The sequence below is a fragment of the Marinomonas sp. S3726 genome, assembly GCF_000967665.1.
Taxonomy (GTDB): domain Bacteria; phylum Pseudomonadota; class Gammaproteobacteria; order Pseudomonadales; family Marinomonadaceae; genus Marinomonas.
Genome location: NZ_JXYC01000012.1, coordinates 1 through 57,671 on the forward strand (window position 1 = coordinate 1; position 57,671 = coordinate 57,671).

Annotated in this window: 57 protein-coding genes (1 of these 57 running past the window's edge); 39 read left to right on the top strand and 18 right to left on the bottom strand. The window is 39.1% G+C overall.

The window, feature by feature from the left end; all coding sequences use genetic code 11:
* The 6 genes from TW85_RS25445 to TW85_RS10685 form a co-directional block, all read left to right on the top strand.
* Positions 1-349: hypothetical protein (locus TW85_RS25445; protein WP_272947164.1), on the top strand; the 349-nt coding region annotated here is incomplete at its 5' end.
* A gap of 46 nt (positions 350-395) precedes the next feature.
* A complete protein-coding gene (locus TW85_RS10665) occupies positions 396-749 on the top strand; it encodes a hypothetical protein (protein WP_046017110.1) in 354 nt (117 codons plus the stop codon).
* A gap of 144 nt (positions 750-893) precedes the next feature.
* On the top strand, positions 894-1,700 hold the full coding sequence (locus TW85_RS10670; protein WP_046017111.1) for a GNAT family N-acetyltransferase: 807 nt from the start codon (positions 894-896) through the stop codon (positions 1,698-1,700).
* 62 nt (positions 1,701-1,762) lie between these two features.
* The gene (locus TW85_RS10675) at positions 1,763-2,260 is read left to right on the top strand and encodes a hypothetical protein (RefSeq protein WP_046017112.1); all 498 of its coding nucleotides are present in this window, start codon (positions 1,763-1,765) and stop codon (positions 2,258-2,260) included.
* A 59-nt stretch (positions 2,261-2,319) separates the two neighbouring features.
* Positions 2,320-3,411 carry a hypothetical protein gene (locus TW85_RS10680; protein WP_052702096.1) on the top strand — a complete coding sequence of 364 codons (1,092 nt, stop codon included), beginning with the start codon at positions 2,320-2,322 and terminating at the stop codon, positions 3,409-3,411.
* A 78-nt stretch (positions 3,412-3,489) separates the two neighbouring features.
* On the top strand, positions 3,490-4,029 hold the full coding sequence (locus TW85_RS10685; RefSeq protein ID WP_046017113.1) for a GNAT family N-acetyltransferase: 540 nt from the start codon (positions 3,490-3,492) through the stop codon (positions 4,027-4,029).
* 14 nt (positions 4,030-4,043) lie between these two features.
* Here the strand turns inward: TW85_RS10685 and TW85_RS10690 are convergent, their stop codons facing one another.
* Positions 4,044-4,844, bottom strand: coding sequence for a transporter substrate-binding domain-containing protein (locus tag TW85_RS10690; protein WP_046017114.1), 801 nt, complete (start codon positions 4,842-4,844; stop codon positions 4,044-4,046).
* A gap of 301 nt (positions 4,845-5,145) precedes the next feature.
* Between TW85_RS10690 and TW85_RS10695 the strand changes: the two genes are divergently transcribed.
* Positions 5,146-6,234, top strand: coding sequence for an SPASM domain-containing protein (locus tag TW85_RS10695; protein ID WP_046017115.1), 1,089 nt, complete (start codon positions 5,146-5,148; stop codon positions 6,232-6,234).
* Between the two features lie 72 nt (positions 6,235-6,306).
* Here TW85_RS10695 and TW85_RS10700 read toward each other — a convergent pair whose 3' ends face one another.
* Positions 6,307-6,981 carry a pirin family protein gene (locus tag TW85_RS10700; protein WP_046017116.1) on the bottom strand — a complete coding sequence of 225 codons (675 nt, stop codon included), beginning with the start codon at positions 6,979-6,981 and terminating at the stop codon, positions 6,307-6,309.
* Positions 6,982-7,134: 153 nt separating this feature from the next.
* On the opposite strand from TW85_RS10700, the gene TW85_RS10705 reads away from it, so the two are divergent.
* Both TW85_RS10705 and TW85_RS10710 read left to right on the top strand, forming a co-directional pair.
* Positions 7,135-7,509, top strand: a complete 375-nt coding sequence (locus TW85_RS10705; protein WP_046017117.1) for a tautomerase family protein — start codon at positions 7,135-7,137, stop codon at positions 7,507-7,509.
* 614 nt (positions 7,510-8,123) lie between these two features.
* Entirely contained in the window at positions 8,124-8,453 is a 330-nt protein-coding gene (locus TW85_RS10710) for a gamma-glutamylcyclotransferase family protein (protein WP_046017118.1), read from the top strand.
* Between the two features lie 75 nt (positions 8,454-8,528).
* On the opposite strand, the gene TW85_RS10715 is transcribed toward TW85_RS10710, so the two are convergent.
* Positions 8,529-9,164, bottom strand: a complete 636-nt coding sequence (locus tag TW85_RS10715; RefSeq protein ID WP_046017119.1) for a PAS domain-containing protein — start codon at positions 9,162-9,164, stop codon at positions 8,529-8,531.
* Between the two features lie 313 nt (positions 9,165-9,477).
* Between TW85_RS10715 and TW85_RS10720 the strand changes: the two genes are divergently transcribed.
* The 8 genes from TW85_RS10720 to TW85_RS10755 all read left to right on the top strand — a co-directional run bounded on the left by TW85_RS10720 (position 9,478) and on the right by TW85_RS10755 (position 17,323).
* Positions 9,478-10,464 carry an ornithine cyclodeaminase family protein gene (locus tag TW85_RS10720; protein WP_046017120.1) on the top strand — a complete coding sequence of 329 codons (987 nt, stop codon included), beginning with the start codon at positions 9,478-9,480 and terminating at the stop codon, positions 10,462-10,464.
* A gap of 63 nt (positions 10,465-10,527) precedes the next feature.
* Positions 10,528-11,646 (top strand): aminotransferase, encoded by a 1,119-nt coding sequence (locus tag TW85_RS10725; protein ID WP_046017121.1) that lies wholly within the window; start codon positions 10,528-10,530, stop codon positions 11,644-11,646.
* Between the two features lie 135 nt (positions 11,647-11,781).
* Positions 11,782-12,540: a transporter substrate-binding domain-containing protein gene (locus tag TW85_RS10730; protein ID WP_046017122.1), complete on the top strand. Its 759-nt coding sequence runs from the start codon at positions 11,782-11,784 to the stop codon at positions 12,538-12,540.
* A 350-nt stretch (positions 12,541-12,890) separates the two neighbouring features.
* Positions 12,891-13,460 carry a hypothetical protein gene (locus TW85_RS10735; RefSeq protein WP_046017123.1) on the top strand — a complete coding sequence of 190 codons (570 nt, stop codon included), beginning with the start codon at positions 12,891-12,893 and terminating at the stop codon, positions 13,458-13,460.
* A 98-nt stretch (positions 13,461-13,558) separates the two neighbouring features.
* Positions 13,559-14,509, top strand: a complete 951-nt coding sequence (locus TW85_RS10740; RefSeq protein ID WP_046017124.1) for a hypothetical protein — start codon at positions 13,559-13,561, stop codon at positions 14,507-14,509.
* Between the two features lie 49 nt (positions 14,510-14,558).
* Positions 14,559-14,954 carry a hypothetical protein gene (locus TW85_RS10745; RefSeq protein WP_046017125.1) on the top strand — a complete coding sequence of 132 codons (396 nt, stop codon included), beginning with the start codon at positions 14,559-14,561 and terminating at the stop codon, positions 14,952-14,954.
* Positions 14,955-15,213: 259 nt separating this feature from the next.
* Complete coding sequence (locus tag TW85_RS10750; RefSeq protein WP_046017126.1) at positions 15,214-15,831, top strand: RraA family protein; 618 nt, start codon at positions 15,214-15,216, stop codon at positions 15,829-15,831.
* A 94-nt stretch (positions 15,832-15,925) separates the two neighbouring features.
* Positions 15,926-17,323, top strand: a complete 1,398-nt coding sequence (locus tag TW85_RS10755; RefSeq protein WP_046017127.1) for a DUF945 family protein — start codon at positions 15,926-15,928, stop codon at positions 17,321-17,323.
* A 118-nt stretch (positions 17,324-17,441) separates the two neighbouring features.
* Here TW85_RS10755 and TW85_RS10760 read toward each other — a convergent pair whose 3' ends face one another.
* Together TW85_RS10760 and TW85_RS10765 are read right to left on the bottom strand one after the other, a co-directional pair.
* Entirely contained in the window at positions 17,442-17,636 is a 195-nt protein-coding gene (locus tag TW85_RS10760) for a hypothetical protein (RefSeq protein WP_046017128.1), read from the bottom strand.
* 98 nt (positions 17,637-17,734) lie between these two features.
* Positions 17,735-18,172, bottom strand: a complete 438-nt coding sequence (locus TW85_RS10765; protein WP_046017129.1) for a Spy/CpxP family protein refolding chaperone — start codon at positions 18,170-18,172, stop codon at positions 17,735-17,737.
* A 172-nt stretch (positions 18,173-18,344) separates the two neighbouring features.
* On the opposite strand from TW85_RS10765, the gene TW85_RS10770 reads away from it, so the two are divergent.
* Both TW85_RS10770 and TW85_RS10775 read left to right on the top strand, forming a co-directional pair.
* Entirely contained in the window at positions 18,345-19,070 is a 726-nt protein-coding gene (locus TW85_RS10770; protein WP_046017130.1) for a response regulator transcription factor, read from the top strand.
* Between the two features lie 2 nt (positions 19,071-19,072).
* Positions 19,073-20,398, top strand: coding sequence for a HAMP domain-containing sensor histidine kinase (locus TW85_RS10775; protein ID WP_238326203.1), 1,326 nt, complete (start codon positions 19,073-19,075; stop codon positions 20,396-20,398).
* A 60-nt stretch (positions 20,399-20,458) separates the two neighbouring features.
* Here the strand turns inward: TW85_RS10775 and TW85_RS25450 are convergent, their stop codons facing one another.
* Positions 20,459-22,159, bottom strand: a complete 1,701-nt coding sequence (locus TW85_RS25450) for a GGDEF domain-containing protein (protein ID WP_052702098.1) — start codon at positions 22,157-22,159, stop codon at positions 20,459-20,461.
* Positions 22,152-23,678: an extracellular solute-binding protein gene (locus TW85_RS10785; protein WP_084616239.1), complete on the bottom strand. Its 1,527-nt coding sequence runs from the start codon at positions 23,676-23,678 to the stop codon at positions 22,152-22,154. Before TW85_RS10785 ends, TW85_RS25450 begins: the two co-directional genes overlap by 8 nt.
* Positions 23,679-24,174: 496 nt before the next feature.
* On the opposite strand from TW85_RS10785, the gene TW85_RS10790 reads away from it, so the two are divergent.
* The gene (locus TW85_RS10790; protein ID WP_046017132.1) at positions 24,175-25,434 is read left to right on the top strand and encodes an HD-GYP domain-containing protein; all 1,260 of its coding nucleotides are present in this window, start codon (positions 24,175-24,177) and stop codon (positions 25,432-25,434) included.
* Positions 25,435-25,501: 67 nt separating this feature from the next.
* On the opposite strand, the gene TW85_RS10795 is transcribed toward TW85_RS10790, so the two are convergent.
* Positions 25,502-26,761 carry an iron-containing alcohol dehydrogenase gene (locus TW85_RS10795; RefSeq protein ID WP_046017133.1) on the bottom strand — a complete coding sequence of 420 codons (1,260 nt, stop codon included), beginning with the start codon at positions 26,759-26,761 and terminating at the stop codon, positions 25,502-25,504.
* 365 nt (positions 26,762-27,126) lie between these two features.
* Here TW85_RS10795 and TW85_RS10800 point away from each other — a divergent pair, with 365 nt between their 5' ends.
* The 5 genes from TW85_RS10800 (at position 27,127) to prpF (ending at position 34,092) form a co-directional block, all read left to right on the top strand.
* A complete protein-coding gene (locus TW85_RS10800; protein WP_046017134.1) occupies positions 27,127-27,819 on the top strand; it encodes a GntR family transcriptional regulator in 693 nt (230 codons plus the stop codon).
* Between the two features lie 24 nt (positions 27,820-27,843).
* Complete coding sequence (gene prpB, locus TW85_RS10805) at positions 27,844-28,749, top strand: methylisocitrate lyase (protein ID WP_046017135.1); 906 nt, start codon at positions 27,844-27,846, stop codon at positions 28,747-28,749.
* Between the two features lie 125 nt (positions 28,750-28,874).
* On the top strand, positions 28,875-30,002 hold the full coding sequence (prpC, locus tag TW85_RS10810; protein ID WP_343251977.1) for a 2-methylcitrate synthase: 1,128 nt from the start codon (positions 28,875-28,877) through the stop codon (positions 30,000-30,002).
* 189 nt (positions 30,003-30,191) lie between these two features.
* Complete coding sequence (gene acnD, locus TW85_RS10815) at positions 30,192-32,795, top strand: Fe/S-dependent 2-methylisocitrate dehydratase AcnD (RefSeq protein WP_046017137.1); 2,604 nt, start codon at positions 30,192-30,194, stop codon at positions 32,793-32,795.
* A gap of 118 nt (positions 32,796-32,913) precedes the next feature.
* Positions 32,914-34,092: a 2-methylaconitate cis-trans isomerase PrpF gene (prpF, locus tag TW85_RS10820; protein WP_046017138.1), complete on the top strand. Its 1,179-nt coding sequence runs from the start codon at positions 32,914-32,916 to the stop codon at positions 34,090-34,092.
* A gap of 35 nt (positions 34,093-34,127) precedes the next feature.
* On the opposite strand, the gene TW85_RS10825 is transcribed toward prpF, so the two are convergent.
* Together TW85_RS10825 and TW85_RS10830 are read right to left on the bottom strand one after the other, a co-directional pair.
* Entirely contained in the window at positions 34,128-36,410 is a 2,283-nt protein-coding gene (locus tag TW85_RS10825) for an EAL domain-containing protein (protein ID WP_046017139.1), read from the bottom strand.
* 155 nt (positions 36,411-36,565) lie between these two features.
* Positions 36,566-37,723: a BCCT family transporter gene (locus TW85_RS10830; protein ID WP_046017140.1), complete on the bottom strand. Its 1,158-nt coding sequence runs from the start codon at positions 37,721-37,723 to the stop codon at positions 36,566-36,568.
* 521 nt (positions 37,724-38,244) lie between these two features.
* On the opposite strand from TW85_RS10830, the gene TW85_RS10835 reads away from it, so the two are divergent.
* A complete protein-coding gene (locus tag TW85_RS10835) occupies positions 38,245-38,496 on the top strand; it encodes a hypothetical protein (RefSeq protein ID WP_046017141.1) in 252 nt (83 codons plus the stop codon).
* Positions 38,497-38,587: 91 nt separating this feature from the next.
* Here the strand turns inward: TW85_RS10835 and TW85_RS10840 are convergent, their stop codons facing one another.
* Together TW85_RS10840 and TW85_RS10845 are read right to left on the bottom strand one after the other, a co-directional pair.
* On the bottom strand, positions 38,588-38,839 hold the full coding sequence (locus TW85_RS10840; RefSeq protein ID WP_046017142.1) for a hypothetical protein: 252 nt from the start codon (positions 38,837-38,839) through the stop codon (positions 38,588-38,590).
* A gap of 267 nt (positions 38,840-39,106) precedes the next feature.
* Positions 39,107-39,985 (bottom strand): SAM-dependent methyltransferase, encoded by an 879-nt coding sequence (locus TW85_RS10845; RefSeq protein ID WP_046017143.1) that lies wholly within the window; start codon positions 39,983-39,985, stop codon positions 39,107-39,109.
* Between the two features lie 258 nt (positions 39,986-40,243).
* Here TW85_RS10845 and TW85_RS10850 point away from each other — a divergent pair, with 258 nt between their 5' ends.
* Positions 40,244-41,020, top strand: a complete 777-nt coding sequence (locus TW85_RS10850; RefSeq protein WP_046017144.1) for a c-type cytochrome — start codon at positions 40,244-40,246, stop codon at positions 41,018-41,020.
* A 64-nt stretch (positions 41,021-41,084) separates the two neighbouring features.
* On the opposite strand, the gene htpX is transcribed toward TW85_RS10850, so the two are convergent.
* Positions 41,085-41,960 (bottom strand): protease HtpX, encoded by an 876-nt coding sequence (htpX, locus tag TW85_RS10855; RefSeq protein WP_084616275.1) that lies wholly within the window; start codon positions 41,958-41,960, stop codon positions 41,085-41,087.
* 305 nt (positions 41,961-42,265) lie between these two features.
* Here htpX and TW85_RS10860 point away from each other — a divergent pair, with 305 nt between their 5' ends.
* From TW85_RS10860 to TW85_RS10875, 4 genes are all read left to right on the top strand, one after another.
* Complete coding sequence (locus TW85_RS10860; protein ID WP_052702100.1) at positions 42,266-43,234, top strand: hypothetical protein; 969 nt, start codon at positions 42,266-42,268, stop codon at positions 43,232-43,234.
* A 66-nt stretch (positions 43,235-43,300) separates the two neighbouring features.
* On the top strand, positions 43,301-43,990 hold the full coding sequence (locus tag TW85_RS10865; protein ID WP_046017145.1) for a response regulator transcription factor: 690 nt from the start codon (positions 43,301-43,303) through the stop codon (positions 43,988-43,990).
* Positions 43,987-45,402 (top strand): HAMP domain-containing sensor histidine kinase, encoded by a 1,416-nt coding sequence (locus tag TW85_RS25455; RefSeq protein ID WP_052702102.1) that lies wholly within the window; start codon positions 43,987-43,989, stop codon positions 45,400-45,402. The genes TW85_RS10865 and TW85_RS25455 overlap by 4 nt, the downstream gene beginning before the upstream one ends.
* Positions 45,403-45,476: 74 nt before the next feature.
* Positions 45,477-46,106, top strand: coding sequence for a LysE family translocator (locus TW85_RS10875; protein ID WP_046017146.1), 630 nt, complete (start codon positions 45,477-45,479; stop codon positions 46,104-46,106).
* Here TW85_RS10875 and TW85_RS10880 read toward each other — a convergent pair.
* Entirely contained in the window at positions 46,068-47,033 is a 966-nt protein-coding gene (locus tag TW85_RS10880; RefSeq protein WP_046017147.1) for an AraC family transcriptional regulator, read from the bottom strand. The two genes, TW85_RS10875 and TW85_RS10880, sit on opposite strands and share 39 nt — an antisense overlap.
* 382 nt (positions 47,034-47,415) lie before the next feature.
* On the opposite strand from TW85_RS10880, the gene TW85_RS10885 reads away from it, so the two are divergent.
* From TW85_RS10885 to ribE, 4 genes are all read left to right on the top strand, one after another.
* Entirely contained in the window at positions 47,416-48,627 is a 1,212-nt protein-coding gene (locus TW85_RS10885; protein ID WP_046017148.1) for a hypothetical protein, read from the top strand.
* A 152-nt stretch (positions 48,628-48,779) separates the two neighbouring features.
* Positions 48,780-48,992 (top strand): hypothetical protein, encoded by a 213-nt coding sequence (locus TW85_RS10890; protein ID WP_202904852.1) that lies wholly within the window; start codon positions 48,780-48,782, stop codon positions 48,990-48,992.
* A gap of 427 nt (positions 48,993-49,419) precedes the next feature.
* Positions 49,420-50,535, top strand: a complete 1,116-nt coding sequence (gene ribBA / locus TW85_RS10895) for a bifunctional 3,4-dihydroxy-2-butanone-4-phosphate synthase/GTP cyclohydrolase II (protein ID WP_046017149.1) — start codon at positions 49,420-49,422, stop codon at positions 50,533-50,535.
* A 75-nt stretch (positions 50,536-50,610) separates the two neighbouring features.
* Positions 50,611-51,072 (top strand): 6,7-dimethyl-8-ribityllumazine synthase, encoded by a 462-nt coding sequence (ribE, locus tag TW85_RS10900; protein ID WP_046017150.1) that lies wholly within the window; start codon positions 50,611-50,613, stop codon positions 51,070-51,072.
* Between the two features lie 122 nt (positions 51,073-51,194).
* Here ribE and TW85_RS10905 read toward each other — a convergent pair whose 3' ends face one another.
* Positions 51,195-52,127: an AraC family transcriptional regulator gene (locus TW85_RS10905; protein ID WP_046017151.1), complete on the bottom strand. Its 933-nt coding sequence runs from the start codon at positions 52,125-52,127 to the stop codon at positions 51,195-51,197.
* A 144-nt stretch (positions 52,128-52,271) separates the two neighbouring features.
* On the opposite strand from TW85_RS10905, the gene TW85_RS10910 reads away from it, so the two are divergent.
* The 3 genes from TW85_RS10910 to nrtS are packed head-to-tail and all read left to right on the top strand — an operon-like array spanning position 52,272 to position 54,200.
* Entirely contained in the window at positions 52,272-52,559 is a 288-nt protein-coding gene (locus tag TW85_RS10910; RefSeq protein ID WP_052702104.1) for a glutaredoxin domain-containing protein, read from the top strand.
* Positions 52,560-52,570: 11 nt separating this feature from the next.
* Entirely contained in the window at positions 52,571-53,968 is a 1,398-nt protein-coding gene (locus tag TW85_RS10915; RefSeq protein WP_046017152.1) for a dihydrolipoyl dehydrogenase, read from the top strand.
* Positions 53,969-54,008: 40 nt separating this feature from the next.
* Complete coding sequence (gene nrtS, locus TW85_RS10920) at positions 54,009-54,200, top strand: nitrate/nitrite transporter NrtS (RefSeq protein ID WP_046017153.1); 192 nt, start codon at positions 54,009-54,011, stop codon at positions 54,198-54,200.
* Positions 54,201-54,307: 107 nt separating this feature from the next.
* Here nrtS and TW85_RS10925 read toward each other — a convergent pair whose 3' ends face one another.
* Both TW85_RS10925 and TW85_RS10930 read right to left on the bottom strand, forming a co-directional pair.
* Positions 54,308-55,402, bottom strand: a complete 1,095-nt coding sequence (locus tag TW85_RS10925; protein WP_052702106.1) for a mannose-1-phosphate guanylyltransferase/mannose-6-phosphate isomerase — start codon at positions 55,400-55,402, stop codon at positions 54,308-54,310.
* A 148-nt stretch (positions 55,403-55,550) separates the two neighbouring features.
* Positions 55,551-56,585, bottom strand: a complete 1,035-nt coding sequence (locus TW85_RS10930; protein ID WP_046017154.1) for a histone deacetylase family protein — start codon at positions 56,583-56,585, stop codon at positions 55,551-55,553.
* Between the two features lie 174 nt (positions 56,586-56,759).
* On the opposite strand from TW85_RS10930, the gene TW85_RS10935 reads away from it, so the two are divergent.
* Positions 56,760-57,188 carry an Lrp/AsnC family transcriptional regulator gene (locus TW85_RS10935; protein ID WP_046017155.1) on the top strand — a complete coding sequence of 143 codons (429 nt, stop codon included), beginning with the start codon at positions 56,760-56,762 and terminating at the stop codon, positions 57,186-57,188.
* Between the two features lie 55 nt (positions 57,189-57,243).
* On the opposite strand, the gene TW85_RS10940 is transcribed toward TW85_RS10935, so the two are convergent.
* Positions 57,244-57,671 carry the 3' end of an AraC family transcriptional regulator gene (locus TW85_RS10940; RefSeq protein ID WP_046017156.1) on the bottom strand. 460 nt of this gene lie beyond the right edge of the window, so only the last 428 of its 888 coding nucleotides appear in the window; its start codon lies beyond the right edge, outside the window; it ends in the stop codon at positions 57,244-57,246.

The following is a 57,671-nucleotide window of genomic DNA, read 5'->3' on the forward strand; positions in this document are numbered from 1 at the left end:
CTTCGGGTCTTTCAGAAAAAAGTATCACCCTGTGTTGTCACTTCTCGAAAGGTACCTACATTACGTCAAAGTAACGCCTTGTGTGATACTTTTTCTGAAAAGACTGAGAAGAGGTGACTTAATCGCAGGTTCCCTAGCTAAAGCGATTTTTCTACATCTTCAAGCTAGTGCACAACAGCAAGGTGTTTCTAGCTTATATTTACTTACTAATAGCGCAGAAGACTACTTTAAAGTTTTAGGTTTCTCACCAGTAATAAGAAACGAAGTGCCTTTGGCTATTCAAAATACCGATCAGTTTTCTTCACTTTGTCCTGACACAGCGACTGTGATGGCGCTGAATTTAAGTTGACGTTAAAACCGCGAAATATTTATCGTAAAAACGAATTAGGCATAAAATGAATTTGATATTTGCAATGACATTGCTAATCAATACAGATGTAGGTAGCTGTAGTGTTTCTTCACCTGATGGTTCTATTGAGTATGGACGCTTCTTCGATCTCTCTTTTCGCGAGACGGGAATGAGAGCCAATGGACTCTCAACAGCAGAGTCCATTAGTTTAAGCAAAGGTGAAAAAACAGATGCGTGGGCTTGTTTGCTTGAATCTTCTAGAAAGAAGTATTGTGGCGCAGTAGCCTTACTAAGCGGATGCTATAAACATGGCTTTCAACAAGGTGCTTTACAATGTTCGAAAGATATCGAGAAGCACAAAGAGTATATGGCTTTAAGAAAGGAGGTCTGTCCAAATTAAAGTGTTTCTCTCCAATACTGATGCTTTGTTTGAGCTTCTTTCATGCTTCTTGTATAAAATGCTTTTATCTAACAAACAGTTGTAAAAAAGCACTTATAAGACGTGCTTGTTCTCAGTAATTGGATCATTTTCAAGGAAACCTCATTGAGTACTAACAAACTTCTAAAGGCGTATAACCAGTATGAAAGAATTAAGCTTACCTTAGCGGGTTGTCAAAAGCTGGAAACCCCTGATTTAGTGAAGTTTGTTTCAGCTTATGATTTAGGAAGCTGTATCTCTTACTCTGATATTCAGGTCGAAGCATTAGAGGATAGAATAAAAGCTGAAATCAAGTTTTATCAGCAACTTAATGTACCCTTTAAATGGCACACTCTCAGTACGGACGCACCTAGCTCATTGGGTGAAAACCTTATTCGACAAGGTTTTGTAGCGGAAGAGAGTACCGCTTTGATGGTGCTGGACCTTGATGATGTAGCGCTCAATGATACGAGTGAGCTTATGGAAAAGCCTGAAGATATTTGTGTTGAAGTTTATGATAAAGAAGGCATTAAAGATGCTATTTCGGTTCAAAAGAAGGTTTGGGGTGGCGACTGTATTACTCAAGAGTCCCATTTGTTGCGACTTAAAGAAGAATCGCCAGAACAAATACTTATTTATGTCATTTATAAAGATAATCAGCCCGTTTCATCTGCCTGGTTAATGTGCCATCCAGACAGTCCTTTTGGCAGTATTTGGGCTGGTAATACTTTGGTACAGTATCGAGGTAGAGGTTTCTACTCAGCTTTACTCTCTAAACGTATTCAAGATGCTAAAACCCAAGGGCTTAAGTATTTGAGTATTCATGCTTCTAAAATGAGCCAGCCAATTGTCGCTAAACATGGGTTTGAGTGTATTGCAGAATCTAGGTCTTATTTATATACACCAGCCAGTATAGGGTTAAATCGTATTTGAGTAGTAACTTTAAAATTATTTATAGTGCTTAAATTAATCAGGTTAAGCTATAGAAGGTAAGTATGCGTACATTTCGTGGCGTTTCTAAAAAGAAGCAGCTAGAGCTAATTAGTCAATACTCGGTTTTAGAAACAGATGATGGAAGGTTAGAAGGTTGGCATTGTTTGGCTATTTCAGTTTTTGATCATTGGTTAGATCGTGATGAATTTATTTGTTTATTTAACCATCGAAAAGTTGAAGAGCAGAACTCAATTGATGCTCAATGGCTTACCTTTTATCAGCATATTGCTTTAGTCCCAGATTTATATATGGCTAAACATCGTTCGCTAGGTCGTGTTTTATTTAAAGAACCTAGGAATTCTGATTTATTAGTTAATCGACTCAAAATTCAGCAAACACAACCTTTTGTGCAATTAGTCTTTCCAAAATTTAAAGCAATCTACGTACAAGGTGATGATGATACTCACATATTGTACTTTGAATGCCATGATTCAGTTAGTCCCTTACTGGATATTATTAAAATATCAGGTCTGCATATCTTGCCATTAAAGACGAAATAAAGGTTCATCCCAAAAAGAAGTGCATGGACGAAATTTAATCACAAGGAAAGTTAAACCTTATGACCACCATTAATGCTAAATTGTTTGAAGAAACTAGCGCCACACATCCCGATACAAAAATGGAAAAAAACCTGACCGAACCCAAATCAGAACAGAGCCTATTAAATATGGCTTTATATGCCTGTGCCAGTATCCATCAGCCGCATGGGGTAAAAACTTTTTTGGCAGCACAGAGTTTAGCTGATTTTTTTCAAACGTCTTCCGCTCTTTCTCCGGAAAAAAATTCCACTATTGCACAGAAAGGGCGAGAAAAAAGACTTAAACAAGAGCCTATTGAAAAACCAGATATTTGGCAGCAGACATCAGACTTAATTGCAGAAAGTGAAATACAAGTAAAAGGTCAGTTTGCTTCTCTAGTGAGTGCGCCTGAATTCTCAGAATTTCGTATTTTTAAAGTACTAGATCTAGGTATTTATCCAGCCGCTTATCAGGCGATGTCACAATGGTATCAGAGTAAAGGTTTTGCAGTTATCTTTGCTCATTACCTATCAGTGGCCGCAAGCCATAATGAATACTTGTCTCACAATGTGACCATTTTACTTGCATTTAACCGACTTTACCCACAACTTGATGCTACTCAGATCGAACCCTTTTTGGATAGGTTTACGGAATTTGTGACATCAAGTTTCGCTGGTAAACGCCAAAAAATAGGTTCAGTAAAACAAGAGATTGAGCTGGAAGCTGAAAGGCCCATTGCTTTTAAAGTCTTGATAAATGCGTGTTTAGAACAGCCTAGCTTTTTTGGCCATAACCTGATTACACTGGCTTGGATCATGCGATCTAAAGCTGAGTTTAATGAGCCTCAGCTGGTGGGATTGACCAAAAACCTTTATCAGCAAGCAACTAACCCGTTAGATGACCCAGAAGATGAATTGGATAAGAGGCTCTTTGCTATGAGCCAAAGTAGCGAAAACCAAGAAGTCTTTGAACTAAACCTTAAGCATCTGATTTTTAAGCAATGTCATAATTTGCATCAGGTGACTCTTGCTGATGCATTGGCTTTTTTGTATCTCAGTTTTCCTCAAGAAAAAGCGGCTATTAGCCTCATCTCTGACTACTATGTGCGAGTGTTCGCATCTATAGAAAACTAAGTATCAATGGTATATGAATGCCTATATAGTTAACTAATTGAATAGAATAATGAACTTTCACTGGTTAAATAGGCATTTATGACAACGAATATTCTTACCACAGAGCGTCTTATTTTAAGATCTGTCACAGAGTCAGATTTTGAACCTCTCTTTCAAATGGCTTTTTCTGACCCAGATGTAATGCAACATGCTTTTGAAGCTAAGGTACTTTCTCGTGAAGAAGCCATGGCTTTCTTCTTAAAAGATTTTGATTTAGAAGCATCGGGTAAAAAAGCAGGGGTCATAATCGAAAAAAGTACGGGCGCCACAATTGGCTTTGGTGGATTAATCGCCAGTTCTGTCTTTGGCGAAGAGGATTACGAAATAGGGTTTGTATTTGCTAAAGATTCTTGGGGTAAGGGCTATGCAACTGAGATAGGCAAGGCGCAAATTGCTTATGGACTAGACACGCTTGGTTATGAACGTATGCTCGCATTTGTCGCACCTAAAAATTTAGCCTCTGTGGCAGTGCTAAAAAAGATAGGCATGTCTCATTTCAAAACGATCGAGACACAGACACGTGGCCCTCGAGAAGTTTATGCAGCTTTTGCGACAAACTTGCTTCGGGCAGATGCCTAGGTGGGCTTATTAAATCAGTTTTGTATCAGATCAGCTGTTGAGTTTGCTTTAGTCCGGACTTTCAAAAAATAACTATCGACAATTTCTTGATAGCGGCCATTGTCTTTAAATTGTTTTAAAACTCTATCAAACTCTTTAATTAATAGTGTGTGGTCTTTCTTTTTTGAAAAGGCAATATAACTTGGTGTTACTTGAATGGGAGGAGAGAGTAGACTGAGTGACTCGTTAAAGCCTAATTTTGCGATATCATTTTTTGCACCAAATTCATTACTTACCCAGATATTAATACGTTTAGCCTCTAGCATTTTGGCGCAAGATCCTGAACTCATTGTTCTCTGAACCTGTTTAAATTCACGGTTCTCAATGGCTTCATCTATGAGGGGGCCATAACTCACCTTGTTTACAATACAAAGCCGATAAGGTGAATAATCTGGCGATGTTTGAGCCACTTTACTTAATGAATTGGCATAATCACTATGAACAACAAGTCTTATTTTTTGGTCAAATAATACTCCTTGGTTGTAGTCTAAAAAAACTTCTCTCTCCTTGGTCTTAAACGCCGTAAAAATGGCATCTGCTCTTCCTTTTTTAACGTAAGCTATTGCTCTCGCCCAAGGTAAAACCTCTATGCTAATAGGCTGGTTTATTGACTGAAATACCTCTTCTATGAGAGTTACTGCAATGCCAGTGACTTGATTATCAACTACCTCGATATAGGGAGGGTACTCTAAAGAAACAAGCTTTAATGTGGTGGAAGCAAAGTTGGGTAAGCTGATTGTACCTAAAAGAAAAATAAATAAGAGATGTTTTATCATGAGTTTTTCGTCATATGTATGTTCATGATTAAGTGTAGACTAGCGCCGTTTTTTTATTCCAAAATTACAAAGATCACTGCTTTAACTAGCTTCATTGCTAAGCTTTTATGCTTTATCAGTTAGACACTTTTATGTTTAAAAGACCTTGAACTCCAATTCAATATTCTTCTTCTATACTGAAGGCGCACTCAATTGTTATTAGGTGTAAGCGTTTTATGTTGTGCTTAGTACGCCTTTTTTAAGCTCGGCATAAATACGTCTTTCAACGGAAGATTAATTGAATTTTTTCAAGGATGTTATTATGAGCCCGCTTGTAGATACTCCCGTAAAAACTCTCAAACTTTTAAAGCCACAAACAGCATCAAGGTTTTTCAAGCCAACTGAAACCAAAATCCGACTCAACCCCATTTCTTATCAGTCTCAGATAGAGAGGGTACTTAACGATGTCGATTGTATAGAGATTGGCACAACCAATGTCTGTAACCGTAAGTGTGTTTCTTGCCCTGTAGGAACGAGTGACATTGCAGATAAGCTAACGGCAAGTAGTGTGACTGATAGCCACTTTTCTCGCATACTGTCTAACCTTTCCGCCTTTAAACATAAGGCCTTTTCTTTGAGCCTACATGAATACAATGAGCCTTTAAAAGATAGAAGCATACTGGATAAATATCGCCTTGCTGGAAGGGCTTTTCCTAAGGCGAAACTCACCTTATTTACCAATGGAGATATGATACATAGCCAGAAACAAGGCTTTTATTCTCTTGAGCAGTTCTACGGGGTAGGGATTCGGCATATTCGCATTTCTATTTATGATGCAAACCCAGATAAATCAAAGGTGTTTGATCGTTTAGGTATAGAGAGATGTGCTTTTAAGCGCTATCAGAATAGGATTAAAAATCGTCTTGAGTTCTCCCATTACACTGAGTACCAAGGGGAAGAAGTACTAGTGCGGGTACTTTTCTTATCAACTCAAAAATTGAGTAATCGAGGGGGGATTATCGCCTCAGATAAACAAGTAAGCAGACAAGGAATTTGTTCCTTACCAAGACGCACCTTATCAATAGATTATAAGGGTAATTTGAAGATGTGTTGCAATGTACATCATATGGAAGAAGGGGCAGACACCTGGATGCACGGCTCCCTTTTAGATACGCCAATCAGTGATATTTTAATGAGTGATAGTTACGCCAATATGCGAAACAAAACTGCCATTGGCGATTACGCTCAGTTAGAAAAATGTCAGGTGTGCGACTTTTACCAAAAAAGCTCAGATCGCCTAGTGGGTGCGCTTTCTAATAAGTTTGGCAAAGTGCAGATTGAAGAGGAGCCTGCAGAGACTCAGCTGATAGAAAGAGAAGCTTATCTGGCTTCTCGTTTCTTAGAGGTTTAGTGTGCCACTGGTTTATTAAGCTTAACTTCATTTTCAGGTTGTTCAGTTAAATGCCTTATTCATTTACCTAGCTTAGGCTGGGTAAATGATGATTACCTGCGAATCTGCATTAGCGACAAAGTGAATACTAGCATCACGAACAAGTGTTCTTGCTTGAATGGTTTGGCCATTGATTACGCCGCTTCCTTTACTAAGAAACACCATGGCCTCTCCCGTTTGCTTCAAGCTTTGACCCGCTTCAAGGTTTGCAACATCGATAGCCGTTCGGCTATAAAAGCGCTCTTTTTGTGATTTATCGCCACCATATATTTGCACTCTTTTACCTATCACAGGTTCAAACACTTGATAGCCTGCTGGTTCACCTGCTTCATCAGGTAGAACCCAGAGTTGAATCATATGGTTAGGAGTAGTGTCAGGGTTTATCTCATCATGACGAAAACCTTCGGCTCCCGCTCTTTGTACCTGCGACATGCCTGCACTTAAACTCTGACCATGTTCTAGTGAACCCGCGTGGCTAATGTTGCCATCGACCATAACAGAAATAACGTCTATTTCTTTATGGCCATGCATGCCTGTTGTGCCATTAGGTTGAAAGTTAGCATCAGCAAGGTAAACAAAGTTCTCCAAACCATTAAACGCAGCAGGGTGCTTACGTGGCCCAAATACTTTTTGATCGGTAACAAATTGGCGCTCTAATAAGCCTGCAAAGCCACCTTGAGGTAAATCATCGTACTTTAGAATTTGCATATTGATCTTCCCATACGGTTAAATGTTTAAATCGATAAGCAAACTATAGTTGTTGTTAATTGCTGGATATATATCGTTACTTAGAACATATTGTTGCTTTATTGATAACTAATATGCTGAAAGAAGATAGCGCCGCTAAGAGAGGGATAAACTATGCCAAGCGTGGTGATTGAGGTGAGAAAAAATCATGGTCAAGCTTTAGAAAGTGAGATTATAAAAGCGGTTTATCAGGCTATGGAATCAGCTTTTAATATCTCGCCTTCTGATAGCACCATACGTTTAATTGTGCACGAACCTCATAGATATCAGCCTGACCCTGATTTAGACCAAGGTGAGCTACATACGCATATCAGCATAGATACCTTTGTTGGCCGCAGTATTGAAATGAAGCGGGAACTTTATCAAAACATAGTGACTAATTTAGACGTGCTTGGCATTCCCAAAAATCATGTCGAAATACTGCTACGTGAAGTACAGTATGAAAATTGGGGCATAAGAGGCGGGCAAGCTGCCTGTGACCTTATTTAATCATCAAGCTCAATAATAGAGTTGTTAGGCAATACTTAATAAAACTGTTTGTTTGATGTTACTACTTCACAAAAAGCCACCCTAAATCATTTATTTAGCGTGGCTTTTTTATTCTATTAATTCAGCTTTGAAGCAAGCTAATTGATCTTTTTCGTTTCAATATATGTCATATTTTTTATTTTTTGGATGCTTTTATGATTAATCGCATTGAGTTGTCAGGTTTTTTGTTTTGAGTTTCTAAAAATCTAAAAAAGATATGAACTTTGATGCAGAATCTCATTCAGTTTTGAACGTGACAGAAAAGCTTGCTGCATACGTTGTATTGGAATCTTGCTTTAGGGAAGAGTAACAAAATAAATATATTTACCTATAAGCAACCAAATCACATAGTGACTGTCATAAAAGAAAGCGAAAATATGGCAAATTGATACTTAGCTTTGACTTTATAGGCGCTAGCCTGACAAACCTTAAAGAAAACTGAATTTTTTATTCCATTAGGATTTTATGTGAGTAAAAAAAGTGTATTTTCTGTGGATTTGGACTCGGCTGCCTAATTTGTTATGTATCTTTATGTTAAAATATTTTCATATAATCCAAAATAAATTAGGTGAGTCATGGAAAAAATATTTTCATATGGCACGTTACAAAAGGATTCAGTACAAGTTGCCACCTTTGGTAGAGCGTTAACAGGAACAAAAGATAAGCTCGTTGGCTATTTGCTAACAAACTCTACCGAAGCTAGGTTACAGCAGGCAAGTTTGACCTATACAGGTGATGAAACAGACGTTGTTGAAGGCATGTTGTTTGAAGTTTCTCCTTCAGAGTTGTGTAAGGCGGATGATTATTCGGTTGTTGATGATTGTATCCGTGTTAAAGAAGATGTGATATCTGGTCAAAGAGCTTGGGTCTATGTTTGGGCTGATACGGATGTTTTCTTAGTTTAGCCTTCTTGGCTAACGCGCTTAGTCTTATTTCACCCCTGATCAAGTGTGTCAGGGGAGTGGAGGTAAATTCTTACTTTATTTACCCTGCTTAATTTCTCTTAAGTATTTAAATACGGTAGCACGGCCCATATTGAGCACACTAGCAACATAGTTCTGTGTGCTTTTCCCCTCGAATGCGCCTTCCTCGTACAGGGCTTCTACTAAGGCTCGTTTATGTTTATGGCTTAGGCTATTCATATTCAATCTATTTTCGTTTAACCAGTGATGGATAAAGGAATTGATTCTTTCTTGCCAATCATCGTGAAAAAGCTTATCTGGTTGGGGTACTAATTGAGCGCCAGACAAAAAAGTATCCAATAAGGTTTTCGCTGCTTCAAAGCTGGCAATATTCATATTGATACAAAGCATGCCGATTTGCTGATTATCATCATCTCTTAAAACTATGCTGGTGGAACGGATATTGACGCCATCCCAATTTAGCTTTTCATAAGGCCCAATGACATTCTCGCTCTCATCAAATTCGACTTCGTCTAACGCTGCGTCATCTCCAAGATTTCGTTTGGAAATATTATTGGCGATATAAACCACGGTTTGTGTACGTAAATCATGGATAACGACTTCTACATAACCAGAAAAAAGAAGCACTATGCCATCTGCAAGGTTGCCGTATCGTTGAATTAGAATGTTGTCACTGTCTTGATTTTTAATCATAAAAACTCTTTTTTAAATTACCTCACAATCATACCGATTGTCGCTTTCTAGTGTAAAGCCTTCTCATCTTAAGCAATTGTTATTGCTTGTCTTCTTCATTGTTTAACTAGGTACTTCCTGTAGCGCTTATTAATCGATTTTTAAGATTCTCTTGTTTAAGAAAGTATGCAGATTTTGCCAAAACTCAAACCTGTTAACGCTAATCAATCTTGAGATAGTTAGAAAAACAGGATTGACGAAGAATACTTAAAAGTCTACAGTGGACTTTATTGTATATCAAATAGCTTTTTACATATGGGTTAAGAGGTCTTTTATGTCAGCAAATCTTTCTGCGTTTAATCATGATGTTGCCCCGGTTTTTTTAACGGAAACAGAGCTAAAACCTTATTTAAATAGGCTTGATGTTACGGCATGTTTGCGTGATTTATTTTTAGCGCTCGCACAAGATAAGGCAGTACAACCCGCGCAATCTTTAACACTCTTGCCGGATGATAAAGGGGATTTCATCACCTATCAGGGCGCTGTTGCAGGTGCGGATGTATTTGGAGCCAAGTTATCGCCATATCTTGTCACCTCAGATAAACCAATCATTACCGCTTGGACAACGCTTATGTCATCACGCACTGGCAAGCCTTTGTTATGTTGTGACTCAGGCTTACTGACCCTAGAGCGTACCGCTGGTACCACCGCTTTGGCTGTTGATCAGCTGGCTAAGAAAGAATCAAAACACCTGGCCATTATTGGCAGTGGCAGTGTTGCTCAAGCCCATTTAAAACATGTCTTAAACTTAAGGCAGTGGCAGAGTATTTCGGTTTACTCACCAAGCTTAAATGAAGATGCAAGCCTTCAAGACAGACTGATGACGATAGACAAAAGAGTCCAGATAAGTTCAACGAGTAGCGCGTGCATACAAGATGCTGATGTGATTATGCTTTGCACCTCATCAGGAACGCCTGTAATTGAGATGCAAGACCTGACAAAACAAGATGTGCTGATCACTTCTATTAGTACCAATGTGGCTAATGCCCATGAGATTGCGCCAAGTGCATTAAGCCAGATGGATGTCTATTGTGATTATAAAGCCACCACACCAGCAAGTGCCGGTGAAATGAAACTAGCGAGTGAGCAAGCTAATTGGACAAGTGCAGAGGTAAAGGGGGATCTTGCCGACTTGGTTAACCAAGATGTTGAAAAGCCTAGCTATCAAAAGCCTGTTTTCTTTAGGTCGATTGGCCTAGGGCTCGAAGACATCGCTATGGCGTATGGTATCTGGACCCAATTAGAAAGCAGCCGAGTTTAATTAATTTTTAACCTAAAAATCACAATAACAAACACTTATTACCTTAGGTAAAGAGGACAGTAGATGAAAATCAGAGAGTTTGGCGTCGAAATATGGATGAATGAGTACGAAAATAACTGTGACTATAACCTAGCAGAAACCTGTGTTGAGTCTCTAACATTAGACCAACTAGTGACCATGGCAGGAAAAAAAGACAGTTTTGCCGATGATATGTTAGCCATGAAACTTACTTATGGCGCTATCGAAGGTTCTGATCGCCTTAGGGATAACATTGCGTCTTTATATGCTAAGCAGTCACGTCAAAACACCATAGTGACTCACGGTGCGATTGGTGCGAATGCATTGATACACGAAACACTCGTTAGCCCAGGTGATAGAATCATCTCTGTATTACCTACTTACCAGCAGCATTATTCTATTCCTGAAAGCTATGGGGCTGATGTTCAAATTCTAAAACTGCGTGAAGACAATGCGTTTTTACCAGACTTAGAAGAACTAAAAAGCTTGGTGAATGAGAACACCAAGTTAATCGTACTGAATAACCCCAACAACCCAACTGGTTCCTTAATGGATGCTGACTTTCTAACGAAAATCGTTGAAATCGCCTGTACTTGCGGCGCTTATGTTTTGTGTGACGAGGTATATCGCGGGATAGATCAAGAAGGCGAGGGCACAACCGCGTCTATAGCCGATCTTTATGAAAAAGGTATCAGCACTAGCAGTATGTCTAAGGCTTTCTCTCTCGCTGGATTACGTTTGGGTTGGATAGTAGCACCAGAAGAAGTGATACATCAGGTGGCAATTCACCGTGATTACAACACCATAAGTGTTGGCATGATTAACGACTATCTTGCTTGCATGGCGCTTGAGAATCGCGACGCCATTCTTAACAGAAGTAAGCAAATGACTCGCGAGAACCTAGCGCTTCTAGATGCTTGGGTTCAAGAGGAAGACAAGGTGAGTTACATCAAGCCAAAGTCTGGTACGACTACCTTGCTCAAGTTTGATACCGACATGAATTCTAGGGATTTTTGTGTCTCCCTACTAAAAGCCAAAGGCGTTATGTTTACTCCTGGCAGTGCTATGGATATGGAAGGTTATGTCCGTATTGGTTTTGCTAATAATCCTGATGTGATGAAAGTGGGCTTAAAACTGGTTAGTGATTTTTTGAAAGACATCTAACGAAAGTCATTAATCACGGCTATTTATCACAATTATTTATTTCAATTAATAACTACTAATAAAAGATACTGAGCCTAACCTGCTGTGGGGCGGGTTTCGCTCGGTCAAAATCAACCAAAACGATAGGATAAAACCATGAAAATAACTAAAACACTCATGCTTGCTTTGTCAGTTTCTATCGCCTCCCTTGGCAGCGTGGCACAGGCGGCAGATAAAATTACCATAGCAACAGAAGGGGCATGGGCACCTTTTAACTTTATTGATGCGAATGGTGAACCACAAGGATTTGATGTGGATATCGCTAAAGCCCTTTGTGTCAAAATGAATAAAGAGTGTGACATAGTCACATTAGACTTTGATGGTCTGATTCCTGGCTTAAAAGTGAAAAAGTACGATGCTATCTCAGCCAGTATTTCGATCACTGAAGAGCGTATGAAGCAAGTAGACTTCACTTATCCTATCTATTCTGGCGGCCTGCGTTTTATGGCTGCAAAAAACAAAGACTTTGATACCGCAAGAAGTGCCCTTAAAGGCAAAACCATTGGCGCACAAAGGTCGACCATCGCCGCTAAATACTTAGAAGATTATTTGTCTGATGTGGTTGATATCAAGCTTTACGGCAATAACGATAATGTTTATTTAGACTTACAAGCGGGGCGTTTAGATGGCGCCTTGTCTGATGAGTTACCGACCTATGACTGGTTAAAATCAGAAAGTGGGCAAGACTTTGAGTTTAAAGGTGAAGCCTTTGCAAAAGATGACAAGATCGCCATCGTTGTTCGTAAAGGTAATGATGAACTGAGAGAAGGTTTCAATAAGGCAATCGAGCAAATCGTTGAAGATGGCACTTACGCCAAGATCAACGCTAAATATTTCCCATTTTCAATTTACTAGGTTGAAGCTTTAAGCTGAAGCCATAAATTGGTGCTGTCAGTTTAAAGAGTAAGGTTTTTTAAGTTTAATGATTTTATCCCAGCCTAGTCTGGGATTTTTTTGTTTGGAAAGTAGCTAAAATGAGTTCGCTTCGTTGTAGTGTTAAAGTTTTAAATAATTAGAATCAATTAGTTAAAAGGGTTATTTGAAAATAAACTTGCATGGTAAGTAAAGCTGGAAATGAAATATCGTGCAGGCAGGTTTAACTAGAAAGACATTAATAGGTGAAAAGTGCTTTCCTTTTCAATCTTTTTTAATTAAATGCAGCGTTTATGTACTTGTAAGTATGGCTTAAAAGGGAATTTTATAATATGAAGACAAAAATAATACTAAGTATAGTCGTTTCAATTTTGCTGGCTGTTTACAACACATCGGTACAAGCTAACGTTACAAATTATGAAGCTAAGGGTAATTTAGAGTCTCCAAATCCAGTTGGATGTATTAAGGTAAATGAACTCACTAATCAACAAAATCCAGTTGATATATTTACAGGCTTAAATACTTGCTTGATCAATCATGATTACAAGAATGCTGCGGAGTTATATTTTGCAGGTATGTCTTATGGTCTTTTTGATGCTAAGCGTGTTTTAGATAACACTGCACACCAAGCAATCTTAGTTTTACGTATGAACGTATTTTCATCTCAATCACAGGATGTTATGGAAAAGCTGCAAACAGAGCTTTCTAGAATCATATCTGATAATACTGAAATCTGCGGAAGCCTTATGAATTTGGGGGCACCAGTATATTATCCAAATTATATGGTTCAACATGGTATTAGAGCATTTACTGATCGAGGAACAAGGGATGGGCTGATTGAACAATTTGATTCAGGTCTGGCTTGGAAAGAAGTTTTATCTACTAATGTAAACTGTGTTTAGTAGATACGCAGAAACTCAATTTAGATTAACTTGCACAAAACTTTAATAGCTTTAACTGGTTGAAATCATCTTACAAAGCATAGATGAAAGTGAAAACCATGTCTTATATACGTAATGGAGTAAATCTTGAAAATTGTCCAAATAACTTTCATTTTTGTTTTTTTATCTCATCTCTTGCCAAAGCGGATAATTTTCCAGAATCCTATTTTGAGGAAGAGCTAAAAAATATCAATCAAACCGTCACGATAGATTTAAAGGATATTGAGCCTGGTGAGACATTAGAGGTAAAAGCATTAGGAAGAAATGTTCTTATATATAGACGAACAGCCAAGGATTTAAGATACCTTTCTAACCATTATGGTGACGCCGTTGTTGATCCACTCAATAAGAATTGGGTAAAAGCAATAGATTACCGCCCTTCTACCTTAGACTCTGTTTGGAAAAAAGTGCTTTCGGATACGCAAGAACAATATGAATTGAAGCATGATAGATCTCTGTTGAAAGACTACATAATAGTTTTGGGCCATTCACCTTTCTCTAGTTGTGCTATTTATGTAACGCCTAAACCAACACATAAGCATGCTGTTTTTTATGATATATGTAAGAGAACAGAGTATGACTCATCAGGGAGGGTGTTAAAGAATACAGGCTACAGTGAATTAGATATTTTTAATCTTCACATCCCACCTTACAAAGTGATCGATTCAACAAAGATAGAACTAGGGCTTAAAACCCCAAGTAAGCATGATCAAACTGGGCAGATTAATAAAATTGATTATTTTGGTTTAACCCCGCAAGAAAAATTGTGGTTGGCTGCTCAAAATAATGATTTTGACACAATCAAAAAGTCTATTCAGCAGGGAGCCAATCCAAACAAGATAGAATATAGAGGGAATGCGCTTGATTATGCCATAACAGGCAGTAGTTATGAGGTTGTTACTTATTTACTGGCTAAAGGTGCAAAGCAAACAGCTGTAACCAAAGATATGATAGAAATTGTTAGAAGAGATGAGATCTATCAACTGTTGGAAGTACCAAAAAAACAATAAAGTTAGCTTCTTTTAAATGTTGAGGTCGCGCTAAATCTATAGGATTCATATGAAACTCTTACTTTTGTTTTTTATGCTTTTTTCCCCGCTATCTAGTGCTGGTGATTTTGAAGACGTTAAGAATGCACAAGGTATCTCAGAATATCTAAAGTTTGATGAGCAGGTTGAAGTTGCGAAACTAGGAGTGCTTAAAAATAAGTATATTGTCTATAACTACACTTCAATTTGGGGACGCGCGAAGCGAGCGAGTAATAGACTAATTATTTTGAATATTCAGCATCAAATGCTAGGTATGTACGAGATTACAGAATGGGCAATATCAATTGAAGATAGCTGTATCATGTTCCCATTTGACACTGAGGTAGGAAATAATATATGCCTAATTAACAATAATCTTCCAAAGGCTGTATGGCTTGATGGTGAAAAATTTGAATTATTTAAGTAAAAATTGAACAGACCAAGCAATCTGGCGCTGTTAAAAACTTGAACAACTTTAACCTAGTTGGAAATGAGCCTTGGTTATGAACTCATGTTAGGGCAGTTTAAAAACGGGTCTATCAAAGCACCAAGTTCCAAATAAAATCCTAGCCTTGTCTAGGATTTTTACCTTATGAAGCCGCTTGTTTGGCTTTCATTTCTTATATACTTTATTCTACATCCTCTTAATTTATCAAGTAAAAGCTAATCAATTCAAAGGGGTATATATGGAGATTAACTTTAATCAATTAGCTGTGACTGACTATGGCAGTGTGTTGGGGCGTGAGCATTTTATGGATTATAAAATCAAGCCGCTTTGGCCAAATATGCCAGCGATTTATGGGCCTGCTTATACGGTACAGTTAGCTTCTGGGGATAATTTGATGTTACATGCAGCGATATATGAAGCGCCGAAGGGTAGCATTATCGTGGTGGATGGCGTCGATGGTCTTGCAGCTGTGGCAGGTGGTAATGTGTGTGCTGTTGCCAAAGAGCGTGGTATTAAAGGCTTTATTATTGATGGTGTCATTCGTGACTTGGGTGAGATTATCCAGATGCAGTTTCCAGTTTATGCCAGAGGCGTATTCCCTGTGCCGGGTGCTAAGTCTGTTTATACTGAGCCTGCTCAGCCGATTGTTTGTGGTGGCGTGAAGGTGAAAACAGGTGACATGATAGTCGCTGATATAGAAGGTATTGCTGTCTTAGCTCAGAATAATTTGAGCGCTATCTATGACAAGGCGTTTGAAAAAGCTGATAAAGAAGCGCAAATGGGGTTGGTCAAATGGCGTGAAAACCATGAGGCAAAAATAAAAGAAGCATTAATACAGGCTAAACAAGCGGGATAAAGCATATTTGGTTTTAGCTTATTTTTCGCTAGTTACTGATAATTATTATTGTTTGAAGTAAAGTACAGCGATTACTAATATATGGACTTATGATATGTATAAAGCGATTCCTATTACTGCCTCTGTCGTTATTCTAGGCGCTCTAATTACTCCTAAAGTTGTGGGTACTAAAGTAGAGGAGCAATTAAATGAATCTATTGCAGCAATCAATGAGATACCTGGCTACAAGTTAGAAATTCTTGAGCAAAATATGGGTTGGTTTGGTTCTCAAAGTAAGCTGTCTATTTCTTATGATATTTCTGCAACTAGTCCTGATTACCAAGGCGAGTTACTCATTACAGACCTTGATCTGACTACTTCTCATGGCCCTATTTTGACGGATGATGGTTTCGCATTAGGTTTATTAAATTGGCAAGTGAAGGTCGCTGCTGATGAGCTTAGAGAAGGTGTCGCCTGGCCAGAAGACAAACCTTTTTATCAGATAAAAGGCCAGAATGACTTTTTATTAAATGGTGTTTACCAAGATGAGATTGTGGCTTTTACGTCTCATGAGGATTCTACAACTAAATTCAGTTTCTCTGGCTACCAAGGCCAAGGTAGCTATAAAGACGAGTTATTTAACTATCAAGGCAATGCTAAAAGCTTTAATGCATCAAGTGATATTGGTGTATTTGATTCGAATGATTTATCCGTTGATATGGAAATGGAAGGCTCTTTTGAAGATGTTTTTAGCTCAGGCTTTTATAACTCTGAATTCAAAATGGCATTAGCCAAGACCGCATTCCGTCATAATTATAAGAATGAAGTGTTAGATATTGATAATGCCTACATTACAAGTAAAACCCTGATTGATGAAGCATCGAGAGCGTTAGATGTGGAGATGGTTTACGGAATAGACACGATCAAAACAAATGATTTTGAAGGATCTGAGCTTGAGCTTGGTCTAGCGTTGAAACATTTAAGTGAAGATTTCTTTCTTAAGTATCAAGATATGATGAAGCACACAGCCAGCTTTAATGCGGATACTACGCCAATTGAAATGATGGAAATATTAAATGAAGGATTGTTGCCATTATTGATTGCAGAGCCTGAGTTTAATATTACTCATTTGAAGGGAACAATTCCTGAAGGTTCTTTTAACTCACATCTTAATGCGAGTTTAAAAGGTATTACGGCTTTACCAAATGATTTGAATGACCCTCAATTCTGGTTATCTCACTCGTTGGTAGATGGTCAAATTTATGGTGATAAGGCTGTGGTTGAGCTAGCGGCTAAGATGTTTATGTTGTCGCAATTGGCATCGAACCCACAAACTCAAGGGATGAGCCAAGCACAGTTAGAGCAATTGGCTGAATCTCAAGTGCCTATGTTGTTACAGACAATTAATATGCAAGGTTTAATTGTGCTTGATAATGAGGGTTATAGCGCAAGTTTAAGCTTGAAAGACAATGTATTTAAGGTAAATAACAACCAAGTTCCTTTACCTTTCTAATCTTTGTTAAGCATGATGTTCTAAATAAATTGAAAAGGCCAATACAGGCAATTCTGTATTGGCCTTTTTTATAACAAGTGGAAAGAGCCGCGTTTATCAATCGGGCAGATACCATAGGTCAGGCATTTTGCTCAATAAACTGCTTTATCTGCCTTCTTTCCTGTTCTGATAAACAGGCATTAAACTGCAGGTATTTAGAGACAACTTGTTCTCGTAATTTAGTTTGATGATATAAATGCTGCTGCCTTTGCTGACTAATTATGCCTTCTAATCCTTGCTTGATTTGATCATTAATCTGTCTAATGCTTTTCATATCATCTTCCTAAAAAGGTGAGTTGAACCCTAAATGCTATAGGGCCAGTTTTTCCACTTTGTTACGATTAAAGTCTTTAGCACCATGCTTATTTAGCGTTAGTCACGGTCTTTTTTATGCTTGCTAATGAAATCGATTACTTGTTGTTTTTGCTCTTCATTTAAACTCGCATGAAAGGCAACAAAGCTAGGCACAACAGACTTGATACTGGCGTGCAATAGTTCGATATTAGTATCGGCGAATTGATTCATTTGCTCTTGATCAATGCTGTTAAGGCTAATTAAATCTTCAAAATCTGAATGCATAGTTTGCTTGTTAGCTTTCAGCGCAAGGCTTGCTTCTAATGCATTGTTTTTAAGGTCAATTAGAAGGGCTTCTTGAGCTTCGTTTAATTCAAGCTTGTCACTTACTCTATCTGCGAACTTATCTGCTCTTTCTTCTGGGGAATGTTTACAGCCTGCTAAGCCAAGAAATACAGAAAGAGTCAGTGAGCCTACTAGCAGTTTTTTTAAGTGCTTTTTGTTAAAGAGTTTCATGCTTTTCTCCTTGGGTTTATATGATTGGTTACTATATTAGCGACTTATTTTTTTGAGACTTTTCACTGAAGTATCCAGTTGTATCAATCTGTAACATTCGTGCAAATTGACGTATCACTTAGGTTTCTAATCCTATAATCTGAGCGGATTCCCTGTATTAAGGTGGTTAACTGTGAAGATCCTTTTAATCGATGACGATGACTCGTTGGCCGATTTGCTTGAGCAATATCTTGCTCGTTATGACATGCAGCTTGTTAGTGCGGATTGTCCGTCTAAAGGCTATATGGCACTTGAGAATGACGTGCCTGATGCCATCATTTTAGATGTAATGCTGCCCGAACAAGATGGCTTTGAGGTGTGTAAACAAATACGCAAGCAGAGCGATATTCCTATTATTATGCTAACGGCTCGCGGTGATGTAATGGATAGGGTCATTGGACTGGAGATTGGTGCGGATGATTATCTTGCTAAACCCTTTGAGCCAAGAGAGCTAGTCGCTAGGTTACAAACCATTCTTCGTCGAGCGGTTAAACAAACCGATTCACAGTCCAGCAAGGGCAGCAAAAGTTCTGAAGGCTTAATTGAGTTTAAAGGCTTGAGTATTAACCTTGAGCGACAGCAGGTGTGCTTATTTGGTAAGGCTTTAGAGCTAACTACGACTGAATATCGCTTGTTGTTATTAATGGCCAAGTCTCCACAAACAGTATTTTCTCGGGATGATATTTTGAATCACTTGAAAGGGGTTGAGATCGAACTCTTTTCTCGTTCTGTTGATATTGCTATTAGCCGTTTAAGACAAAAATTTAAACATGCTTCATCTTCTACCAATGAGACAAGCACTGAGTTTATTAAAACCGTGTGGGGTGCGGGTTATTGCTTTGTGGGTGAGGAGATATGATAGTGCTTAATTGGCTTAATCGTATGCCTTTAATGTTGCGGCTGCTGATTAATTTTATAACAACCTGTTTTATTCTACTTTCTTTGATGGTGACAGGAGTTCATTTCATCGCCAATGAGAACAAGGATAATTGGGAAGGTTTTGAAAATATTTTTGCCGACTATGGCCAATTATTAGCAAGTAGAATTGGAACCCCTTCTGACTATGACGTTGCGCAAGATCTTGCAACGAATCTCATGTTCAATATCAGCATTATTGGCCCAAATGAAACTTGGCATAGTGAGCCTAAAAGCAGTAAGCATGATATGGCCAGGCTGATTGAGCTCAAATATGATGAAAGCAGTACGCAAAATGCCAGTGTCGCGAGAACCCGTGGTAATTATTATGTGCGTATCCTAGCAGGAGAAGGTGACAATAAACGCTTTATTTATATCAGTAAAAGGCGTGAGTTTGTCGACTTTAATATGCCTATCAGCGCTATCCTAGTGTTTTTACTCATTCCTGCTGTTTTGTATTTGAGCTATCGCTTAACCAAAAGTCTGTTCGCGCCAATTAAGACATTACAAGCGGCGAGCTTGGAATATGCCAAAGGTAATTTAACGCATCAAGTGGAAATAAAGCGAGATGATGAACTAGGTAGTCTTACGCAAGTCATGAATAGTATGGCCCAACAGATTGATAAAATGCTGCAGGCTAAACGACAAATGTTACTAGCGATTAGCCATGAGCTAAGAACCCCGTTAACGAGAATGAAGTTGGCTACTGAGTTGCTTGATCATGATCCACAGCAATTGAGTCTGCGCCGTGACATTCAGGAAATGGAAAACCTGATCAATGAGATCTTAGAGTCAGAACGTTTAAATACAAACCATAAGGTGCTGAATCTAGAAAAAGTCCAGCTAGATGAGTTATTGAATGAGCTCATTTTAGAGCTGAACCTAAATTTTGATGACAGAATCATTTTTGAGACTCATGACATAAAGAGTATGTCTTTGGACCCAGCAAGAATCAGGTTGCTGTTTAGAAATTTGATTATGAATGCCTTACAGCACTCTAAATCCCTTGTTACCGTGAGCTTGAATAAGCTAGATGGTGTAATTCAAGTGAATGTGCAAGACAAGGGGGAGGGCATTGAGTCTGAGCATATTCCGCATCTTACTCAAGCATTCTACCGTGTAGATGATGCTAGACAGAGAAAAACAGGGGGTTATGGTCTTGGGCTTTATTTATGCCATTTGATTGTTCAGGCCCATGCTGGTCAGTTTGATATTGAGAGTGAGTTAGGGCAGGGAACTAACGTTCTAATTCAGCTTGATTACTCTGAGTAGCCGTATATAAGGGCGTTGATAGCGTTTTAACGTTTAGTAGTAAAACGGAGAAGTAGCGGCTTAACTGCAGCGCTTCTCATTAATTAACACGCAGTTTCTGCCATTGTTTTTAGCTTGATACAAGGCTTTATCGGCAATGGAGATGAGATGGTTCACATCTTTAATTTCATCTATTTGCATAGTTGCAACGCCCACGCTGACTGTCACCACATCGGCACATTTAGATTGCTTGTGTGGAATTAGCGCCTTGCTTGTCTCGTTACAAATTAATTGTGCCAATGACTCGGCATAATGGCTTGGTTTGTTGAGGATTATGATGGCAAATTCTTCACCGCCATAACGACAAGCGTGATCCGAGACACTATCGCTTAATCTTTCTAATATTTGAGCAAAAAACTTAAGGCAATTATCACCTTGCTGGTGGCCATAATAGTCGTTGTAAGGCTTAAAATGGTCCAAGTCACACATGAGTAAGCTAATGCTCGTATTGGACTCTTTGTCACTTAGGCTTTGGCTTAGTATCTTGTCAAAGTGGCGGCGATTAAAGATGTTAGTTAGGCTGTCTTTTTCTGCAAGATCATTAACTTTAGCAACATATCTCTGCAATACCTTTAAGGAAGTAAGCATTTTCTTAACTTCCTTTTCTCTACTTTTGGGTATGGATATCTGGGTCTCGCCTTTTGCTAATAACTGCATAGAGCGACTAGTTTCAATGAAAGGGCGAATTATATGTCGACCGACGAATAACCAAACGATTAAAAATACGCTAATTAAACAGACGATAGCCAGGGCGATTAATAGCTTACTCGCAAGGGCGATATCTTGGGTGATTTGCGAAGCATTGGTAACTATCTCACTTTTTAGAAATTTAACACTGTCGTGAGTGATCTTATCGAGTTTGTTTATTTTAAGGACGTGTTGGTCTATGTGGCTGTTTAAAATGCGTTTAAGTCTGATTTGCCTTTTTCTTTGTTGAAAAACTGAGTCAACACTTGCTACGTAGGGTTTTACTTGAATAATCCAAGCAGCGGTGGCTGTTTGGATATTTTGATCTAGTAGATTGTTAAGTTGTTCAATTTCTCTCAAGACAATCAATGACCTATGGGCAAGACGGGAGAGTTCTTGATTATGTTTACTTGATAAGCCTTCTAATAACAGGCTTGTGAGTTTGTTGATTCTGCGTTCTATGTCAGTGAGTAAGTTGAGCTTTCGGCTATTCTCTGCCTGCATGATAACGGCGATTTGCTGTCGCGTAGAGTGGATCTCAAGCCTGTAAAAGGCGAGTATGCTCTCTTGTCGTTTTAGCACATCGTAATGGATAGTCTCGTTTTGCTCTTGGGTGTAATAAAGCTCGCCAATGATACGAGACATGATAGGGATGGCTGTTAACAGCTGTTTAATTGATTCTGGTTTGTAGGTATAGATTTCAGATAAATCAGGATTGAGCGCTTTAGTTGCTTCCAAATCGGTTAATAGCCTGCTCCATTGAAGCTCTATTTCTTCTAAGGCGATAATACGTTGGGATAATCCATCCGCACTCTTAATCCTTTCAAGCTGTAGGCTTAATGTTCTTAGTTTCTCTATGTGGTCTGTGCTTCTTATTAGAGGCTCACCTTGGCTTTGTGACACGCTAAGTAGTTGGGCTTGATAGGCTTTAAACAAATAGACAGCAGCCCCAGAGGAGATGATTGAAAAGCTAGCAATCAAGCCAAAGGCTAAAATAAGTTTTGTTCTTAGGGTTAAATGTTTAACGCTAGTCATCCCCAATCCTTACTTGATTAAAAGCGGCAATTTCACCATGTAAGTTTTGCAATTCATAAATTTTAGCTTGTAACTGGTTTAATGCATTTTTTGGTGTAAGTTGTTTGCTTCTAATTAAATAGGCGGTTCTCATAAGTTCTGGGTAAATTTTACCCATGGCAGTACTAGTGAAGTGCCCAAGGCTTAAGACTTGATCACTCCAAGCAAGATTGTCTTTATGGTTTTGTCTAAACGAACCACTGATAGGGTACATTTCAGCAGAGTTAAAGTCGTCTAAAAGGGCGACGTCTAATCGGCATGGATTACCGCCCCCTTTGGCATAGGCAAGTTGGCCTTCAAAAGACGTGATGTATTTAAGTAACCAATAGGCGGCTTCTGGATTTTGGCTATCATAGGCAACGGCTAGGGCGTAAGCGCCTGTATAAGGTTTGCCAAGCGGTGAGGAGCTAATACCTATTTTAGCGCCAGGAATATTCTCTTCTACTTGTGCCGAAATTGACCAGAGATTGTTATAGGCAAAGGGCCACATGGCCACTCTGTCATTGGCGAGCGCTTGCGCTGATTCTAAATAAGCGGAGCTTTCATCGGCTGGCGCTGCAAAATCCAATAGGTTTAAATAAGCCTTAGCTGCTTCTATGGCGGTTTGACTATTTGCTTTAACTATAAAGTGATCAATGTCGCCCATGTCATTATATTCAGGGGTGAGCCAGCTTCCGCCTAACCCCCATAATAGGGAGGAAAACTCATCGTTAATATGAGGCTTATTACCTGACATTAGGGTTAGGCCGTAAAAGTCATGCTGTAATATTTTTCCTGCTAAAAACTCGCCTTTATAACGTGTAAAAAAGCGTGCAACATCAATCAAGTTATTTAAGCTTTTGGGTGGCGATAGGGCATAACCATAGCTTTTTTGAAATTCAGCACGCTCTGCTGGGTGTTCAAATAAATCTTGTCGGTAATGGTTACCCATAGTGTAATTATTATAGGGAATAGAGTGTGATTGACCCTTATAAGAGAGTATTTGTAATAGATTAGGGTAAAAAGATGAGAGGTGCTCATCAATGCCATGTAGGCCTGAGTTGTCATACTTTGAAGCAAGCCTGTGCAAGGGTGTTGTCAGACCTCGGGTTGCCCACTCTTTAGACCAGCCCGCTTCCATGGTAAGCAGGTCGTATTTGCCTTTACCATGCATTAGTGATTTGGTTTGTGTCTCATACATGTCCCCAAGGGACATAGGAATCAGTCTGACAGAAACCCCTGTGTGCTTGGTAAATTTTGGCAGTAGTTCGTTTTTGAGATGTTCAGTCCAAAAGCCATCTTCAGCAACTAGGGTTATCGATTTTTTGTTGCTTATATCTGGAATGTCAGTGAGTTTGAATGGGTGCAAGCCATGGCCTTCTGCCTGTGCGCTAGAATAGAAAACAGCACAATATGCCAAACATATATTAAATAAATAACGATTAAATAAGGTTTTATTTAATATTGTTCCCGCTATGCTAACTAAATTCCTTGTAATCATAAAAGGCCAGCATCTTATCAACCTACTCGGGCTGAGAGTTATGGATTAGGTGTTTATTCAGTTTAGTTCATTAATTTATACTCGCATCAATGTTATTTTATGTAAGTGTTTCCTGTCTACAAAATTTGTTACCAATTAGTAAAAATTTGAAACCTAATCACTTTAGATGGCTTGAAAATGACGGTTTTAGTTGAGTTGATTCGATAAAACAAAACCTTTCCTTAAGCCTTTTGTTGAGCCAGTTAAGCCTCATTTTATAAGGGGGTATTAGTCTAACCTTTCGATAATTAAGGTTTATTTAAGAAAGCCTAGATAGGATTGATTAGAGTAAATGCTTTATGGTTTTCTCATTAGAGAATGTTAAACTTAGGTTATAAAACTGAGCTTAACTATAAAAATACTTGCAGTTGTTTGATGTATTCTAGTTTTGAGAACAAGTGTTTTGCATATAATAAGTTAGCCAGTGTAAATTTTTTTTAAGGTGTAATGATATTTTATGAAGGGCGTTAAGGTAGCGGTTGAGCAGTTACAGCCAGGTATATATGTGCAACTGCCTTTAAAGTGGTTTCAGCACCCGTTTGTTCTTAATCACTTTAAGATTAAAACAGATGATCAGATTAAGATTATTAAAAGCCTTGGAGTGCGCCATGTTATGGCTGTTCCAAGTAAAAGTGATGCTAAACCTATTCCCATGTCGGAGTTGGTAGAAGATACCCAAGACGAAGCTGAGGTTGAAGAGTTAAAAGACGAGCTTACGCTGATTAAAGAAGAGCGTATGCAAAAACTTAAATCATTTAAATCAGATTTAGGCCGTACTGAAAAATGTTTTCAGAACTCTATGAACCATGTACGTAATATCATGCGAGATATGCGTAACAAACCTGCGCAGTCTGTTGATCAAGCAACTGAATTAATTGATGAAATTACAGACCACCTACTTAATAAGGGTGATGCTGTCTTACATTTGATGAATGAGAGTAAAGAAGATGAAGGTCTTTATTATCATGCGTTAAATGTGTCTGTTCTGGCTATGTTATTGGGTAAGAAAAAGGGTCTAGGCAAGGAAGATTTAACCTTGTTAGGGCTTGCTGGCCTTTTTCATGATGTTGGTAAACTTAAGATACCTGCTCAAATATTGCGAAAAACAGAGCCGTTAAATGCAGCTGAGAGCAACTTTCTAAAACTGCATCCTAAATACAGTATTGAATTGTTGGTTACCTCATCTAACTTTGATGATAGGGCGCTTAAACTGATAGAGCAGCACCATGAGTTTTATGATGGTAGCGGCCATCCTTTGGGCTTAGAGGGGAAGGAGCTGGATCCGCTTTCACATATTTTATCGGTGGTAAATAACTACGATAGCTTGTGTCATCCTATTAATATTAAAAATGCGAAAACGCCTTTTGCTGCTTTGGCACATCAATTTAAAGTGGATAAGGCAAAGTACGAAGAAGATTCCCTCAGTCTTTTGGTTAAGTTATTGGGGATTTACCCGCCAGGTACCGTGGTTGAGCTAGATAGCGGCCAATGTGCTTTGGTTATCTCAGTCAATCTGAATAAACTACTTGCACCAAATGTTCTGATTTATGACCCGCTTGTTCCTAAAGATGAGGCTGTTATTTTAGATTTGGACGAAAATCAAGATCTTAAAATAGTAAAAGCGATTCACCCTAGCCAGTTATCTGAAGAAGTGTTTTCCTACTTAAATCCAAGAATGCGTGTTAACTATTACTTTGATCACACTGATAAAGCTTAATTGAGTCTCGATTAGGTCGCTATAAAGCGACCTAATCTTTGTTTCTTGTAAATTCCTAAATCTAGCTTCAAATACACGCTGTAATGAGTGCTTTAATCTCTGTTTGGCTTAATACTACTGGGTTATTGCGATTGCTAGATGCCTTCACTAAAGCGTCAAGCTCATCTGTTTTCAAACCATATTTGCGAAATTTAGGGATATTAAGCGCTTTTTGCCAAGCAAACAGAGTGTCTACTAATATCTGACAGTAGTCCAATTCTGATAAGTTGCCGTCAGATAAGGTACCGCCTAATAGGTCTCTTTCTTGAGCGCAGAGACGACCAATTTTTGCCATCTTAAAAATGGCACTCGTCCTTGCTTGTGAAGAGGTTTCAGCATTCTTGTTTGAATCGCTTTCCTTGATCAAAGCATTCAGAGTAGCTTGGTTAGCTTCAGCAATAAGACCTGCACAAGCAACACCATGGGGTATCTCGTAAAACCCTCCCATAGGGCCTGCGATACCATGCACTATACCAAGGCCTGCATTGGCTAAGCAGCTGCCAGATAGCATAGCCGCTAAGGCAAGCTCGCCTCTTACATCAGGATCATCAGCTTTATTTGTGCAGGCTGGAATGAGGTTTTTAATAATAAGTTCAAGCCCTTTTTCAGCGAGTGTGTCTGTAATCAGGCTGCTTTTAGTTGAGAGATAGGCTTCGAGTAATTGTGTAAAGGCATCTAATCCACAGCAAGCCGTTTGAAGAGGAGGACAGGACATAGTTAGGCGTGAATCAAGCCAAATCTCTGTTGGGATTAACTTGTCATGTCGGATGGATTTTTTAAAACCTTTGTTTCCTACCTGACTAAAAACGGCATTTGAGGTCATTTCACTGCCTGTACCAGAGGTTGTTGGAATCGCAATAAAAGGAAGAATCTGATCTGGCAGAGGTAAACCTTTACCAACCCCTTCTAAATAATCTAATAAGCTGTGTTTTGTCATTAACATGGCAGCTAGGGCTTTCCCTGCATCGAGAACTGAACCGCCACCTATCGCAATGACTTTAGTAATCTGAGTTTGATGTTGGGTATTTTGGAAACGGCGAGTGATGGCATCGATATCACAAGGGCTTGGCTCAGCGCCTATCTGAACAATATGATCCGCTTCTATTTCAATACCAGAAAGCTCGATGAAAAGCTTAAAATAAGAAGAGTAGTTGCCGCTTTTACCGCCTGTTACCCATAACACAGTGTCTGAATCGCTTAACTCTGTTTTTAAGTTCTGACTAATACCTTCGCCATAGTGAATTTTTGGCCACTGAGCAAATTCAAAACTCTTTAATAAAGCTGTCATATCTCACCTTTAATTTTCATTAGTGATTGTTTCTGTGTTCTTTTTAGCGATTTTCTTTCTTTTTTTACCTTAATGCTTTCACTTTACAACATTATTTTTGATTCTATCCGAAATAGCGTGTTTAACCAACTTGATAACTGAGCACTATAAGAAGCGTTAAAAGGTGCGAAGATAATTTGATTAAAGTAAGTGGGTTTTAGGTGAAGAGCCATTAAAGTGTATGACAATTAGCCGAATAATTAAATTTTTTTCCTCAATTGAACAGATATTGAACTATAATTGTCGACAATTAGATTTGAGTAGGATTGACATATGCTGAATTTTCTTTAGTATGCTCATAAATCAAACAAATTGTAGACAATATTATGCCTCTTGATAATCCAACAAAAACCTTAGCAGTCACTACTGCAGACAAAGTCTTTGAGCAGATTCAGCATGCTATTGTTGAGGGCGACATTTTAGCTGGTAGTAAAATCAGTGAGCCTGAGTTAGCTAAACAATATCAAGTAAGCCGCTCTACCTTGCGTGAAGCCTTGAATCGCCTAGAAAAATGCCACCTTATTGAACGCAAGCCAAATGTAGGCTCTCGTGTTGTTGAGTGCAGCATTAAAGGTTTATTGGAGCTTTATATTACTCGTGAGGCTTTAGAAGGTATGGCCTGTCGTCAAGCCGCTGAAAATATGACGGATGAAGAAATTGTCGACATGAAGGCCATGTTGTCACAACATTCTACCGCGCAGGATTTACAAGATGGTGTCGCTTATTACCAAGAAAAGGGTGATTTAGATTTTCACTATAAAGTGATTCTAGGTAGTCACAACGCTCAACTTATTAATCTTATCTGCGGACAGCTGTATCACCTTGTCCGTATGTATCGTTGCCAATTTGGCATGAATAGCCCAAGGGCGAGCCGCGCTTTTTCCGAACACTCCAGAATTATCGAAGCCATAAGTGATAGAGACGGAGAGCTTGCTGAGCTTCTTATGCGTCGCCACATTGCGGCTTCTCGCAAAAATATCGAAAACAAAATCGCTGAGCAAAATAAGCTCAACCAATAATCAATAGGTAAGGGGACACATATCATGTCGCAAGATTCGTCACAAACAAGGTTATCACCTGGTGCTAAGTTTCGATTAGCCCTTAAAAATAACGCGCCACTGCAAATTGTCGGCACCATCAATGCGTATTGCGCCATGATGGCAGAACAGTTAGGCCATCAAGCAATTTACTTATCTGGTGGCGGCGTGGCGAATGCCTCTTACGGTTTGCCTGATTTGGGCATGACATCACTTAACGATGTGATCGTTGATGTTCAGCGTATTACGTCTGCTTCTAGTCTACCTTTATTAGTAGATATTGATACGGGTTGGGGTGGCGCATTTAACATAGCTAAAACTATTCGTGATATGGAAAAGGCAGGTGCTGCTGCAGTTCATATTGAAGATCAAGTGGCGCAAAAACGTTGTGGTCACAGACCGAATAAAGAAATCGTTTCTGTTGAAGAAATGACTGACAGAATCAAAGCAGCTGTCGATGCTCGCATCGATCCTGATTTTTTCATCATGGCGCGTACTGACTCTTTCGCTCAAGAAGGATTAGAAGCCGCAATTGCAAGAGCAAAAGCTTACGTTGCTGCTGGTGCTGATGGCATTTTCGCTGAAGCGGTGAAGACAGAAGAGCATTACCGAGCATTCTCTGAAGCCTTAGATGTGCCTATTTTGGCTAATATTACTGAATTTGGTCAGACTGAGCTATGGAACAAGAAAGAGCTAGGTGAGTGGGGGGCTGCTATGGTGCTTTATCCTCTTTCTGCTTTTAGAGCCATGAATAAAGCGGCTGAAAATGTTTATCAAACCCTGTTAGCTGACGGCGATCAAAAAGCAGCGATTGATAACATGCAAACCCGCATGGAACTGTATGATTATCTTGGTTACCACGATTATGAGCAAAAGCTTGATCAGCTATTTTCTCAAGGTAAGAACAAATAACTTGATGGTTAAAGAATAACAAAAACGTAAATAAAATTATCAGCATTGTCTTTTGGTAGGTCTGTCTTTATCGAGATGGCCTATAAAGGATTGTCTCAAAGGGCTTTGCTATAGGAAAAGGTGTAATTATGACAGCTAAAAAATTAACAGGTGCGGGACTTCGCGGACAAAGTGCGGGTGAAACAGCCCTTTGCACCGTTGGTAAATCGGGCAGTGGCTTAACCTATTGTGGTTATGATGTGTCAGATCTTGCGGATAACGCTAGCTTTGAAGAAGTCGCCTATTTGCTTTTTAACGGTGAATTACCTAATCGAGCTCAGCTTGATGCCTATAAAACTCAGTTAAGAGGAATGCGTGATTTACCTCAGGCGTTAAAAGAAGTCTTACAACGTATTCCGGCTAATGCGCATCCAATGGATGTGATGCGTACCGGTGCTTCGTTCTTAGGTAACCTTGAACCAGAAGTTGATTTTAATGATCAAGACAAAGCGGCGAATCGCCTTCTTGGTGCTTTCCCTGCCATCATGTGTTACTGGTACCGTTTCTCTCATGAGGGTGTCGAGATTGACTGTAATACAGATGAAGATTCTATTGGTGGTCATTTACTTAAACTCATGAGTGGCAAAACCCCTTCTGATCAGCATCGCCGTGTAATGGATGTGTCCTTAATTCTTTATGCTGAGCATGAATTTAATGCTTCTACATTCACCGCGCGTGTTTGTGCCTCTACCTTGTCTGATATGTATTCTTGTGTCACAGGTGCGATTGGTTCATTACGTGGCCCTCTGCACGGTGGTGCCAATGAAGCGGCAATGGACATGATAGAGAAGTTCTCTTCGCCAGAAGATGCCAAGGTGCAAATGGCGGGCATGCTTGAACGTAAAGAGAAAATCATGGGCTTTGGTCATGCGATATATAGCACCTCAGATCCTCGTAATGTCATCATCAAAAAATGGTCTGAGAAGCTGGCTCATGAGAATGGTGATACTTCTTTATACGACATTTCAGTGGCTTGTGAAGAGTTTATGTGGGACACCAAAAAGCTATTTTGTAATGCTGATTTCTTCCATGCATCGGCTTATCACTTTATGGGTATTCCAACAAAACTCTTTACACCAATCTTTGTGTGCTCACGTCTAACTGGCTGGGCTGCCCATGTAATGGAGCAAAGAGCGAATAACCGTATTATTCGACCAAGCGCTGACTATACAGGTTCTGAACCTCGTACTGTTAAACCGATTGGCGAACGTTAATCGACTTGGTGAGGCTGAGTATTAGAACTCGGCCTCACCTTATTTAATGATGCGCAATAAAGCATGTCTAAAAAGCGCTTATAAAAGCGTTTTTTTAGAGTGTTTTGTCGCCTTGAATACCGCTTAAACTTTTATTCAGATGGGCGTTTTTATTAACTGTTTGTCTCTTGATACTGCTGGATAGCTATTATGAATACTTTATATCGCAAACCTTTGGCTAGTACAGGCCTAGACTTTTTTGACACCCGAGCAGCGGTGGAAGCTATTAAACCAGGGGCTTATGCAACCTTGCCTTACACTTCAAGAGTGTTAGCAGAAAACCTGGTGCGACGTTGTGAGCCTGAAAACCTAACAGCAGCTCTGACTCAAATTATTGAGCGTAAAAGAGACTTAGACTTTCCTTGGTTCCCAGCTCGTGTTGTTTGTCATGACATTCTTGGACAAACCGCATTAGTTGATTTAGCTGGTCTGCGTGATGCGATTGCTGATCAAGGTGGTGACCCTGCTAAGGTCAATCCAGTTGTACCGACTCAGTTAATCGTTGACCACTCTTTAGCTGTTGAGGCTCCTGGCTTTGATAAAGATGCCTTTGAGAAGAATAGGGCAATTGAAGACAGACGTAATGAAGATAGATTCCATTTTATCGAATGGACAAAAACAGCCTTTGAAAATGTTGATGTGATTCCTGCGGGTAATGGCATCATGCACCAGATCAACCTAGAAAAAATGTCTCCAGTGATTCAGGCGAGAGATGGGGTTGCTTTCCCTGATACTTGTGTAGGAACTGATAGTCACACTCCCCATGTTGATGCTCTTGGTGTTATCGCTATCGGTGTGGGTGGTTTAGAGGCTGAAACCGTTATGTTAGGCCGTCCTTCTATGATGCGTTTACCTAATATCATTGGGGTGAAATTAGTTGGGAAGCGCCAGCCTGGTATTACGGCTACCGACATTGTTTTGGCAATTACTGAGTTCCTTCGTAACGAAAAGGTTGTGTCCTCGTACTTAGAATTCTTCGGTGAAGGTGCCAGTAAGTTAACCATAGGTGATCGCGCCACTATCTCTAATATGACACCTGAGTTTGGTGCTTCTGCTGGTATGTTCTATATCGATGAGCAAACGATTGATTACCTTAAGCTTACAGGGCGTGAACCAGAGCAAGTTGCTTTAGTCGAAGAATATGCAAAACAAACTGGCCTTTGGGCAGATGATCTTGTTGACGCTCAATATGAAAGAGTACTTGAGTTTGACCTTTCTAGCGTGTGCCGCAATATGGCTGGTCCATCTAACCCTCATCGTCGTTTACCAACAACAGAATTAGAGTCACGTGGGATTGCAGTAGGGCTTGATGCGGCTAAAGCACAAGAAGCTGATGGGAAAATGCCTGATGGTGCTGTTATTATCGCGGCAATTACGTCTTGTACTAATACTTCAAACCCTCGTAACGTCGTTGCTGCGGCTCTTGTGGCTAAGAAAGCCAATGAGCTTGGCTTGATTCGAAAGCCTTGGGTAAAAACCTCTTTTGCTCCCGGTTCTAAAGTTGCAAAACTGTATCTAGAAGAAGCGGGTTTGCTACCTGAGCTTGAAAAATTAGGATTTGGTATCGTGGCATACGCTTGTACGACTTGTAACGGTATGAGTGGTGCACTTGATCCTAAGATTCAACAGGAAGTAATCGACAGAGATTTATATGCAACAGCCGTGTTATCAGGTAACCGAAACTTTGATGGTCGAATCCACCCTTATGCTAAACAGGCTTTCCTTGCCTCTCCGCCTTTGGTTGTGGCTTATGCTATTGCAGGAACAATGCGCTTTGATATTGAAAAAGACATTCTAGGACAAGATCAAGATGGCAATGATATTAGCCTGAAAGATATTTGGCCAAGTGACGAAGAGATAGATGCAATCGTTGCTAAAGCCGTGAAGCCTGAACAGTTCAAACAAATTTATATTCCTATGTTTGACCTTGGAGCAATTGATAGAGCACCAAGTCCTCTCTATGACTGGCGCCCACAGAGTACCTATATTCGTAGACCACCTTATTGGGAAGGCGCGCTTGCTGGTGAGCGAACTATGAAAGGTATGCGTCCATTAGCAGTACTGGGTGACAATATCACCACAGACCACTTGTCTCCTTCTAATGCCATTATGCTTAACAGTGCCGCTGGGGCTTATTTAGACAAAATGGGTTTACCAGAAGAAGACTTTAACTCTTACGCTACTCACCGTGGTGACCACTTAACGGCGCAAAGAGCGACTTTTGCTAACCCTAAACTGCTTAATGAAATGTGCCTTGATGAACAAGGTGAGATTAAGCAGGGCTCATTAGCGCGTATTGAGCCAGAAGGCCAAGAAAGTCGTATGTGGGAAGCGATTGAAACCTATATGGACCGTAAACAGCCTTTGATTATTGTTGCGGGTGCAGATTACGGGCAAGGTTCTTCTCGCGACTGGGCAGCTAAAGGTGTTCGTCTGGCTGGTGTTGAGGTGATTGTGGCGGAAGGCTTTGAGCGTATTCATAGAACAAATCTAGTTGGTATGGGTGTATTACCGCTTGAGTTTAAAGCAGGTGAGAATCGCCATACTTACCAAATTGATGGCACAGAAACCTATGATGTTATTGGTGATAGAACGCCAGGTGCGACATTAACCCTGATTATTGAACGTAAAAATGGCGAACGTGTAGAGGTTCCTGTTACGTGTCGTCTTGATACTGCAGAAGAAGTTTCTGTATATGAAGCTGGTGGTGTATTACAGCGTTTCGCACAAGACTTTTTAGCCAATAATGCTTAATTGCACTTTTGTTTAAGTTTATGAGTGGGGCTCGCAGCTTTTCTGCCTATTTTCTTGTGGGTCCCACTCGCCCTTTTTATTGCTTTGATTAAAGCATGCCCAATAGAGGTAACTTGGTATGGCACATTTACCACAAGTTAAAATTCCTGCGACTTATATGCGCGGTGGTACAAGTAAAGGCGTATTTTTTAGTTTAGAAGACTTACCCGAAGCCGCACGTGTTCCGGGTAAAGTGAGAGATGATTTATTGCTTCGTGTGATAGGTAGCCCTGATCCATATGGTAAACAGACGGATGGTATGGGTGGTGCAACCTCAAGCACAAGTAAAACAGTTATCATCTCTAAATCTGACAAAGCCGATCATGATGTGAACTATTTATTTGGCCAGGTAGCGATTGATAAGGCTTTTGTAGATTGGAGTGGTAACTGTGGCAATTTAACGGCTGCTGTTGGGGCTTTTGCGATTTCTAATGGTTTAGTCGATGCGGATAAATTGCCCGAAAATGGCTTAGCGACCATTAATATCTGGCAAGCGAATATCGAAAAAACCATTGTTGCTCATGTTCCTATGACCAATGGTGAGGTACAAGAAACTGGTGACTTCGAGCTTGATGGCGTGACTTTCCCTGCGGCGGAAGTCGAAGTGGAATTTGTTGACCCTGCCGACGGTGAGGGATCCATGTTTCCAACTGGCCAGTTGGTAGATCAGCTTGATGTTGCTGGCTATGGGTCATTTCAGGCAACTTTGATCAATGCGGGTATTCCGACCATTTTCTTAAATGCAGTTGAGCTTGGTTATACAGGTACTGAGCTTCAAGATGCAATCAATGGTGATGCAAAAGCATTAGCTAAGTTTGAATCTATCCGTGCTCATGGCGCTCTAAAAATGGGGTTGATTCAATCACTTGATGAAGCTGAACAACGTCAACACACTCCTAAGGTTGCTTTTGTTGCACCGGCTAAAGATTATCAGGCTTCAAGTGGCTCAAATGTTAGTGCAAATGATATTGATGTCTGTGTCAGGGCCTTATCTATGGGGAAATTACACCATGCCATGATGGGCACAGCGGCCGTTGCAATTGGAACCGCTGCTGCAATTCCGGGTACCTTAGTTAATCTTGCTGCTGGTGGCAATGAAAGGCAATCAGTGACCTTTGGGCACCCTTCAGGCACATTGCGTGTCGGAGCCAAAGCCAGTGAGACAGAGGGTGAGTGGTCGGTAGATCGTGCGATTATGAGTCGAAGTGCTAGAGTCTTGATGGAAGGTTGGGTTCGTGTTCCTCAGGATGCTTTCTAAGCAGTCTTTATTACAATATCTCTAAGCAGGTTCTATTAAGAGAACTTGCTTAAACATTTTTGGGTTTCCTTGGCATCTTTTGGACGGCTAAAGATAAAGCCTTGAACCGTGTCACAGCCAAGCTCAGTGAGTAATGCTAACTGAGCTTGATCTTCTACTCCTTCCGCAATAATTTCATATCCTAGTTTTTGTCCCATCTCTATCATGGAGGAATAAAGGTGTCTGGCTTTTAGATTGGTTAATAGGTCGTTGATGAAGTATTTATCTATTTTCAATACATCCACATGAAGGTGTTTTAGTGATGCAAATGAAGAGTAACCTGTGCCAAAGTCATCGATTGCTATCAAGACACCAATTTCTTTTAATCGATTGAAAGTATCTAGATTAGCTCTGTCTATTTGTACTGCACTTTCTGTGACTTCTAATTTTAAGCATTTTGCATCTAATTCTGTTGCTTGCAAGGTGTCTTCTATTAAGCCAACAAAGTCTGACTCTAAGAAGTGATTAGGAGAAATGTTGACGGCAATACGAGGTAGGTTAATGCCTTGCTTTTTCCAGATCACCGCTTGTTTCGCTGCTTGTTTTAATACCCAATGAGTTAAGGGTTTAATCATGCCTATGCGTTCTGCAATGGGAATAAAGTCATTCGGTGAAACATCGCCTAATAAAGGATGATGCCACCTTGCCAGCGCTTCAACACCAACAACTTCGCGATTCTCAATAGCAACTTGGCACTGATAAACCAAAGTTAGTTGCTCGTGCTCAATTGCCTCTCTTAAGTATTGCTCCATTTTAAATCTATATTCGGCCTTTTGGGTAAGCTCGATTTTATAAAAGGCGTAACCGTTTTTACCTTGCTCTTTTGCTGAGTAGAGAGCAGTGTCTGCGGCTTTTAATAGGCTGGTTAGATTATTGCCATCGATTGGATACCTGGCAATGCCAAGGCTACACGTAGGGATGAACTTTCTGCCGGATAAAATGACAGGTTTGGATATGGTTTTTAAACAAAGTTTAGCCAGTTCGATCACTTGGCTTTTTTTGTCTTTGTTATCATGGGCAATAATGCAAAACTCATCACCACCTAGTCGTGCAGCTAATTTAATATCACTTTCTAGATTTGTAAGTCTGGAGGCAATGATCTTGAGTAAATTATCGCCTTCATCATGTCCTAGGCTATCGTTTACTTGCTTAAAGTTATCAAGGTCTAGGTAGATAAGATTGAAAGAGAGCTTGTCTCTTTCTGATTCTTTAATCAGTTTTTCAAGGCTGATATAGAGTTGGGCACGGCTTGAAAGTCCTGTTAGTTCATCGGTATAGGCTAATTCTTTAATACGTTTTAGATTGTTCTCCCTATCCATGATAATACTAACCAGTCTTACTGCTGAAATGAGGTCGTTGAGCTCTTCATCATTAGGTAGACCTGGGTAGTTATAGTACATACCAAAAGCACCTAATACTCTTCCAGAGGCATCTTTTACTGGCTCTGACCAGCAAGATCTCAGGCCGTAAGGTAAAGCAAGATGTTTCACACTGGCCCATTTAGGATCCGTTGCAATATCTTCACACAGGACTCTTTCACCCGTGTAACTTGCAGTACCACATGATCCGACATTTGGACCAATTTTTGAGCCATGAATTGCGTCACAATAGGCTTTAGGCAAGCTAGGGGCTCCACCATAGAGAAGTTTGTCTTTTTCTAATATAAGCATGCAGCATCGCATACCTGGGTGCCTTTCTTCATACATATAAGCGATTTCATCATAAATCTCAGAGGCCGCATTTCCCTTTGCTATCATGGCTAAAATTTTGGTACTTCTTTTACTGAAGAGTTCGGCTTTTTTGCGTTTGGTTATGTCTACATGTGTGCCAATGAGGCGAACGGCAGTCTGTTTTTGCTCATCTATGACTTTAAATGCTCTGGAACGGATATAAAGATAACTGCCACTTTTGTGGCGCATGCGCATTTCTACTTCAAATACGTCGGATTTATTGGAGAGGTAATTTTGGACTGATTCTAATATTGCGTCTTTTTCTTCAGGGTGCACTAAGCTAGCCCAAGTATTGAGTGAACTACCCAGCTCATGTTCTTCATACCCCAGCATGGATTTCCAACGGGGAGAGTAATAGACTTTGTCAGTGATTAAATCCCAATCCCATAGACCATCGCTGGCACCACGCATTGCTAGGGCGAACCTTTCCTCACTCTTAAATAGCTCTTCAGACTGGGCTTTTTTAGTCTGATTTAATAAGGATAATTCCTCTTGTAAGTTGGCTATTTCATCAAGCAATTGTGTTTTTGTTTTGTTTTTATCGCTCATATTTAGGTTCCTTGATAACTTATTCTAGCCTAATCAAGAAAACTTGAGGCATTAAGCTAATGTTTAAGGAAGTATTTGCTTTTGCTTTTTATTAGAGTAATAAAAAAGCCGCTTTGAAATAAAGCGGCTTTTCAATTTTAGCGAGAGTTCTAGCTTTAGCCTTTGATAGCTAATACCTCTTTACGTTTTTTGAGCATGATAAAGCCAAAGCAAGCAAAATAAAGCAGGATAACGAGTGCGCCTACCCATTGGATTTGTAAGAAATCCAGCTTGAATAACATGGTTAGGGCACACAATGCGACTAGGTTACCTAGGATATAAGGCACTTTACCTAGACGTTTGGGGGTGAGTTTTAGATTGTCGCTATATAAGCGTATAAGTGAGTCTAGTGAGTTAATCACAAAAGTGATGCCGACAATAACCATAGATATGCCAACAAAACCAGAACTGTCTAAGCCATTCTCATGGTAGAAGAAAAGTACGCTAAACCATGTGGCAAGAGGAATAGATGGGAAGATAAGCAAAGCTGCTAGTACTTGCCATGTGCGCAAACCACCTACAAAACGTGATGTAAACTGCCCAATCATAATGCTCCAAGCAAACCACCAGAAAAGATAAAACTCGTGGTAATCATTAAGAGGCAGGACAAATTTATGAATATTAACGAAATAGTTACCAATTAGATTAGCGGCATCAAGCATTTCGTTTGGACCCATAGCAGCAAGTGACCACATAACAGCAATCAGAGCAAGGAAGAGCCAAGTGGAAGCCAAGCTTAAAATTCTAACGTACTTGATATCCGTGCTTGAAAAAATTGCAGCAATAATAACGACGAATACTATGACATAAAAGGTTGTCACAATACTGCCTTCTTCGCTTAGTTCTGGAAGGTACCAAGGTAGGTTGGATAATAGCAGGTAAGCCGTGAAGGCACAGGTTCCAATGATGACAATGTTATTGATGAGTTTCACAAAAGGAATTTCAAAAAAACCAACTTTTGGTTCAATCACGCAAAAGTAGAAGCTGGTTAAAAAGTAGAAGCCCCAAATAAGAAAGCCCCAATAGGCAAACTCGATTGCGAGTGGGTTACTAAAGGCATATTCAGGGCTAGCTGCATGATCGGCATAGCCTGCGAATTCAGTAAGCGGGAACATGATAAGCCCAACATCTAGACCAGATGTGAACAAAATAGCGATAAAGGTAAAGGTTTTGACTGGGGTGACCCCAACACATTTCAAATTGCCCCAACGATAGAGACAAAAGACGATTGCGAGCAGAGTAAAAATAATACCTGCACTCAATAAGGTGTTCATAAACACTCCTAGCAGTTAAGAAACTTGGTTACTCAGTGCTTACACTAATCAAGAAAGAAATGACTTAATCTTAAGCAACTGATTGAATTTTCGTTGTTTTTTTTATTGAATGGTTGTTTAATTAAATGATTGTTTAATATAAAAATCGCACTGACTAAATTTAAAGTCAACAAAGAGATGGGCGATATGGCCCATACGTCGTTTTCAGTGAGTGTGAAGGGGGGATTCAGTATAGTTTCCCCAAAAAGGGCGTAATGATATAGCAAGAGGGTTTATTAGCAAGTACAGAAGTGAACGTGATTATAGTTAAACTCGCACTAGGAAAGTTTTTGTTTCCTAGCTTATATTAGCAATAGTAGATTTAACGTATTTCTCCTATCATCTTGCTTATAGAAGCTGATAATGAATCCTCCTGCCTTAGAGTATGGATAAAAGCTTCTAGATTCCTTAACAGTGATATGCTGTTTTAAAACTAATTGGTTTATATATTTTATCGAGTTTCTCAATTTTAGGCTGAAATTATGATGCGTTCTTTTGTGGTTTTTATTGCTTTGGTGTTTTGTGTGAGTTCGGCGGTTGCCTTTGATCTTAAGTCAGCTAAAAAGGGGTTAGATAAAGTCAAAGAACTTGATCTTGATGGTGATAAACAGATCAATCTTCATGAGTTTAAAAAAGCGGGTGGTAAAGAGAAGTACTTCAAAAAAGCGGATTCAGACAAAGATGGTTTTATCAGCATTAAGGATGCTAAAAAACAATTAAAACGTTTGTACTAACTTGTAAGTTTCAAAGGTAAAAACCTTTGTAAATCAGGTTTTTACCTTCTTAACTTTTTTAGCTAGTACCTAGCTAATATTAGACAGGCTATCATCTTAAACCCATGAGGTTAGCCATGACTATATCTTCTTGGTGTCTTATCTCATGTGCCATTTTATGGGCTATATCTTGGTCTGACTGACAGCATGAAAGCTTAATAGGATCACATTCATTTTTTGTCATATTGACAACTTCTACCAGTAACTCCTCTATGTGTTTAGTGAGCTCAGCTTGATTCATGTCCTTTTCAAACTCTGCCATTAGATTTGTTGCAGTTTTCTTCGCAAGTAATTTAATCGACATTTCATCCTCCTTAAAATTTTTAACAAAATGATAATTTGGGTATAGACCTCTTCTCATTATAGTCAAAGATTTTCATCTTATAGAAAGTGATATTCGAATCAGTATTAGTTATTGATGGTAAAAAGAAGAAAAACTGGTTAGATAAAGTAGGTTAATTCTACTTAAATCTAGTTATTTGATAGATTAAATTAGTTGTTTTAAGTGTAGCCACAAAAGGGGAGTGAGCAACCATGAAAGCTCACTCCTTTGCAAAAAAATAGGCTCTGATTACACTTTTACACGCACTATATCTAAAAAGCCATAGGGCTTGGTGGTGTGTCCATTTGATCCTGTGAGGTAGCTTTTTTCCAAGTCATGGGGGCGAAAGAGGTTAAGCAGTTTAAGGTTAAAGCGTTTAAGATAGGCACTGATTTCGTTTTCCTTAATACCATTAACAACAGGTTCTCCCATACGTTTTAAGGATGCTTTAAATTCTTCACTACCTCGATAAGTCTTGTTTTCTAAAATTTCGTGATAGGCATAGTCAAAAATTAGTTCTGAGCCAGTTTTAAACTGAGTAATGACTTCAACAACATTATCAAATGCTTTTGGCGATATAAAATATGAAACACCGTCAATAATAAATAGGGTTTTGACATCAGGTTTAATACCTTGATCTTGCAGCCACTGGCTTGTGAATTCATCTTTTCCATCTTCAAAATCTGCAGCGCAATAGGCTAGGTTATCAAGGTTTAATTGGCGCTTATCGATAAGTGTCTTTTTTCTCTCTAGTATCTCTGGGTGGTCAATCTCGAAAATGCGAGTTCTCGTTAGGTGTTCTTTATAGCGATATGCTCGAGTATCATAGCCTGCACCTAAAAACACGAGTTGTTGAATATTGCCTTGTGATAACGATTCTTCTAACAGATCGTCGATGGCACGAGATTTTGCAACTATATAGGGAAAGCCCCCAGGAATCTTTTTAGCGTAAATTGATTTTAATGTATTTCTTACCACTGGAAGGTTTAGTGCATATCTAAAAGGTCTAGGTAAAAATAGTTCGGCTAAATAATCTCCCGCCTGAAGTTGTTTATCTGTTTCTTTATTGCCAATTGTTCTAACTAGGGCCATCACTTCTGCCGATGACATTTTTGAAAATTTAGACATGCCTGACTTCCTCTCTTATTAATCAATGGAGACAGTCTAAATTTTGAGTCTTAAGTGAATATTAAATTTTGAGCTTGTGAATTAGCTGACACTTTATTGACTTAAGTTTGCATATCTATATCTCCCACAATTAAAACTTTGAATAACTAAAAAAGCTTGTATAGATTGATAAATGACACGTCATGTTCTTACTTTAGATGATGAGGATAGGGATTAGATAACGCATGTTTGTGTTTGAGAAAGGATAGGTAAACTTCAATGAAGAAACTATTTGAGTTAGATAATCGATTTAATAGGGCGGTAGTAATTTTATTTTACAGTTTGGTTTTTAATGCAAATGCCAATACTGAGCCTATGCCAGAGCAAGAAGAACTTGCAGGAGAGTTTAAAAAGCAGAGCCCTATAAGCTTAATTCAACGTAAGGATGTGAATGGGGTGACTTGTGTACAATGCCATGGATTAACTGGCCATCCTACCATTTCTGAAACAAGCTTAAAGCAAGTACCTAATTTAGCCGGTCAGGATATGAGTTACCTTTATGATCAGCTCATCAATTTTAAATCTGGCTATCGAGTTACCAATGAAATGAAGGGCTCTCTCAATCAGTATACAGATGATGAGTTGCAATCTATTGCGCATTATTATGCCGGTCAACCTATTGGAACATCTCAAGCGATTGATGTGAGTTTGGACCCCCTAAGACATACTCAAAAAGAAAATGATGCATGGGCTAAGCTAGGCGCAATTTTATATTTAAAAGGGGATGACAAACGAGGGATCGAGGCCTGTCAAAATTGTCATGGGGTTTATGGTGAAGGTCGAATTATTGGTTTAGATAAAGCGCCTAAATTAACAGGGCAACATGCTAGGTATGTTCGTATGACCCTAGAAAGCTATAGCAAGGGTAAGCGTACGACGGACAATTTATTTGATAATCCTATGCAAATGATTAGTCAAAAACTGAATGAAAAAGATAGGCGACATTTAGGTGCTTATATTCAGAAGCTTAAACTTCCTGAGTCTCATACTAATTAACTAATCTTTCTTGATACATAAAAAACGCCCATTAAATAATGGGCGTTTTTATTTTTTCAGTTGCTTAGCTGTTTGCTAGAGCTTTAATTCTGTCATCCAGTGGTGGATGGCTTGCTAACAATTCACCCAATGTCGGGCGCTTACCAGCGTTAATGCCAAATGCCATCATGGTTTCTGGCATATGGGATACTTCACTCTCTTTTTTGATACGGATAAGTGCGGCCATCATGTCTGACTTGCTTACTAATTGCGCACCTGCGATATCAGCCTTGTATTCACGGTAACGCGAGAACCACATGACTATCATAGAGGCCAAAATACCGAATAAGATTTCGAAGATGATGGTGGCAATATAATAACCCCAACCTACACCGCCTTCATCATCTTTACGTAAGAACTGATCAACCGCATAGCCTGCAATACGGGCAAAGAACATAACAAATGTATTTACTACACCTTGTATTAGGGTCAGGGTAACCATGTCGCCATTTGCAACGTGACCAATCTCATGGCCAAGTACCGCTTCGATCTCGTTAGGTGGAAATCTATCCATCATACCTTGAGAAACAGCGACTAACGCATCATTTTTATTCCAACCTGTAGCAAAAGCGTTGGCATCATGGCTTGGGAATATTGCTACTTCAGGAGTTTTTATACCTGCTTTATGAGCTAGTTGAGCAACTGTGTCTAATAGCCACTTTTCTTTATGGTTAGCAGGAGAGTCTATTATCTGAGCTCTGGCACTCATTTTTGCCATTTTTTTAGAAAGCAGAAGCGAAATAATACTGCCAGTAAAACCAAATACAGCACAAAATGCGAGTAGTGAGCCAAGGTTAAGGCCATCATTTGAAATGTATCTATCTACACCTAAAACACTGAGTACTATGCTAGCAACTATCAACACGGCGATGTTGGTGGCTAGAAATAATAAAATACGCATTACATTGCTCCAAAAATTAATCATGGCGATAACGCCTGTTGAGCTAATCATATGGTCTTCGTAAGCTATTTCAAGCCTAAATTGCGGATTTTGAGTAAGATTCATTTTGGCCAGTTTTAACGCTTATGCTCACTTATTATCAATAGGTGCTGATGAGAATAGTGAGTTAAACATAGTCTGATGAATAAAATTATTTGTTATCTAAACTAAATCTAAACCAATCCTTCTAGGTGCTTTGTTAGGATTTGCGATCATCATAACTAACAACAGAAATTGTTTATAAAACACTAATTAGGAATATGCCCATGAAATTAGTTGTACTCAGTGTTGCTTTGATAGCTATAACTGGCTGTTCTAAAGGCGATTTAGCCGTTGCTTCAAGCTCTATTTCAGATTATCAAGGTAGCGGGTTTATTAGCCAAGGTCCTGCAAAAACTACCGTAAAAAGCTTATATGAGTGTGAGAGAGGGAGAGCACGAGTTGCTGGTGTGGGAGAAGTGGAAGATGTGCAAGGTAATTTCTGGGTTGTGCCAGGTGTAAATCACTTTAAAACAGCACCAATCAGTACAGATCTTCATAATGAATGTACAGGTTATCGCCCTGAAAGTTTATCCCAAGTTAATTTAGATGCGGTTCCTGTAGTTGAAATTGATGCAGATGGAGATGTGATTACAGGCTATATCTTTGCAGATAACTACTTTGAACTCTATATCAAGGGGGTCATGGTTGGAGTGGATTCAGTACCTTTTACTCAGTTCAACGCCAGTGTGGTTAAATTTAAGGTGAAAAAACCTTATAACATAGCTGTTAAAGTGATTGATTGGGAAGAAAACCTAGGGTTAGGGACTGAGAGTAATAGGGGAAGTGATTACCATCCAGGAGATGGTGGCTTTATCGCAAGCTTTAGTGATGGCACTATCACGAATGCTGATTGGCAGGCTCAAACCTATTACACCGCACCTATTTATGATTTAACGTGTCCTGTTGAGTCTGACAGCCTTCGTTATTCAAAAACGTGCTCAACAAAAGGTGTAGATAACGGATCTAATGCCTATGCTATTCATTGGAAAATACCAAGCAATTGGCAAGCGCAATCGTTTGATTCAACAGATTGGCCTGCTGCAACCACTTATACAGAGTCAGTGATAGGTGTTGATAATAAAAAAGCTTACATGAATTTTAGAGAGAAGTTTGCAGGCGCTGGAGCAGAGTTTATTTGGTCAACCAACGTGGTCTTAGATAACGAAGTGTTGTTAAGATATCAGGTTAAATAATCAAATAAGTAAAAAAATGGCTTCACTACTTTGTTGAAGCCATTTTCATTTCTAGCTGGAAGAAGCATGAGACAAACTATTTTAGTTGTTGATGATAAGCATAATGTGCAACAGCTGTTGGCCGAGTTTTTAACAGGTCAAGGCTACCAAGTAAGGCTTGCAACAAATGGAAAAGATGCACTTGTCTCTATAAAGGAAAAAACGCCAGATCTCATTTTATTAGATGTCATGATGCCTTTCATGGATGGCTATGAGTTCATTAAAGTCTTGCGTAAAACGAGCAATTTGCCTGTCATTATGATCACAGCTAAACAACATGAAAGTGATTTAATTAAAGGTTTTGAGCTGGGAGCTGATGATTATGTGATTAAACCTTTTCGTTTAAGCGAGTTATTAGCAAGGCTTAAAGCAGTATTAAGGCGGTCGGTTAGTTATGATGTAATTAAAACAAGCCATATTTACGCAGGTCTTAAGTTAGACAAGTCAACAAATGAGGTTATCTATCTAGAGGCTCAAATCATACTGACAGCTAGTGAATTTTGTTTATTAAATTTATTGGTTCAGCGTGCTGAGCAAACCGTTAATAAAGCTGATTTATGCCGTTACTTGATTGAAAATGGTAACACAGGGCTTGAATCCACTTTGAAAATTCATATTCGTAACCTGCGATTAAAACTAGCTGAAAATACTAACAATGCTTTTGATATTAATAGTGTATTTGGTGTCGGTTATCGGCTAAGTGTTATGACAGAATGAAAATGTCTCTGAGAATTAAGCTAACGCTAAGTTACTTCGCTTTAACGAGCTTTACTGGCATTGTGATATTTCTACTTATCTATTTAACGTCTGATCAAAGATTAAAAAGCTTAGTTGATCAAGAACAACAAGCTGAGATCATTGCCGAAGTGATTAATTGGTATGAAATTGAAGGTTCATGGCAAGGGTTTGAAGAATACTATATAAACTTACATCCATTAAAATTTGATAATAAAGTTAATCTAGCTGGGCGAAACTCGACCAAAAAGCCGCTTGAGAGGCCAACTAAAAGGCGTATAAATCAGCATGGTATTTTGGATGCAGATAAAAGAGTACTAAAGCAATTTTTAACTTTCTCCACTGGCGACACTCCTCCTGATGTCTACCTCACCAAGATTAAACCGATAGAAATAGATGGTAAGGTGATTGCTTGGTTAGTGCCAAAAGATGGTAAGGGTATTAGCTTACAATCAGAGAAGAAAATCTTTTTTGAGCATACAAATCAAGTTCTTCTGATAGCTGTAGCGACAGCGTTATTTGTTGCGGCAATCTTAGGGGGAATATTAGCAAAATACTTGCTAAGACCAATCGAGGCACTAACAAAAGCAAGTCAGGCCATGGCAAAAGGTGACTTGAAACAGTCTGTTGTAAAAACGTCTCGTGATGAGCTCGGTGAATTAGCAGAAAGCTTTAATAAAATGAGTGCTGAGTTAGCTCTTGCAGATATTAAAAGGCGTCAAATGACAGCCGATATTGCTCATGACTTAGGGACGCCATTGCAGGTGATATCTGGTTATATAGAAATGGCACAAGATCTTAATTCCCCTTTGGACTCCTCTAAACTAGATATTATCTCTGGTGAAATTGGTCACATAAAGCGACTTTTAACCGACTTGAGCGTTTTATCGGAGGCAGATGAACAAACCCTAAGTGTTATTTGTACCGAGGTGAATTTAGTAAAACTCTTTTCACGTATAGAAGGTGCTTTCCAAACGCAATGTCTGAGTGTAGGGGTAAGCTTTAAAACAAGTATTGAGCATGGTTTATCCTCTGTCTTATTAGATGAAGAACGTATGGTCCAAGTATTAAGTAATCTTGTGAGTAATGCTTTACGTTACAGCCAAGTTGACGGTGAAATTGTGTTAAAAGTGAAGCGTGAAAAGGCTTATTTGATAATAGAAGTGAAGGATAATGGTATCGGTATTGAGGCAAAGCACTTACCCTTTGTTTTTGATCGCTTTTATCGGGTTAGTCATAGCCGTAGTAGTGAGAGTGGCCATATGGGTCTTGGTTTATCTATTACTAAAGCGCTGGTGGAGTTACAAAATGGTGTAATAAAAGTCGATTCGGCTGGCATAGGTAAAGGTTGCAATTTTCAGATGCGTTTTAAGATGTTTAATATGGGGAAATGAGCAATAACATTCAAGAAACTACCTAATTTATGCTTTATTTTAGTGTTTAAATACAAAATAGGTAATGAGGGGTAATGAGTTTGGAATTAACACAAATATTGGCATATATGACGGCACTCGCTATCGCAGCGGCTATTCCCGGGCCAGGAATAACGGCACTTGTTGCAAGAAGTGTTAATAGCGGAGCTGGTGCAGGTTTTGTGATGTTATTCGGTTTGATTCTGGGTGACTTAACTTATTTATCTTTTGCTGTATTTGGTTTAGCCCTGTTAGCGAGTAGCTTTAGCTTACTATTCGTCTTGGTTAAATGGGGGGCTCTTTGCTATTTGTGTTATCTGGCATATTGTTTTTGGACAGCAGAGCATCAAAGCCTAGAGAGCCAAGCTGAACCTAAGAAAAAAGATTATATTAGCGCAGCTATTTCTGGCTATACCATCACATTAGGTAATCCTAAAACGATTGCTTTTTATATGGCACTTTTACCAGTCGTGATTGATTTAGAATTGGTAAATATCACGACTTGGGCTTTTGTATTGGTGCCTAGTACCATGCTTGTTCTACTTGTGGTGGGTGCTGTTTTTATTCTTGCCGCTATGGCGGTACGACAGGCCTTGTCGAGTAAAAAGGCACAAACTCTGTTACACCGAGGTGCTGCAACAACTATGTTAGGCGCTGCTGCTAGTATGTTCGTTAGAGAGTTCTAAGCTCTCTTTTAACTGATTGAGTGTTTGATCATACTTTTTAATAAAGAGATAGTTGAGACCTGCTATGGATTGGAAGCCTAAGGTATAGGCTATTTCTTTAGTGTTATATCCCTTCTTAATGAGGTTAATTGCAAACTCACATATCACCTGATCTAGACAGCTTTGGAAACTCGTATCATGGGATTTTAATAATCTTGATAATGTTTTTGTTGTTGTTCCTAATTGATCAGAAATATCTTTTAGGCTAGGTTTTTTACCTTTGTAAATATTGTTTCGGATAAGTTTGTTTACACTTAATACACAGCCTTTGACGCTTTTATAATAGTTTGATTTCTTTAAGAATTTATCGCGATTTTTATTAAAGAAGGTTGGATGTTTCATTATGGAGGGAAGGGGGAGTAACTCTTTTTTTATTTTTATAGATCTTGAATGTTTATTCGGTTTATTTGCTTTGTATATGAAGGTTTTGCTTTTTATTATATGAAAATCAGCTTTAAAGAAACGAATATACTTCTCTAGCATAAGGCATGATAATTCAAGAATATCGTCATTGAACTCTTTAAAAGTTCCTGGATTTTCTATAATAAATTCAATTTTTTCAGTACTTATTTTTTCCAATTTGAAATCAAAACTTGGCTCTAGAATACAGAAAGCATTTTTAATCAGTTCTAGCCCTTCTATCAGGCTGGGCGCAGAGAGCAAAGTGAAACCAAATCCACCTAAATCAGATATGTTTAGGTTTTCTTCTAACACGTTAGCAAGCTTTTCATCCGGAGCTAAATATCGTTTTATTAGCACAAGAGATTTAATGAGAGTTTCAATTGTTATTTGGTTATGTTCATTTTTAAGGTCGTTATAACTAAAATTACAAGTGCGATATAACTCGTCAAGGTTTAAATTATTTTTCAAATAAAAGTTATGTGCCATGTTTAGCGCATAAGTTGATATTAAGTTGAAGGATAAATGTTTCAAATCTTATCTCATCGAAAATATGTTTTTATAGCTCGTCGTCTTATTATTTATATAGCTTTCTATTTTGAAAGTAAAATAAAATATTTATTAGATATATTTACTTCTGTAAAAGTTTAAGTGTAAAAAATGAGACCGCTTTCTTTAAAAAGTGAGACTGATTCGTTTTGTCCTTTTTCTTATGTTTGTTGTCTTTATTCTTTGTTGTCTTAAAGGCTTTTCTGAATGGATACTTTGACTTGCAAGTTGGCGCTAGGTAAATCTGCTCACACAAATAACAAAAATTAAGTGAGCCCCTAGAGCTTTGCATAACGATGAACATTATAGATGGATGATAATAATGAAAAAAATAGCAGTGTTAACGTCTGCAGCTTTGGCTTCGCAAGTGGGTTTTGCCAGCAATTTGTTGGATGAATATTTTAATACGCCTGAAAATGGTGGAACCATTACTTACTTTGAAAGCCAGAGCTTTGGCAAATCAAGTAAGGGTAGCGATTTTGATATGTGTGATAGCTACATGAATAAGAGAATATCAGGGGATAAGATTACTTCGATTACGGCATATAGCGGAGATGAGCGAATCAAAGGGCATAAGATTCAGTACTTATATGCCGACGATGAACTAGTCGGCAAGACGGATGGCAGTGGTACAGAAAAACTTTTAGGCGGCACTGAATACATTCAGGGTTGGCGTATGTATAAGAAGAATGCCGACAATATTTCACGTATTAGATTATATGTTGAAGACATGCATGATGGTTCAACCCGTGAATTATATTTTGGCTCTAATAATGGCTGGGATAAATGGCAATCCTATGATCTAGCGATTGATACACGCTCAGTGGTTGGTTTTGCAGGGACAACGAGCGACAGTAAAATTTGGAGTATTTATCCATGTATTGGCGATAGGCTTGACCTTGAGGAAGTCGGAGTTGAAATACACTGGGATCGTATTACAGATTATTCTGGCACCAAAACCTACTTTGGGGAGCGTTTACTACAAAACTCATCAAGCCTGATACAAGGTGATACTGCAGAAGTTTGGTATGTTGATGGTAAAAGTCAAAGTGATACTTGGACAGAAACTTTAGGCGTTTCAGCAACCGCAGGTGTCAGTTTGACTGAAGGTTATAAGGTGGGTGTGCCTGGTACTGTAGAGCAAAGTGGTTCGATTACTTTTAGTTTCTCAGAAACTTTTAGTGCTTCTACCACAGTGGGAGAAAGTACGACCACAAATGAGCAAACCACAGAAAAAGAAGCTATGCCAGCTAATGTCCCTGCCTATGGTCTTATGCTTGCTAGAATGGAGGTGCAGAATAGTGAAGTTGATATTCCTTATACGACGACAGTACTAAACCCTCATAATAATGAAGAGTTTGAATTTGAAGGTGTAATATCAGGCTCTGATTATTCCAACGCGATAAAGCGCTGGGATGAGATTGGTAAAACTTATCCTGACAGATATGAAATTTATGAAAGCTATCAATGGGTGCTAGATCAATATGCACTAGAGAATGTCACTATTATTGATGACCCAGTCATTGAAGAGTAAAGACTAGTTCTCGTTTTAACAGGGCGTAGCGATTGCTGCGCCCTTATTTGTCTTTTTAGGTCTAGATAGCGTCCTCTTTTACCCTTTGGCTGACATCATTTTTTCGGTACTTTAACTTGTGTTAAATCCTTAAGGTGTGATTGGAGATATAAATGCTAAACATGAATATGAATAAACAAGGAGATGCAATAAATCAGTATTGCCCAAGATCAGGTAAAGATGTAGTTTCAAACTCTTATACACTTTACCGTGGGTATACCGTTGGTTTTTGTAACCCGGGCTGTCGTGATGATTTTCGAGACAACCTTAATGAAAGGCCTAAAGATAGGGCTTTTTTCGATAAGTTAATTGATAGTTTAATGTAATAAAGTCGAGTGCCTAAGTCGCTCATCAAGTAAGAGTGATTTATTAATTACATTATACTTAACCACACAAAGCGCCTTTTCATGGCGCTTTTTATTTTTACTCTCAAGCCTTTCTTTAATATGGCTAAGTTTTTCTAGCATGCTAGGGAAGTCGTAATTAGTCTAAAATGATATTAGTCAAATTGTGCTTTAGTTCAATATGGCAAGATAGGCGCCAAATCTATAAGTGATATTTATTGAAAAATAAAGTTTCGTCCCCATTTTATTAGGGCTACAAGATATAACGTAACTTTTGATATGAGCTGACACAAACGGCTGTATTTTATTTTCATGAAATCAACCATGTTTTTGATGGTGTTTAGATATCTAGCCAAGCATTTTGGCAGGAATCCCCATTAAGCGTTACATAATAAATAGAGAGAATCGAATGGCACTAAATAACATAGAAGACATTATTGCAGATATCAGAGATGGTAAGATGGTCATCTTGATGGATGACGAAGACAGGGAGAATGAAGGTGATATTATCGTTGCTGCCGAAAAAGTCACGCCTGAAATTATTAACTTTATGGCGAGCAAAGCCAGAGGTCTCATCTGTTTAACTCTGACACCAGAGCGCTGTGATTATTTAGGCTTACCTTCTATGGTGGCAGGGAATGGATCTAAGTTTAGTACGCCGTTTACTGTTTCCATTGAAGCGGCGGAAGGGGTAACAACAGGGATCAGTGCCGCTGATAGGGCTAAAACGGTTTTCTCTGCTGTTAATCCTATGGGTAAACCTGATGATATTGTTCAGCCTGGCCATATCTTTCCTCTAAGAGCGCAAGCGGCTGGCGTATTATTACGTGCCGGTCACACAGAAGCAGGCTGCGATTTAGCAAAGCTTGCAGGTCTACAACCAGCTAGCTGCATTGTTGAAATAATGAATGACGATGGCACTATGGCGAGAAGACCAGAGTTGGAAGAGTTTGCTAAGGAACATGATCTTAAAATTGGCACCATTGCTGATTTAATCAAATACCGTATGGCAAATGAGCATACCATTGAAAAGCTTAGCCAAGATACATTAGATACAGCCTACGGTGAATTTGACCTTCATTTATATAAAGACACAATTAACAATGAAACCCACATGGTTCTTACGCATGGGGATGTGGCTGCCAGTGAAACGCCTCTGGTGAGAGTTCAGTCTCAAGAAACCTTAAGGGATGTGCTAGGTGTGAACAGTCCAGGGTCTCATAGCTGGCCTATGCCAGAAGCATTAAAGACAATTGCTAATTCAGATGCAGGGGTTCTTGTACTGCTTAATGTCGGCGAAAAAGAAAGCGTGGTAGATTCAGTTGAAACCTTTTTGGGTCGCCAGAAGCCGCAACCAAACGCCAATATAGATAGTTCTGGCTCCTATGTGACAATAGGTACAGGTTCTCAGATTTTAAAAGACCTAGGTGTGAGCAAAATGCGACTACTGAGTAGTCCAATGAAATTTACCGGAATATCAGGCTTTGACTTAGAAGTCGTGGACTATCTCGAATACCAAAACTAATCGGTTTATTGGCGAGCATTAAGATTTTAAGTATTAACTAACAATATTAGTGACACAGATAAGTAAGGGAAAAAAATGAAAAAGATCGAAGGTAACTTTAAGCCACTAGATGCGAAATTTGTCATTGTAAATACAACTTGGAATGAGTTTGTTGTAGATAAGCTAGTTGATGGTGCTGTTCGTGGTCTAACAAGGCACGGAATTAGTGAAGATGACATTACCTTGGTAAGTTGCCCAGGTGCATTTGAAGTGCCTTTAGTCGTTAAAAAATTAGCTGAAAGTGGCAAGTATGATGCTGTTATTGCCCTAGGTGCGGTTATTCGTGGTTCAACCCCTCACTTTGATTATGTTGCGGGTGAAGCGGTAAGTGGCTTAGGTAAAATCTCCTTAGATACGAATGTGCCAATTTCTTTTGGTATTCTAACCGTAGATACTATAGAACAAGCGATTGAGCGTGCTGGTACAAAAGCAGGTAACAAAGGTGAAGAATCAGCACTATGTGCTTATGAAATGGTGAGCTTGCTTAAACAAATTTAATAATTAGTAGATGGCATAACTTTTAGAGCCAGGCCTTAAAGACCGTTCTATAAAATAAAAAAGCCTTGATTAGAGTGAATCTGATCAAGGCTTTTTTATGGGGAGTGTGGCCTTGCCTGAACTTAGTACTTGCTTGCGCGTCTTACAAAGCCTGGTGTTTCAGTAAAAAAGGCTTTGAATGCCTTACTAAATGCGGCTTCGGAGGAGTAGCCAGCATCTTCAGCAATCTGATACATGGAGTCATCGGTTGTTTCTAAACGTGTTTTTGCTTTTTGCATACGCCAGTTAAGAAGATAGGTTTTTGGCGCTTGGCCAACCAGTTTGGAAAACTTATCTGTAAAGGCACTGCGCGACATAGCGACTTTTTCTCCTAACTTTTCGATAGTCCAAAAAGCTGACTCTTCTGCGTGTATGAGGTTCAAAGTGGTGCCAATTTGTTGATCATTGAGTGCGGCGAGGTAATTATGCTTATTTGGTTGAGAGTTAAGAAAATAACGAATAATTTGAATAAACAGTACTTCAGTTAACCTATCCAGCATTAAACTTGAGCCAGGTGAAGGAGAGCGAGATTCTCTTGAAAGAGTTGCAACGAGTTCACTCATCCATCTTTGTTCGTTATTTTGTTCTGCTTTGATGTGTATGAAACAAGGTAGGTCTCGAATGAAGGGGTGCTTCATTTTCGTATCATAGCTGAATGATCCACACATTAAGGTGTTTTTGATAATTTCTTGGCTGGGCTCTGTTTGTGATTCAAAGGGGCTTTCGCCCGATAAAATTTTATCTAGAACAAAGCGACTCGGCATTTTTGGACTGTCTTGATGGTCACTGATCCAATGGGCGCCACCACTGGGAAAAGCGACAATATCTCCTTTATTTAAAATGATGGTATTTGAATTATTACTTATATTTAGTACACAGCTACCTTCAAGTACGACATGGAACATACCTTCACTGTCTTCATCCATCACAATTCCCCAAGGTGCATGAAAATCACTGCAAAAATAGGTTTGAGTATTTAAACGCAGGGTTTTAAGTACATCGGTTAATGCATCCAAAAGAATCTCCAAAACTGAGGTAAGCTGTTAAAGCCAAGATATCAGGACAAAATGACAATTAATTTGGCTATTTCATCATATTTTGAAGCAAATATATAAGGATAATTGCATGTATTGAAAATATGAATACTTTGGAGATTAGCTATGAGTAAATCAAACACAGTCCCAGGACTCGCTTTATATCATTATCATGCTTGCCCATTTTGCGCTTATACACGCCAAGCTCTTGATAAACTGAAATTGAATGTAGAACGCAGGGATATTCAAAAAAGTGCTCAACACAGAGGTGACTTAATTGCTGGTGGTGGTAGCAAGCAAGTACCTTGTTTAAGAATTGAGCGTGAAGATGGCCAAGTTAAGTGGCTGTATGAATCTCAAGATATAGTGAAGTTTCTAGTGCATTACTCTCAACAAACAGACTTAATTGCATAAGGGTATTGCAGATGAACTTTAAAGAAGTTGATGTAGCTATTATTGGCACAGGTACCGCTGGCATGTCTGCTTATCGAGCCGCTAAAGCTCATACGGATAGTATCGCTTTGATTGAAGCGGGTGAATATGGCACTACCTGTGCGCGTGTTGGTTGTATGCCAAGTAAATTATTAATTGCTGCTGCAGAAGCTGCGCATCATGCTCATCAGGCGGATATCTTTGGTATCGATGTTAGCGGTATTAAGGTTGATGGTGCCAAAGTACTTGAACGTGTCAGAAGTGAGAGAGATAGGTTTGTTGGTTTTGTAATTGAGTCTGTTGAAGGTTTTGATGCAAAACATAAGGTGAAAGGCTACGCAAGGTTTGTTGATGACAACACACTTTTAATTGATGATCACACTCAAATTAAAGCTAAGCGTATTGTCATTGTAACAGGCTCCAGACCTCACTTTGCGGATCTCTTTTATGAGGCTGGAGAAAGACTGCTGATTAATGATGATGTGTTTGAACTTGAGTCCTTACCGAAATCTCTTGCTGTGTTTGGACCAGGTGTTATTGGACTGGAATTAGGTCAGGCATTGAGTCGTTTAGGTGTTGAGGTAAAGGTATTTGGGCGTAGTGGTTCGTTAGCGGGTATCCAAGATCCAACGATCAAAGATTATGCTCAGGCGACATTTAACAAAGAGTTTGTATTGGACTTAGACACAGATCTTAAGCGTATTAGTAAGCTTGATGGTGGTGTTGAAGTTGAATATATCAATGAAAAAGGCCTAAGTGTTACAGAGCATTTTGAATACATTCTGGCAGCGACAGGTCGAAAAGCTAATTTGGATAACTTAAATTTATCCTTAACTAGCTTAGAATTAGATGGGCGTGGTACTCCAATTTTTGATGAGAAGACCTTGCAAACAAGTTGTGATCATATCTTTATTGCAGGAGATGCTAATGCTTTTTTACCGCTTTTGCATGAAGCTGCCGATGAAGGTAAGACGGCTGGTTCGAATGCTGGAAGCTATCCTGAGGTGAAGGCTGGTTTGAGGCGAGCTAGCATTGCTGTTGCTTTTACTGATCCACAAATCGCCAGTATGGGGTTAACACTTTCTCAAATTAAACAAGCTTATGGTGATAACTTTGCCGTGGGTGAGGTTAGTTTTGAAGGACAAGGTCGTAGTCGAGTCATGGCTAAAAACCAAGGGATGCTTAAAGTTTATGCCGACAAGCATTCTGGCGAGTTTTTAGGGGCTGAGATGTTTGGCCCTGCTGCTGAACACGTAGCACATTTGTTATCTTGGGCAATACAGCAAAAGTTGACGGTTGCTGAAATCTTAGATATGCCTTTTTACCACCCTGTTATTGAAGAAGGGGTGAGAACCGCATTCAGAGATTTGGCATCAAACCTTAATGTTTAAGTTTATATCGCCTTATTTTATATGCCCTTAGGATAAAAAAATGACAAAGAAGTTAACAAAAAATCTTGTTTTTAAAGCGATGAAAGTGGCAAGTGTTGTCGGTACGGTATTGCTGATAATTAACCAATATGACGCTTTATTTGGCGATGCGGAACTCAGACTTGCCTCAGCGTTATTGACGTATTGTGTTCCTTTTGTCGTATTTCTCTCTGGTAAGCTCTCTAAAGACTAAGTTGGGATTACTTAGTTTGTTTGCTATCATTGCTTGCTAACAATTGGCGAGCAATGATGGTGTCTTTAATTTGCTAATTTCCCTTCCCAAAAAATGCCTTAATTTGTTTAACCCTGTGCAGTTGCTTGCTTAATTAAATACTCACTTCGATTTTTCTCTTTTAGTTGTGTAATTAACTTGCCCATGTTTTGGCTTTTATCCTTGTTCATCACAAGTACAGCATCAGCTGTTTCTATCACAACTAGGTTCTCAACCCCTAGAGTAGCGACTAACCTAGATTCAGATTTAATTAAACACTGGCTAGAATCTTGGCTAATAACGTCTCCCATTAGGCTGTTCTTATCATCATCTTTTGATGATTGATCATATACAGCAGACCAATTACCTAAATCTTGCCAGTCACAATAAAAAGGAACGACTTTCGCCTTTTTAGTTTGCTCCATAACCGCATAGTCTATTGAGTTTGCAGGGCAGAGTTTAAAAGCATCTTCATTGATGCGGATAAAATCATCATCTTGTTTACGTTCGCCAAAGGCTAAATGACAAGCTTGGAAAATTTCAGTTTGATGATTTTTTAATTCATTAAGATAACTTTCTGCTTTAAAAGCAAACATCCCTGAATTCCAAAGGTAGCTTCCATTTTTTACATATTCTTGTGCCTTAGCCAAGTTTGGTTTTTCAATGAAAGCCATGACCTCATGATTTTTACCTGATTTGATGTAGCCATATCCTGTTTCTGGGTAATTTGGTTTAATCCCAAAAGTTACTAGCTTGTTATCTTGAGCTAATTTGTTTGCAGCTTTTATACTCTGATCGAAACTCTCTTCCCATTTGATATGATGATCGGCAGGTAACACTAATAAGGTGTTATTAGTGTTACTTTGTAATGACTCTAATGCGGCAAGGGCAATAGCGGGAGCTGTATTGCGTGCTACAGGTTCAAGTAAAATACGTGTATTTGCCAGATAAGCGTAGCTTTGTTTCAAGCTTTCAATTTGTTGGGCAATTACAAAGCGATGCAATTGATTGCAAACAATGATTGGAGAATTCAAATTAAGGTGCGCTATACGCACTAGAGTTTGTTGCAATAGGCTTAAATCATTTTCCGTTAATGTTAGGCAAGGTTTAGGGAAGGCTAAACGTGAAGAGGGCCAAAGGCGGCTGCCAAACCCACCGCATAGAATAACGGGTGTAATATTCATGAATTCTGACTCAAGTTGCTCGTTAAAAACGGATTAAGATGACTTAATCCGTATGTCGCGCATACTAACTGAGTTTTAGATATGAGGCTAATGCTTTAGTTGAGCTGAATTAATTTCAGAGTACTTAACTCAGCCTAGTTGTAAAAGATTATCCTTGAGAATTAAAGCCTTCTAATACGTTAACTGTGTTAATTCCAATTTCTTCGACGGCATATCCACCCTCCATTACAAATAAGGTGGGTAGGCCAAGTTCTGCTATGCGTCTCCCATAATCATAAAAGTCATCAGATTTGAGCTTAAAAGCGCTGATAGGATCATTCTCAAAAGTATCGACACCTAATGATACGACAAGGATCTCAGCATTAAATTGTTTGATTTGCTCAAAGCTTTTCTTAAGTGCATTTCCCCATGTTGTGTAATCACTGCCAGCAGCAAGAGGGTAATTAAAGCAATATCCTTCACCTTCGTTTTCGCCGGTTTCATTGGCATGGCCTAAAAAGTAAGGGAAAGCGAAATCAGGGTCACCATGAATGGAGAGCGTTTGAACGTCATTTCTGCGATAGAAAATTTGCTGAGTACCATTACCGTGGTGATAATCCACATCTAAAATGCTGACTCTGGCATATCCATTATCACGAAGGTGTTGGGCAGCAATTGCGGCATTATTTAAGAAACAGTAGCCTCCAAATTGATCGCGGGCGGCATGATGTCCTGGCGGGCGACAAAGTGCAAAGGCACTCTTTTCTCCTTGGATAATATGCTCGGCTGCTGTGAGGGCGACATCCTTGGCGGCATTAACCGCTTGCCATGTGCCTGCTGAGATCGCGGTTTCTGCTGCTAGAGCATAATAACCTAGTTGGGCTTCGATGTTAGTTGGAATGATTTTAGATGGCATGGAGCGGGAAGGCCAAATATTCGGGATCGCATCACAAGTATGGCCAGCGTCGAGCCACTTTTGCCAGACGTTTTGTAAAAAGTTGACGTAATCTTTGCTGTGTACCTTATGAACTGTATCAAGGTTAAAAGCGTGCTCGGAAATGGGCTTATCGAACCCTCTTTTATTAAGCTCTTTTAATATGTAATCGATGCGCTCTTTGCGCTCAAAAGGGGGGACTAATTCCCCGTTATGAATTTCGGCATTAACTTGTCTTAATGTGTGTTTATCAGAATAAATGGTTTTCATAGATAGCCTTTGAGTTTCTTATTTTTAGTTATTTCTGAATTGAGATAATAAGTTTAAAGCTAAAAAGTGTTAGATATTAGATGTATAATTTAACAAATCTTATAACTGATTTAGCATATTGATTAATGACGGTATGTGTTTTGCTAAGTAATGAGGTTGTTTAAGGATTAAAGAGTGGATGAATTAAACCGTAAGATGTTGGCCTTGTTGCAGTTAGATGGACGTATGTCAATTGCAGATCTTGCTAATGCGTTAAAGGTATCTAGGGCAACCGTAAAAACAAGGCTGGACCGTCTAGTCGCAGAAGGGGAAATTACAGGTTTTAGTGTGCAACTAAAATCGGCATTAAGTCCTCATGCGGTTCGGGCTGTGATGATGCTTGAAATAGAGGGTAAACCTTCAAATAGCCTTATTGTTAGGCTAAGAGCGATGCCTGAAGTTCTGGCTGTACATTCAACTAATGGGCGTTGGGACTTTATTGTAGAAATAGGGACAGAGAGTCTTGAAAGTTTTGATCATACAATTAAAGCCATTAGACTGTTAGATAGCGTCTCTTTAAGTGAAACCAGCATTAAGTTAACAACTCATAAGTCACATGATTAAATAGCATGTTATAAATAGCTTTGCTCGAACGACTGCTATCCATAACTTTTGGTCGCTAAGTGTGGCCTAATCTTAGTGTTCGGTATTGGCTTGGGGAAATACCCATCACCTTGTTAAATACCCGTGAGAAATAATAGGCATCTTCATAGCCTAGTTCCCAGCCTACTTCAGCAACTCCCTTGTCACTTACATCTAATAGGTGACAGGCTCTTTCAATCTTCATCTGGATAAAATCATTGATAGGTGTTCGGCCTGTTAGTGTTTTATAACGCTTGATAAAGTGAAATTTTGATAAATTGGCCGCGTTAGCTAGTGTTTCTACATCAAGTTGTTGGTGGATGTGTGTCAGCATCAAGCTTCTTATCAATTCTAGGTCCAAACTTTTATCAAATTGAGATTGCACTTGCTTATTGAGTAGGACGATATGGGTAATGATTTGACTTAATAAGCTACAACTATGGAGGAAGCTTTCAAAAAGTGAGT

Excerpts from the sequence above, each read along its gene's own strand:
- TW85_RS10665 (WP_046017110.1), top strand. The coding sequence starts at position 396 with ATGAATTTGATATTTGCAATGACATTGCTAATCAATACAGATGTAGGT.
- TW85_RS10675 (WP_046017112.1), top strand. The coding sequence starts at position 1,763 with ATGCGTACATTTCGTGGCGTTTCTAAAAAGAAGCAGCTAGAGCTAATT.
- TW85_RS10680 (WP_052702096.1), top strand. The coding sequence starts at position 2,320 with ATGACCACCATTAATGCTAAATTGTTTGAAGAAACTAGCGCCACACAT.
- TW85_RS10685 (WP_046017113.1), top strand. The coding sequence starts at position 3,490 with ATGACAACGAATATTCTTACCACAGAGCGTCTTATTTTAAGATCTGTC.
- TW85_RS10690 (WP_046017114.1), bottom strand. The coding sequence starts at position 4,844 with ATGATAAAACATCTCTTATTTATTTTTCTTTTAGGTACAATCAGCTTA.
- TW85_RS10695 (WP_046017115.1), top strand. The coding sequence starts at position 5,146 with ATGAGCCCGCTTGTAGATACTCCCGTAAAAACTCTCAAACTTTTAAAG.
- TW85_RS10700 (WP_046017116.1), bottom strand. The coding sequence starts at position 6,981 with ATGCAAATTCTAAAGTACGATGATTTACCTCAAGGTGGCTTTGCAGGC.
- TW85_RS10705 (WP_046017117.1), top strand. The coding sequence starts at position 7,135 with ATGCCAAGCGTGGTGATTGAGGTGAGAAAAAATCATGGTCAAGCTTTA.
- TW85_RS10710 (WP_046017118.1), top strand. The coding sequence starts at position 8,124 with ATGGAAAAAATATTTTCATATGGCACGTTACAAAAGGATTCAGTACAA.
- TW85_RS10715 (WP_046017119.1), bottom strand. The coding sequence starts at position 9,164 with ATGATTAAAAATCAAGACAGTGACAACATTCTAATTCAACGATACGGC.
- TW85_RS10720 (WP_046017120.1), top strand. The coding sequence starts at position 9,478 with ATGTCAGCAAATCTTTCTGCGTTTAATCATGATGTTGCCCCGGTTTTT.
- TW85_RS10725 (WP_046017121.1), top strand. The coding sequence starts at position 10,528 with ATGAAAATCAGAGAGTTTGGCGTCGAAATATGGATGAATGAGTACGAA.
- TW85_RS10730 (WP_046017122.1), top strand. The coding sequence starts at position 11,782 with ATGAAAATAACTAAAACACTCATGCTTGCTTTGTCAGTTTCTATCGCC.
- TW85_RS10735 (WP_046017123.1), top strand. The coding sequence starts at position 12,891 with ATGAAGACAAAAATAATACTAAGTATAGTCGTTTCAATTTTGCTGGCT.
- TW85_RS10740 (WP_046017124.1), top strand. The coding sequence starts at position 13,559 with ATGTCTTATATACGTAATGGAGTAAATCTTGAAAATTGTCCAAATAAC.
- TW85_RS10745 (WP_046017125.1), top strand. The coding sequence starts at position 14,559 with ATGAAACTCTTACTTTTGTTTTTTATGCTTTTTTCCCCGCTATCTAGT.
- TW85_RS10750 (WP_046017126.1), top strand. The coding sequence starts at position 15,214 with ATGGAGATTAACTTTAATCAATTAGCTGTGACTGACTATGGCAGTGTG.
- TW85_RS10755 (WP_046017127.1), top strand. The coding sequence starts at position 15,926 with ATGTATAAAGCGATTCCTATTACTGCCTCTGTCGTTATTCTAGGCGCT.
- TW85_RS10760 (WP_046017128.1), bottom strand. The coding sequence starts at position 17,636 with ATGAAAAGCATTAGACAGATTAATGATCAAATCAAGCAAGGATTAGAA.
- TW85_RS10765 (WP_046017129.1), bottom strand. The coding sequence starts at position 18,172 with ATGAAACTCTTTAACAAAAAGCACTTAAAAAAACTGCTAGTAGGCTCA.
- TW85_RS25450 (WP_052702098.1), bottom strand. The coding sequence starts at position 22,159 with ATGACTAGCGTTAAACATTTAACCCTAAGAACAAAACTTATTTTAGCC.
- TW85_RS10785 (WP_084616239.1), bottom strand. The coding sequence starts at position 23,678 with ATGATTACAAGGAATTTAGTTAGCATAGCGGGAACAATATTAAATAAA.
- TW85_RS10790 (WP_046017132.1), top strand. The coding sequence starts at position 24,175 with ATGAAGGGCGTTAAGGTAGCGGTTGAGCAGTTACAGCCAGGTATATAT.
- TW85_RS10795 (WP_046017133.1), bottom strand. The coding sequence starts at position 26,761 with ATGACAGCTTTATTAAAGAGTTTTGAATTTGCTCAGTGGCCAAAAATT.
- TW85_RS10800 (WP_046017134.1), top strand. The coding sequence starts at position 27,127 with ATGCCTCTTGATAATCCAACAAAAACCTTAGCAGTCACTACTGCAGAC.
- prpB (WP_046017135.1), top strand. The coding sequence starts at position 27,844 with ATGTCGCAAGATTCGTCACAAACAAGGTTATCACCTGGTGCTAAGTTT.
- acnD (WP_046017137.1), top strand. The coding sequence starts at position 30,192 with ATGAATACTTTATATCGCAAACCTTTGGCTAGTACAGGCCTAGACTTT.
- prpF (WP_046017138.1), top strand. The coding sequence starts at position 32,914 with ATGGCACATTTACCACAAGTTAAAATTCCTGCGACTTATATGCGCGGT.
- TW85_RS10825 (WP_046017139.1), bottom strand. The coding sequence starts at position 36,410 with ATGAGCGATAAAAACAAAACAAAAACACAATTGCTTGATGAAATAGCC.
- TW85_RS10830 (WP_046017140.1), bottom strand. The coding sequence starts at position 37,723 with ATGAACACCTTATTGAGTGCAGGTATTATTTTTACTCTGCTCGCAATC.
- TW85_RS10835 (WP_046017141.1), top strand. The coding sequence starts at position 38,245 with ATGATGCGTTCTTTTGTGGTTTTTATTGCTTTGGTGTTTTGTGTGAGT.
- TW85_RS10840 (WP_046017142.1), bottom strand. The coding sequence starts at position 38,839 with ATGTCGATTAAATTACTTGCGAAGAAAACTGCAACAAATCTAATGGCA.
- TW85_RS10845 (WP_046017143.1), bottom strand. The coding sequence starts at position 39,985 with ATGTCTAAATTTTCAAAAATGTCATCGGCAGAAGTGATGGCCCTAGTT.
- TW85_RS10850 (WP_046017144.1), top strand. The coding sequence starts at position 40,244 with ATGAAGAAACTATTTGAGTTAGATAATCGATTTAATAGGGCGGTAGTA.
- htpX (WP_084616275.1), bottom strand. The coding sequence starts at position 41,960 with ATGCGTATTTTATTATTTCTAGCCACCAACATCGCCGTGTTGATAGTT.
- TW85_RS10860 (WP_052702100.1), top strand. The coding sequence starts at position 42,266 with ATGAAATTAGTTGTACTCAGTGTTGCTTTGATAGCTATAACTGGCTGT.
- TW85_RS10865 (WP_046017145.1), top strand. The coding sequence starts at position 43,301 with ATGAGACAAACTATTTTAGTTGTTGATGATAAGCATAATGTGCAACAG.
- TW85_RS25455 (WP_052702102.1), top strand. The coding sequence starts at position 43,987 with ATGAAAATGTCTCTGAGAATTAAGCTAACGCTAAGTTACTTCGCTTTA.
- TW85_RS10875 (WP_046017146.1), top strand. The coding sequence starts at position 45,477 with ATGAGTTTGGAATTAACACAAATATTGGCATATATGACGGCACTCGCT.
- TW85_RS10880 (WP_046017147.1), bottom strand. The coding sequence starts at position 47,033 with ATGGCACATAACTTTTATTTGAAAAATAATTTAAACCTTGACGAGTTA.
- TW85_RS10885 (WP_046017148.1), top strand. The coding sequence starts at position 47,416 with ATGAAAAAAATAGCAGTGTTAACGTCTGCAGCTTTGGCTTCGCAAGTG.
- TW85_RS10890 (WP_202904852.1), top strand. The coding sequence starts at position 48,780 with ATGCTAAACATGAATATGAATAAACAAGGAGATGCAATAAATCAGTAT.
- ribBA (WP_046017149.1), top strand. The coding sequence starts at position 49,420 with ATGGCACTAAATAACATAGAAGACATTATTGCAGATATCAGAGATGGT.
- ribE (WP_046017150.1), top strand. The coding sequence starts at position 50,611 with ATGAAAAAGATCGAAGGTAACTTTAAGCCACTAGATGCGAAATTTGTC.
- TW85_RS10910 (WP_052702104.1), top strand. The coding sequence starts at position 52,272 with ATGAGTAAATCAAACACAGTCCCAGGACTCGCTTTATATCATTATCAT.
- TW85_RS10915 (WP_046017152.1), top strand. The coding sequence starts at position 52,571 with ATGAACTTTAAAGAAGTTGATGTAGCTATTATTGGCACAGGTACCGCT.
- nrtS (WP_046017153.1), top strand. The coding sequence starts at position 54,009 with ATGACAAAGAAGTTAACAAAAAATCTTGTTTTTAAAGCGATGAAAGTG.
- TW85_RS10925 (WP_052702106.1), bottom strand. The coding sequence starts at position 55,402 with ATGAATATTACACCCGTTATTCTATGCGGTGGGTTTGGCAGCCGCCTT.
- TW85_RS10930 (WP_046017154.1), bottom strand. The coding sequence starts at position 56,585 with ATGAAAACCATTTATTCTGATAAACACACATTAAGACAAGTTAATGCC.